The organism is Ralstonia sp. 22086 (assembly GCF_052045975.1).
Classification (GTDB): domain Bacteria; phylum Pseudomonadota; class Gammaproteobacteria; order Burkholderiales; family Burkholderiaceae; genus Ralstonia; species Ralstonia wenshanensis.
In genome coordinates this window covers 1,415,142-1,470,544 of record NZ_JBQEPZ010000001.1, presented here as the reverse complement: position 1 = coordinate 1,470,544, position 55,403 = coordinate 1,415,142, and the positions used below count along the sequence as shown (strand labels likewise).

Sequence of the window (55,403 nt, the reverse complement as noted above, 5' to 3'; positions counted from 1 at the left end):
TTCTGTGCCTCGGGCCTGACCGCCGTGGCGATGGCGGCCGACCGCATCCGCGTGGGTGAATCCGACGTGATGATTGCCGCGGGTGTGGAATCGATGAGCATGGTGCCGATGATGGGCAACTCGCCGTCGATGTCGCCCGAGATCTTCACGCGCGACGAGAACGTGGGCATTGCCTACGGCATGGGCCTGACAGCCGAGAAGGTCGCCCAGCAATGGAAGATCTCACGCGAGGCGCAGGACGCGTTCTCGCTGGCGTCGCATCAGAAGGCGCTGGCCGCGCAGCAAGCCGGCGAGTTCAAGGACGAGATCACCCCGATCGAGATCATCGAGAAGTTCCCGAACCTGGGCACGGGCGCCATCGACATCAAGACGCGCACGATGTCGCTGGATGAAGGCCCGCGTGCCGATACGTCGGTTGAAGGCCTCGGCAAGCTTCGCGCCGTGTTCGCCAACAAGGGCAGCGTGACCGCCGGCAACAGCTCGCAGACCTCGGATGGTTCGGGCGCGCTGATCCTGGTGTCGGAAAAGATCCTGAAGCAGTTCAATCTGGTGCCGCTCGCGCGCTTCGTATCGTTTGCGGTGCGCGGTGTGCCGCCGGAAATCATGGGGATCGGCCCGAAGGAAGCGATTCCTGCCGCGCTGAAGGCGGGCGGCCTGACGCAAGATCAGATCGACTGGATCGAGCTGAATGAAGCATTTGCCGCGCAGTCGTTGGCCGTGATCCAGGACCTGGGCCTGGACACCAGCAAGATCAACCCGCTGGGCGGCGCGATCGCGCTGGGCCACCCGCTGGGCGCGACCGGCGCCATTCGTGCGGCCACGGTGGTGCACGGCCTGCGCCGCCGCAACCAGAAGTACGGCATGGTGACGATGTGCGTCGGCACCGGCATGGGTGCCGCAGGCATTTTCGAACGCATGTGACCCCACGCAAGGGGGAAGGATTAAGGCCTTCCCCCTGCTTGCTAATCGCCCGTCTCACCACGCATGATTGCGCAGGCGCGCGCAGCATTACATAACAAGCGCGCCGAAGAATGCGGCCGGCTCCAAGCCGGTATCGCAATAGAAGCGGAGCCACGACTCCGCAACAGAGGAGACACACCACCGGGTCACCGGCGGTGCATCAAGAGGAGGGCGCGCGATGGGCAACACTGTCGGCGACACAATCGTATTGACCGATGCGGCATGCGATATGCCGCGCTCGATGATCGATCAGCTGGGGTTGGGCGTGGTGCCGTTCCGCATTCGTGCGGGCGAATTGTTCGTAGAAGACCGCCGCGACGAGGCGGCGCTGCCGCAGCTCTATCGCAAGTACCTCGTCGACAAGCAAGATCACTATGCCGAATCGATTCCGCTGCTCGAACGCGAGATCGAAGACTACCTGCTCAAGCACGTGGTCACGCAGCACGACCGTGCCTTGCTGCTGACGATTGCCAGCTCGCGCAGCCATTTCTACAGCCACGCAACCGGCGCGGTGGTGGGCACCACGGCCAAGAGCTTCAAGCCACGCAAGGATGCCGGCCGCTCGGGCCTGTTCGAGTTGACGGTGGTGGACACGGGCGCCATCGGTCCAGGCCAGGCGCTGATGGTGCACGAAGCCGCGCGCATGCTGCGCGAGGGCGCGGAAGTGCGTGACGTCGTACACGTGATCGAGAACCGCCTGCGCGATGCCTCGCACGTCTACCTCGTGCCCGATGAGTTGCTGTACATGTACACCCGCGCCAAGCAGAAGGGCGAGAAGAGCATCACCTGGGGCCGCTACATGATGGGCACGGCGTTCAACGTGCGCCCGCTCATTCATATGCACCGGGGCGAGACGGAGGCCATCGCCAAGGTGCGCGGTTCCGATGAAGGCATCCGCCGTCTGATGGCGCATACCGAAACCATGATCGCCGAGGAGCGTCTGGCCACGCCGGTGGTGGCGATCACGTATTCCGGTTCGCTCGACACCGTGCGCCGCATGGAGCCGGTGCAGGCGTTGATGCGAACCGCACAGGACCACGGCGTGGAAGTGCTGCTCGCGCCGATGAGCCTGACCGTGGCGTTGAACGTGGGGGCGAACGCGTTCTCCGTCGGTTATCTGTCTGATTCTCCTGTGCCGATTTAGCGGCGCAGGTTTCACCTGGAGTTTTCATGTCGATTCGTACCGAGACCGCAGACGGCGTCCTGACGCTCACCTTTGACCGCCTGGACCGCAAGAACGCCATCACGGCCGCGATGTACCAAACGCTGGCCGATGCCCTGGTGGCCGCCGAGACCGATCCCGCCATCCGCGTGATCGTGCTGGCCGGGCACGAGAGCGTGTTCACGGCGGGCAACGATCTCGAAGACTTCATGAAGAACCCGCCCAAGGACGAGAGCGCCCCCGTGCACCAGTTCCTGAAGGCGATCAGCAGGGCGACCAAGCCGCTAATTGCTTCGGTGAGCGGCGCGGCTGTCGGCGTCGGCACGACGATGCTGCTGCATTGCGATCTCGTCTACGCATCCGAGACGGCCAAGTTGTCGATGCCGTTCGCGCAGCTGGGCCTCTGCCCGGAAGCCGCATCAAGCCTGCTGCTGCCGCAGCTGGCGGGCTACCACCGCGCGGCGGACAAGCTGCTTTTCGGTGAGCCTTTTGACGCGACCGAAGCGCGCGAGCTGGGGCTGGTCAATCGCGTGCTACCGGCCGGCGAGCTGGATGCCTTCGTGCGCACGCAGGCGCGCAAGCTGACGCTGCTGCCGCCCGCATCGCTGCGCGCCACCAAGCGCCTGATGAAGGAAGGCGCCACGCCGCAGATTGCCGAGCGCATGTCGGTGGAAGGCAAGCAGTTTGGCGAGATGCTGCGCGCGCCGGAAGCGCGCGAGGCGTTCACGGCGTTCTTCGAAAAGCGCCGCCCGGATTTCTCCAAGTTCAATTGAGCGAATCGCTCACCCGCAAAAAGAAAACCCGGCGCGAAGCCGGGTTTTTTTGTTGGGCGTTGCCGTTCAGAGCGGCGGCAGCACGCGCGGCTTGCGCGTCTCGTCGGTGGCCACGTAAGTGAGGGTGGCTTCCGTGACCTTGACGGTGGCGTGGCTGCCGTTGGCGTGCATGCGCTGCGCATAGACCTCCACGTCCACGGTGATCGACGTGCGACCCGTCTTGACCACGTTGGCGTAGAAGCTCACCAGATCGCCCACGTACACGGGCTGCTTGAAGACGAACGAGTTGACGGCGATCGTGGCGACACGGCCGTTGGCGCGCACCACGGCGGGGATCGACCCGGCAATGTCCACCTGCGACATGATCCAGCCGCCAAACACATCGCCGTGGACGTTGGCGTCGGACGGCATGGGCATCACCCGCACGGCGGGCTGCTTGTCGGCGGGCAGCGTGACGGATTCAGTGGTGGCTTGGGTATCGGACATGATGATGCACGGCAGCATTGGAGCGGAGGGAAGGCCCACCAGCGGGCCCAGGGCGCGCGCAGGTGATCGGTGGGAGAATACACAATCCGCCATTTTATTGCACCGCACATGCGCCGCTTTCCCGCTTCTTCCGAACCGCCTCCGCCGGGGGCTGCCCGCGGCGACTGGCGCACCATCAAGAGCCTGCTGCCGTATCTGATGGCCTACAAATGGCGTGTGGCGCTGGCGCTGTCGTTCCTGATCGCGGCCAAGGTGGCAAACCTTGGTGTACCGATGGTCATGAAGCGGCTGATCGATTCGATGAACGTCTCGCCGTCCGACCCGCGCGCGCTCCTGGTGGTGCCGGTGGGCATCATCATCGGATACGGCCTGCTGCGGTTGTCGACGTCTTTGTTCTCTGAGCTGCGCGAAATCCTGTTCGCGAAGGTGACGGAGAGTTCGGTGCGCACGCTCGCACTGCAGGTGTTCCGCCATCTGCATGCGCTGTCACTGCGTTTTCATCTGGAGCGCCAGACCGGCGGCATGAGCCGCGACATCGAGCGCGGCACGCGGGGCATCCAGTCGCTCATTTCCTATTCGCTGTACAGCATCCTGCCGACGCTGGTGGAAGTCGGCCTCGTCATCACGTATTTCTTCGTGAAGTACGACGTGTGGTTTGCGCTCATCACGTTCTGCGCGCTGATCAGCTACATCGTCTTTACGGTGACGGTGACGAACTGGCGCACGCACTTCCGCCGCAAGATGAACGAGCTCGATTCACGCGCCAACCAGAAGGCGATCGATTCGCTGCTCAACTTCGAGACGGTCAAGTACTTCGGCAACGAAGACTACGAAGCGCGTCGCTACGACGAGAACCTGAAGCACTACCGCGCTGCAGCCATCCGCTCACAGAACTCGTTGTCGGTGCTCAACTTCGGCCAGCAGTTCATCGTCGCCACCGCGCTCATCCTGATTCTGTATCGCGCCACGCAAGGGGTGGCGGCGGGGCACATGACGCTGGGCGACCTCGTGCTCGTCAACACGCTGATGCTGCAGATCTACATCCCGCTCAACTTCCTGGGCGTGATCTACCGCGAGCTGAAGCAGGCCGTGACCGACATGGACCGCATGTTCAACCTGCTGCAGACCAACCGCGAAGTTGCGGACAAGCCTGACGCCCCACCGCTGGTGGTACACGCGGGCGAAGTCCGCTTCGCGCATGTCGACTTCAGCTACGAGGCCAAGCGCCAGATCCTGTTCGATGTGGACTTCACGATTCCTGCCGGCACGACCACGGCGGTGGTTGGGCAGAGCGGTTCGGGCAAGTCGACGCTCGCGCGCTTGCTGTTCCGCTTCTATGACGTGAAGTCCGGCGCCATCCAGATCGACGGTCAGGACCTGCGCGACGTCACGCAATCCAGCGTGCGTGCGGCCATCGGCATCGTTCCGCAAGACACGGTGCTCTTTAACGACAGCATCTACTACAACATCGCCTACGGCCGTCCCGATGCGAGCCGCGAAGAGGTGATTGAAGCCGCCCGCGCGGCGCAGATTCACCACTTTGTCGAATCGCTGCCTGATGGCTACGAGACGCAAGTCGGCGAGCGCGGCCTCAAACTCTCCGGCGGTGAGAAGCAGCGCGTAGCGATTGCGCGCACGCTGCTCAAGCGTCCGCCGATTCTCGTCTTCGATGAAGCGACGTCCGCACTCGACTCGCGCACCGAGCACGCCATCCAAGAAGAACTGATGCGGCTTGCGCAGAACCACACCACGCTGGTCGTTGCGCACCGGTTGTCGACCATCGTGCGCGCGCACCAGATTCTGGTGATGGAACACGGCCGCATCATCGAACGCGGCACGCACGAATCGTTGTTGCGAGCGGAAGGTCGCTACGCGCAGATGTGGCGCATGCAGGCACGCGAGCCCGAACGCGTGGCCGAAGAAACAGAAGACACCCGAGCAGGTTGAGGGAGAGACAACGCGATGGAACTCAAATGGCTGGAAGACTTCATCAGCCTGGCGGAGACGCGCAGCTTTTCGCGCTCGGCCGAATTGCGGCACGTGACGCAGCCGGCGTTTTCGCGGCGCATTCAATCGCTTGAGGCGTGGCTCGGCAATGAGCTGATCGACCGATCAAGCTACCCCACACGCCTGACGCCCGCCGGAGAGGTCTTCTACGAACAGGCGTTGGCGATGCTTGCCCAGGTGAGTGAGACGCGGGCCCTGATGCGCGGCCAGCGTCCGGCCAGCGCGTCGACGATCGACTTTGCCGTGCCGCATACGCTGTCGCTCACGTTTTTCCCCGGCTGGCTTGCACAGGTGGAAGAGAAGATCGGCAAGCTGCAATGCCGGCTGCGCGCGCTCAATGTGCACGATGCGGTAATGACGCTGGTGGAGGGCGGCTGCGATCTCGTGATGGTCTATCACCACGCGCGGCAAATGATCCAACTCGACCCCACGCGCTACGACATGCTGGTGCTGGGCACCGAGCGGCTCTCGCCGTTCTCCAAGCCCGACGCAAGCGGGCGACCGATTTACCGGCTTGTTCCCACCGCACGCAAGCCGATCGCCTACTTGAGCTATACGCCCAATGCCTTTCTGGGGCGCATGGTGGATGTGCTGCTGGAAAACTCGCCGGTGGCGCCGCTGCTCGACAAGTGCTACGAAACCGACATGGCCGAGGCGCTCAAGGTGATGGCGCTGGCGGGACACGGCGTGGCCTTCCTGCCCGAGAGCGCGGTGCGTGAGGATGTGGCAGCGGGCCGCTTGGTGCGCGCGGAAGGCAAGGGCGGCGGCACGTTGTCGATCGAGATGGAAATCCGGCTCTATCGTGAGCACCCGCAAAGCGGCGCACACGACCGCCGGCACCCCCAGTCCAAGCGCAAGCGTGAGCTGATCGACACGTTATGGAGCGCGCTGGCGGGCTGAACCGGCTGTCGGGTTCAATTGTAGGGTTATGCGCCCAATGCATAACCCGATGTAAAAACGGCATTGGATTTCGTTCTGAGCGGTCCCTAAGCTGGCGGGCATTTTGTGGGACTTGAAGGGCCTTACCGAGGCCCAAAAAAGGAAGACAGCCATGTCCAATGTCGCATCTCCGTCGACACTCCAGCACGCCATCCCGTCCTATCTGCCGGCCGACAATCTCGGCCCGTGGGGCATCTACCTGCAGCAGGTCGATCGGGTCACCCCCTATCTTGGCTCGCTCGCTCGTTGGGTTGAAACGCTCAAGCGCCCGAAGCGCGCGCTGATCGTCGACGTGCCCATCCAGATGGACGACGGTCGCATTGCCCACTTCGAGGGCTACCGCGTGCAGCACAACACGTCGCGCGGCCCGGGCAAGGGCGGCGTGCGTTTCCACCAGGACGTGACGCTGTCGGAAGTGATGGCGCTGTCGGCGTGGATGTCGGTGAAGAACGCGGCCGTGAACGTGCCGTACGGCGGTGCCAAGGGCGGTATCCGCGTCGACCCGCGCAAGCTGTCTTCCGGTGAACTCGAGCGCCTGACCCGCCGCTACACCAGCGAGATCGGCATCATCATCGGCCCGAACAAGGACATTCCGGCGCCGGACGTGAACACCAACGCGCAGATCATGGCGTGGATGATGGACACGTATTCCATGAACGAAGGCTCCACCGCCACCGGCGTGGTGACCGGCAAGCCGATCGCACTGGGCGGCAGCCTGGGCCGTCGTGAAGCCACTGGCCGCGGCGTGTTCGTGGTGGGCAGCGAAGCCGCACGCAACCTTGGCATCGACGTCAAGGGCTCGCGCGTGGTGGTGCAAGGCTTCGGTAACGTGGGCAGCGTGGCCGCCAAGCTGTTCCACGACGCCGGCGCCAAGGTCATTGCTGTGCAAGACCACAAGGGCATCGTGTTCAACGGCAACGGCCTCGATGTCGACGCGCTCATCAAGCACGTTGACCACAACGGCAGCGTGGCCGGCTTTGCCGCAGAGACCGTCTCGCAAGACGACTTCTGGGCACTGGACTGCGAATTCCTGATCCCGGCCGCGCTGGAAGGCCAGATCACGGCGAAGAACGCGCCCCATATCAAGGCAAAGATTGTCGTGGAAGGTGCAAACGGCCCCACGACGCCCGAGGCCGACGACATCCTGCGCGACCGGGGCATCCTGGTCTGCCCGGACGTGATTGCCAACGCCGGCGGTGTGACGGTCAGCTATTTCGAATGGGTGCAGGATTTCTCGAGCTTCTTCTGGACCGAAGACGAGATCAACCAGCGCCTGGTACGGATCATGCAAGATGCCTTCCGTGGCGTCTGGCAAGTGGCGCAGGACAACAAGGTTACTCTGCGTACGGCGGCGTTCATCATCGCCTGTACGCGGATTCTGCAGGCCCGCCAAGAGCGCGGTCTGTACCCCTGATCGGCAACGCGCTGGTCAATACCGGCGCGGTGCCCCAACAGGGCGCTGCACTGGTCTATCGCGTTGCTGCCGATCAGGCGGCCATGCGCGACGGTTGAAGAAAGCCGGTGCTCATGGGACGAACCATAACGTTCCAAAGCACCGCACCATGAGAAGGGCGATGGCACCATCGTCGTCCTTCCCATCCTCAAGTCGGGTTCGTTAAGCGACAGAGAGCGCACATCGGGCGGGCTTTATTTCCCCTTGTTTTCCTTAGCAATTGGCGGTGATCCGCTCAAGCATCGGGCCTGCGTGCCGATGTTGCAGAGCGTTGCCGTGTTTGGCGCTGCGCGTCTTTTCCGGATTTTCGGAAAAGCACAACGTAAGGTATCCGGTTGCCTGGAAAACGCGGTTGCGGCAGGGTCCGCGCCAGAGGAAAAACTCCGTTGGATTCAACGATTTAGTGGCAACACCAATACTGTCGGCAAACGTTTTTTGGTACAGTCCCGTCTTTCTCTTTCATGGTCAAAAGGAGACTTTCATGAACCTCGCCAAGCTGGCAACCGTGGTTGCAGCCGTTGGTGTTGCCGTTGGTACATTCGGCAGCGCTGCCCACGCAGAAGAGCTGACTGGTACGCTCAAGAAGATCAAAGACACCGGCACCATCACGCTGGGCGTGCGCGATTCGTCGATTCCGTTCAGCTACAACGTCGGCGGTGTCCGCACGATCGGTTATTCGTACGACGTCGCCACCAAGATTGCCGAGGACGTGAAGAAGCAACTCGGCATGAAGGATCTGAAGATCAACGAGATCCCGGTCACTTCGCAAAACCGCATCACGCTGCTGCAGAACGGCACCATCGATCTGGAGTGCGGCTCGACCACGAACAACCTCGAGCGCCAGAAGCAGGCATCGTTCACGAACACCATCTTCATCATCGGCACGCGCATCATGGTGAAGAAGGATTCGGGCATCACCGACTGGGCACAGCTCAAGGGCAAGAACGTCGTGACCACCGCCGGCACGACGTCGGAACGCCTGCTGCGCAAGATGAACGATGAAAAGCAGATGGGCATGAACATCATCAGCACGAAGGACCACGGCCAGTCGTTCCTGACGCTGGAATCGGGCCGCGCTGTTGCGTTCATGATGGACGACGCCCTCCTGTATGGCGAGCGCGCCAAGGCCAAGAACCCGGCTGACTGGGTGGTCGTGGCCAAGCCGCAATCGCGCGAAGCCTACGGCTGCATGGTTCGCAAGGACGACAAGCCGTTCAAGACTTTGGCTGACAAGACCATCGCCGGCATGATGAAGGACGGCTCGATCGCCGCCGAGTACAAGAAATGGTTCGAGCAGCCGGTTCCGCCCAAGGGCGTGAACATGGAGTTCCCGCTGTCGGACGACATGAAGGCGCTGATCAAGAACCCGAACGACAAGGCTCTTGACTGATCGGCTCCCTCAACGGGCCTGATACAAGCGTCACCGAAACGGAAGGCAAAGGCCGGTTAACAGGTCTTCACCCTTCCGTTTCTTTTTGAGGGAACCATCATGAATTACCACTGGAACTGGGGTGTCTTCTTTACGGAAGCCGCCCAGAATCAGACCTATCTCGACTGGCTGCTGGCGGGGTTGAAGACGACCGTCGTACTCGGCCTGTCTTCCTGGATCATCGCGCTCGTCATCGGCTCCGTGCTGGGCGTGCTGCGTACGGTGCCGAACAAGTGGCTGTCGGGCCTTGCCGCTGCGTACGTTGAGCTGTTCCGCAACATTCCGCTGATCGTGCAGCTCTTCATCTGGTACTTCGTCATGCCCGAACTCGTGCCGGGTGGCGACTACATCAAGCAGATGAACCCCAATACGGCGATGTTCCTGTGCGCGATGCTGTGTCTCGGTACCTTTACCGCGGCGCGTGTCTGCGAGCAGGTGCGCTCCGGTATCAATTCGCTTCCGCGCGGTCAACGCAACGCCGGCCTGGCCATGGGCTTCACGCTGGCGCAGACGTATCGCTACGTGATGCTGCCGATGTCGTTCCGGATCATCGTGCCGCCGCTCACGTCGGAGTTTCTGAATATCTTCAAGAACTCGGCCGTGGCATCGACCATCGGTTTGCTTGAGCTTGCCGCACAAGGCCGCCAACTGGTTGACTACACCGCGCAGCCGTACGAATCGTTCATCGCCGTGACGCTGATGTACATGCTGATCAACCTGACCGTAATGGGCCTGATGCGCTGGGTGGAAGCACGTTCCCGGCTGCCTGGCTTCATCGGTGGCAAGTAATCGGGCGAGGACTCTTCATGGCTTATCAATTCGATTTCTCGTCCATCAACGCCGACAACATGCGCGTGCTCGGCGAGGGGATGGTCCTCTCGCTCCAGATTACGGGCACGGCCATCCTGGTCGGCATCGTCTGGGGCACGCTGCTGGCGATGATGCGCCTCTCCGGCATCAAGCCGCTCCAGTGGTTCGGGCAGGCGTACGTGAACCTTTTCCGGTCCATCCCGCTGGTGATGGTGCTGTTGTGGTTTTTCCTGATCGTGCCGCAGTTGCTGCAGAAGATCTTCGATCTGTCGCCGGCAACCGACATGCGCATGACCTCCGCGCTGGTCGCTTTCGCGCTATTTGAAGCAGCGTATTACTCGGAGATCATCCGCGCCGGTATCCAGAGCGTGTCACGCGGGCAGATGTTCGCGGCCTATGCGATGGGCATGACGTACGGCCAGGCCATGCGTCTGGTGATCCTGCCGCAGGCATTCCGCAACATGATTCCGCTGCTGCTCACGCAGGCCATCGTCCTGTTCCAGGATACGTCGCTGGTGTATGTGAGCGCGCTGTCGGACTTCTTTACGCAGGCATACAACATCGGTGAGCGCGACGGCCGTATCGTCGAACTGCTGCTGTTTGCCGGCTTGTGCTATTTCGTGATCTGCTTCGGCGCCTCCGTGCTGGTGAAGCGACTTCAGAAGAAGGTGACCCAATGATCGAGATCAAGAACGTTTCCAAGTGGTACGGCAGCTTCCAGGTGCTGACCGACTGCACCACCAGCGTGAAGAAGAGCGAGGTGGTGGTGGTGTGCGGCCCGTCGGGTTCGGGCAAGTCCACGCTCATCAAGACCGTCAATGCGCTCGAGCCGTTCCAGAAGGGCGAGATCTTCGTTGACGGCACTTCGGTGGGCGCCAAGGGTACGAACCTGCCGAAGCTGCGCTCGCGCGTGGGCATGGTGTTCCAGAACTTCGAGCTGTTTCCGCACCTGTCGATTACCGAGAATCTGACGATCGCGCAGCAAAAGGTGCTGGGCCGCTCGAAAGAGGAAGCCATGGCCAAGGGGCTGAAGTATCTGGATCGGGTGGGCCTGAAGGCGCACGCAGCCAAGTACCCAGGGCAACTGTCGGGCGGTCAGCAGCAGCGCGTGGCTATCGCACGTGCGCTGTCGATGGACCCGATCTGCATGCTGTTCGACGAGCCGACCTCGGCACTGGACCCGGAAATGGTCAACGAAGTGCTCGACGTGATGGTAGAACTGGCCAAGGAAGGCATGACCATGATGTGCGTGACCCACGAAATGGGCTTCGCTCGCAAGGTCGCCAACCGCGTGATCTTCATGGACCAGGGCCGCATCGTTGAAGACTGCGAGAAGGAAGAGTTCTTCGGCAACATCGACGCTCGTTCCGACCGTGCCAAGCAGTTCTTGTCGAAGATCCTGTCGCATTGAAAATCGCTTCACGATCCTACTGCGCGCCCCGATCTTGGCCCTGCGATGCTCGCCGTACCCATGTACGGCTGCGCTTCTCGGACCAACCTTGGGCCGCTCGCTACGGATCGTGAACCGATTTAAGCGCCGGGTTGGAGGCAACAAAAAGCCGCTCTCTCAAGAGCGGCTTTTTTACGGGCACTGCGATGTCAGGTGCAGGCGGTGTTGGCTGCGTTGGCGATCTGCACGGCTTCTGGAATCGGCACCTTGGTCGCCATCGTGGCCTGGCCCGATTCGAACATCAGCAGCTCGCCCGGCACGAATTGCGTCCAGACTTCGTTGTCGGTGAGCGGCGCGGTCGCGATGACGGCCACGCGGTCGGCAGGTGTCGTGTATTTGGCGAAGTCGATCGTCATGTCGGCGTCGATCAAGTGCGCCGTCGAGAACGGCCACTGCCGCACGATGTAATACAGCCGCGTAGAGCAATGCGCAAACTGCGCCTGCCCGTTGCACAGCAGGAAATTGAACACGCCGTAGCGGGTGATTTCCTTGGTGATGTCAGACAGCGCGTAGAACAGTTCGTTGAGCGGCGGCTGTGAACCCGGAAAGCGCTTGCGCAGCGCCTGCATGATGAAGCAGAAGGCCAGTTCGCTGTCGGTATCCCCCACGGGCTGGTAGACGCCCGAGAGGAACGGCGAGAAGTTCTTCAGGTCGCCGTTGTGGGCAAAGATCCAGTGCCGGCCCCACAGCTCGCGCATGAAGGGGTGGCAGTTTTCCAGCCGCACCGTGCCCTGCGTCGCCTTGCGGATGTGCGAGATGACGTTCTTGGACTTGATCGGATAGCGCTTGACCAGCTCCGCCACCGGCGAGGTGCCGGCCGACTGGTTGTCGATGAACAGGCGGCAGGCCTTGTCTTCGAAGAAGGCGACGCCGAAGCCGTCGGCATGGTGGTCGGTCACGCCACCGCGCGCGGCGAACCCGGTGAACGAGAACGTCACATCGGTTGGTTCGGCGCAGTTCATGCCCAGCAGCTGGCACATGGTGGGGGAAAAGTCGGATGCAATAAAATAGCCATTATCCTGCCGGCCGCCGGGGGTGCCAAGCGCCTTCGTCTTCACGGCGCCGCGCCTGGCTGCCGGGCGTTGCGCACATGCCGCAACCCACCCGCACCCGACTGCCTTAACCGGAAGCCATTCCCATGAAGCTCGACCGCACCGCCGCCCGCGCCCTCCTGCTGGAGAGCTACGCCGCCGCCGTGGGCGCGGCCGATCCGCTCAAGATCGTCGCAAACTTCCTCCCGCCACCGCATGTCGGCGGCAAGACGCTGGTGGTTGGCGCCGGCAAGGCGGCTGCCTCGATGGCGCTGGCTGTCGAGCAGGCCTATGCCGGCCGCGCACAGATCGAAGGCGTGGTCGTCACGCGCTATGCGCATGGGCTGCCGACCGAGCACATCCGCGTCATCGAAGCCGGGCACCCGGTGCCGGACGAAGCCGGCGAGCAGGCGGCGCAGGAAATCCTGGATCGCGTCTGCGCGCTTACCGAGAACGACCGCCTGATCGTGCTGGTCTCCGGCGGCGGCTCCAGCCTGCTGTCCCTGCCAGCCGAGGGCATCCCGATGGGCGATCTGAGGGCCGTGACACGCGAACTTCTGCGCTGCGGCGCGCCAATCACCGACATGAACATCGTGCGCAAGCACCTGTCGCGTATTCAGGGCGGGCGGCTAGCCGCTGCATCCCGGGCGCCGGCCACGACGCTGATCGTCTCCGATGTGGCGGGCGACGATCCGAGCGCCATTGGCAGCGGCCCGACCGTGCCGGATGCAAGCACCTACTCCGATGCGCTTGCCATCATCAAGCGGTGGGGCGCACAGATGCCCGATACCGTGCGCGCGCACCTTCAACGTGGAGCACGCGGCGAGATTGCCGAAACGCCCAAGCCCGGCGACGCCTGCTTTGCACGCGTGACCAATCACGTCATCGCCACCGCGCAACAGAGCCTCCAAGCCGGCGCGCAGGTGTTTGCGGCGCGCGGTATCCACACGGCCATCCTTGGCGACACGGTGACCGGCGAGGCTCGCGAGGTCGCCCAGGTATACGGGGCGCTGGCGCGCCAGGTGCGCCAGCACGGCACGCCGTTTGTGGCGCCGGTAGCACTGATCTCCGGTGGCGAATGCACGGTGACGATTCCGCCGGGCTTGACGGGCGGTCGCGGCGGGCGCTGCGCGGAGTTCCTGCTCTCGCTCGGCGTCACGCTCGAAGACATGGGCGACGTCTATGCCCTCGCCGCCGATACAGACGGCATCGACGGATCGGAGGACAATGCGGGGGCGCTGCTCGACCCCGACTCCATCGCTCGCGCGGCCGCCAAGGGCGTCGCCGCCCGCGCCGCGCTCGACGCACATGACGCCTACGGTTTCTTTGCCGCCGCCGATGATCTGATCGTCACCGGCCCGACGCGCACCAACGTCAACGACTACCGCGTCATCCTCATTCTCTGATTCACGTTTTTGCTGACCGCTTCCGCACGCACCATGACCGACACTCTTACGATCGTCCGCCCCGATGACTGGCACCTGCACCTGCGCGATGGCGATGCCCTCGCCGATGTGGTGGGCGACACCGCGCGCCAGTTCGGCCGGGCGATCATCATGCCGAACCTCAAGCCGCCCGTGACCACGACTGCGCAGGCGCGCGCCTACCGCGAGCGCATTCTCGCCGCGTTGCCCGCAGGCACGCAGTTCGAGCCGCTGATGACGCTGTATCTGACCGACAACACCTCGCCCGAGGTGATCCGGGAAGCCCGCGCCAGCGGTTTCATCCACGGCGTGAAGCTGTATCCGGCCGGCGCCACCACCAACAGCGACGCTGGCGTGACGGATTTGCGCCGCTGCGCCAAGACGCTCGAAGCCATGCAGGAAGTCGGCATGCCGCTGCTCGTACACGGCGAAGTGACCGACCCGACCGTCGACATCTTCGACCGCGAGGCCGTCTTTATCGACACGGTGATGTTGCCGCTGCGTCGCGACTTCCCCGCGCTGAAGGTCGTGTTCGAGCACATCACCACCAAGCACGCGGCCGAATACGTGCGCGATGCGGAGGGCCCGGTTGGCGCGACCATCACCGCGCACCATCTGCTGTACAACCGCAATGCACTGTTTGTCGGCGGCATCCGCCCGCATTACTACTGCCTGCCGGTGCTCAAGCGCGAAACACACCGTCTGGCACTGGTGGCCGCGGCCACCTCGGGCCACCCCCGCTTCTTCCTCGGTACCGACAGCGCGCCGCATGCCAAGGGTGTAAAGGAACACGCCTGCGGTTGCGCCGGCTGCTACACCGCGCTGCACGCCATGGAGCTGTACGCCGAGGCCTTTGAAGACGCCAACGCGCTCGACAAGCTCGAAGGCTTCGCAAGCCTGCACGGGCCGGACTTCTATGGCCTGCCACGCAACGCCGGCACGCTCACGCTCACGCGCTCGCAGTGGCAGCTTCCCGCCGAAGTCCCGTTCGGTGAGCAGACGCTGGTGCCGTTGCGCGGCGGCGAGATGCTGCGCTGGAAGTCTGTCTGACTGACTTGGCGATTGACTGCTTACGTGCGATCGACTGGAGCCATCCGGCGTTCGCACCGCTCGCGGCGGTCGGCGTCCCAATTGCACGCGCGATTGAGGAAGGCGCCGATCTTCGAGACGCACTGAACGCACATTCGGCCGCGCAGGTAATCCGCACCGCTGGAGGCCATGCCCTGCGCTTCGTCCCGCAAGATGCCTTGCCGGCCGACACCGCTTACGAAGCACACATCGCCGCCACCGGCGGGGTGCCGACGCGGGACAACCTCCACGATTTCTTCAACGCGCTGATCTGGCTGCATTGGCCGCGTGCCAAGGCGGCACTCAACGCACGCCAGGCGCGGGCGATTGCGCAGGATGGGATTGGCGCGGCACGCGGCGCCGTCCGCGATGCCGCCACGTTGCTCGACGAAAACGCCCTGATCTTCCTGCACACCGAAGACGCATCGGAGCGAAGCCTGACCGGCTTCGATTGGCGCGGCCTGTTCGTGGAGGGCAGGGCAGCATGGGGCGCCACCTGCGCCGTTCTGCCGTTCGGTCATGCGCTGCTGGAAAAGCTGGTCGCGCCGTACAAGTCGATCACCGCACATGCGTGGCCGCTGCACGTGGCTGCGTTGCCGGCAGATTGCACGTCACTCGACGCAGCGCTGGCCGAGACGCTGCTGCACGCCGATCTCGCGCCCCGCCATTTCCGCCCGTTGCCCGTCATGGGGATTCCGGGCTGGTGCGATGCCAATGTCGACGCCGGCTTCTATCTGGATACGACGGTCTTTCGGCCAGGCCGGCGGCGCTTCGTACCTGAACAGTGCTAGACTCGCGCCTCGCGAAGCGGACCAGACAACCGCTGCTTTCGCCGCCTCGTGCGACGGAAGGGGAGGAAAGTCCGGACTCCATAGAGCAGGGTGATGGCTAACGACCATCCACGGTGACGTGCGGAATAGGGCCACAGAGACGAGTCTTCGCCCCAGGCTTCGGCCAGGGCGAAGGGTGAAACGCGGTAACCTCCACCCGGAGCAATCCCAAGTAAGCAGGCGATGAAGCGGCTCGCTGAGTCTGCGGGTAGGGAGCTTGAGCCGGCTGGCAACAGCCGGCCTAGAGGAATGGTTGTCACGCCGCTGGTTTCGGCCACGCGGCGCACAGAATCCGGCTTATCGGTCCGCTTCGCTTCTTATTCCGATGCCGTCGGCTGGCTGGCCAAGTCCACCAGCTCTAATGAGTGCGTGATCTCGGCCGTCTTGGCCAGCATGATCGACGCTGAGCAGTACTTCTCGTGCGAAAGCTGCACGGCGCGTTCCACCGTTTCCCGCTTCAGGTTTCGCCCCGTCACCGTGAAGGTGAAGTGGATGCGCGTGAAGACCTTCGGGTCGGTCTCGGCGCGATCGGCATGCAGCTTGACGCTGCAGCCTTGCACGTCCTGCCGGCCTCGCTTCAGGATCAGCACGACGTCATAGGCGGTGCAGCCGCCGGTGCCCAGCAGGACCATTTCCATCGGGCGCGGTGCGAGGTTGCGGCCGCCCCCGTCGGGCGCACCATCCATCGTGACGAGATGGCCACTGCCGGTTTCCGCCAAAAAGGCCATGCCATCCGGGCCGGTCCAGCTCACTGTGCAATCCATGTCCAATCCTTGTGCAGAGGGTCGGCCAGCGCCGACGAAAAGCCACATTGTAGCCATCGGCCCGCGCATGCGTTGCCAGCCTAGGGTGAACGCGGCTTGACAGTGATACCTGCGCAAAAAGGTGCAACCCGTCTTCTGTGCACCCAAATCGCGCCAGAATTCGAGGGATATCTCTAGTGCGCACCAGATCGGAAGATCTGAAAGTTTCACAAGATATTGATTTTGAAAGGAAATTTTGACATGTTGCCGATGAAATTTGCATTCCGTATTACGAAATGCAATTTCGTAGTGCAAATTCCCTTGCGCGTGCCCCAGAAATGGGTATAATTTGCACCATTGGATCGGCTGATGCGGTGCAACCCACCAAGTCAACGATCAGCAGGTGTCTCCTCCACCCTCCTCCTTTGGTGGATTCAAACCCAAGCTCAATGGCTTGGGTTTTTTTTTGCCTTCAGGATTTGCGCGCACCTTTTCCTTGTGTCAAGGAGACCGTGCACGGTACAATCGAAATCTTTTCCGGATTGCCCGCGGAAAAGAAATTCAGAGAGCCCGCACCAACAAGCGGGAAGGCGGGCCGGCGATGACCTCGCATGAGGTTGCGCAGGCGTCCGCAAGACGATCCGTTCGTGAGCAGTCTGAACGTAAGTTCTCAGCGCGATACGGGTCCACTCGGGCACTGACTCAATATTTGGAAAAATCATGAAGACCTTTTCCGCAAAGCCCCATGAGGTGAAGCGCGATTGGTACGTGATTGACGCGACGGACAAGGTCCTCGGGCGTGTCGCCAGCGAAGTGGCACACCGACTGCGCGGCAAGCACAAGCCCGAATTCACTCCGCACGTCGATACCGGCGATTTCATCATCGTCATCAATGCAGCCAAGCTGCGCGTGACGGGCGCCAAGACGACCGACAAGAAGTACTATCGCCACTCGGGTTACCCGGGCGGTATCTACGAAACGACGTTTGGCAAGATGCAGCAGCGTTTCCCGGGCCGCGCCCTGGAGAAGGCTGTGAAGGGCATGCTGCCGAAGGGTCCGCTGGGCTACGCGATGATCAAGAAGCTGAAGGTTTACGCCGAAGGCTCGCATCCGCACGAAGCTCAGCAGCCGAAAGCGCTGGAAATCTAAGGGGCCTAATCCATGATCGGAAACTGGAACTATGGCACCGGCCGCCGCAAGAGCGCTGTGGCACGTGTCTTCATCAAGTCCGGCAAGGGCGACATCATTGTCAACGGCAAGGCCATCAACGAGTACTTCGCTCGTGAAACCTCGCTGATGATCGTGCGTCAGCCGCTGGAACTGACCAACCACGCAGCTACGTTCGACATCAAGGTGAACGTAGTCGGCGGCGGGGAAACCGGCCAAGCCGGTGCGGTGCGCCACGGCATCACCCGTGCCCTGATCGACTACGATGCAACGCTCAAGCCCGCCCTGTCGAAGGCCGGTCTGGTGACGCGCGATGCACGCGAAGTCGAGCGTAAGAAGGTTGGTCTGCGCAAGGCCCGCCGCGCCAAGCAGTTCTCGAAGCGTTAATCCGCTTCCTGCTGCTTCAGCAAAAAACCACACCCTCTGGTGTGGTTTTTTGTTTTTGAGGATTCGAACCAAACAGTGTGATCTTCGCGGCGCCTTGCTTACCCTTTGCAACAGCTCCGACATGTCCCCGGGACTACAATTCACATTTCGTTAGCGTTCGGCCCGTATGATGCAATCCGCTGTTTCTCCTAATCCGATTCTGATCTGCAAGGCGGGTCAGGAGACGTGCACGTGAAGGCGCGTCGCTTGCTGCATCGTGCTTCCGTGCTCGCGCCGAACGTCACGGTACGTTCGCGCTTGCCTTGGCCTGTAACGGTGTTGTTGATTGCGGTGGTCCTTGGGCTTGCGGCCGCGGCGGCACTGTGGGCGTTCGAAGAAGGGCGCCGCCTGACCGGTCCGCACGATGCTGATTTGCGTGCAATGAACCGCGAGCTGACCGCCAAGCTGGCTGCCGTGCAGGCCGAACGAGACAAGCTTTCTGCATCCGCCGGCACCGTGGACGCACGTCTGGGGATCGCCGAAGGTGCCCAGGCGCAAATGGCGGAGCAACTCAAGGCGCTGGAAACCGAAAACGCGCAGTTGAAGGAGGATCTGGCTTTCTTTGACAGCCTATTGCCGGCGCCCACCAATTCCGCCGGTATCTACGTGCGCAGCTTCCGCATCGCGCCGGACGAGGCACAGCCGACGCGCATGCGCTTCCGGGTTCTGCTGATGCAGGGAGGCGGAAAGGCGTTCGCGCCGGTCTCCGAATTCGAGGGGCAATTGGCTCTCACGCTGAACGTCGTGCAGGGCGGCAAAGCTGCTACGATCGATTTCCCAGGCACGGTGGCCAGCGGATCGCCCGCCACCAGCGCCCGCGTCAAGCTCACGCACTACCAGCGCCTCGAGGGCTGGGTGGATGTGCCCCCTGGCACCACGGTGCAATCGGTGATGGTAAAAGTGCTGCAGAGCGGCAAGATCAAAGCGAGCCAGAGTTTTTCCATCTGACAGGCATTGTCCTGTCGAGGATCCGTACACAGAGGAGTCGACGATGCTGTTTGGCAAAAAGAAAGGGCTGGCGATCGAAACGCTACTGGGGGCCCGTACCAAGCTGGAGGGGGATCTGCGCTTCTCGGGCGGTCTGCGAATCGACGGCGAAATCAAGGGCAACATCTATGGCGATCCTGACAAGCCCAGTATGTTGGTCATTACTGACAGCGCTCGTGTCGAGGGCGAAGTGCACGTCGGCCATCTGATCCTGAACGGCACAGTGGTCGGCCCCGTGCATGTGGCAGAGCTGCTGGAGTTGCAGCCGAAGGCACGCATCGAAGGCAACGTGCAATATGCGGCGCTGGAGATGCACCAAGGGGCCGTCGTCATGGGCACGTTGACGCACGCGGCACCAGGCGATGTGAAGTTGCTGCCCAATCTGAAGCTGGCGTCCAATCAGGATTGATCACATCGCCCGCTGGCCGTTGCTGGCGCACCGCACAATGCCCACTTGAAACGCAAGGCTTCGGCACGATTTGCAGCTTGCGCTTAAAATACAAGCAAGTTTCAGACGTTCCCACAGGAGATTTTCATGAACGCAGTCGCGCAGGCAGCCACGCCCGATGTGAACGAGGTTCCGGCTCCGCTGGTCTTTACGGACAGCGCTGCGGACAAGGTCAAGCAGCTGATTGAAGAAGAAGGCAACCCGGAGTTGAAGCTGCGCGTGTTCGTGCAAGGCGGCGGGTGCTCGGGCTTCCAGTACGGCTTCACCTTTGACGAAGAGACCAACGAGGACGACACGACCATGACCAAGAATGGCGTGTCGCTCTTGATCGACTCGATGAGCTACCAATATCTGGTGGGCGCCGAGATCGACTACAAGGAAGACATCAACGGCGCGCAGTTCGTCATCAAGAACCCGAATGCTTCGACCACATGTGGTTGCGGCTCGTCGTTCTCGGTCTGACGCCACATCGCTGTAAAGGAAAAAGCGCACTTCGGTGCGCTTTTTTTTTGCCTGCAGACAGGGCGCTCAGGCCGGGTAGATTGCGCCGAGGATGCGACCGCCCGATGCGCCGGTCGCCGTGTGCAGGTTGCCGTGGGCGCGGAGCACACACTGTCGCGCGAGCCACGCAAAGGCCAATGCCTCCACCTGATGCGCGGGCACACCGAACGCATCGGTCGGCGCGACTCGAACGCCCGGCAATCGCTGCGCGATCCGTGCCATGAGCGCGCCATTGCGGGCGCCACCACCGCAGACCAGCAGTGACGCAGCCCGCGGAGCATGGGCACACACGGCATCGGTGATGGTGTCGGCAGTGAGGGCGAGTAGCGTCGCTTGAACATCTTCAGGGCGAACAATGTTCAGCGCATCGCCGAGGGTTTGCTGCAGCCACGCCGGGTTGAACAGGTCGCGGCCGGTGCTCTTGGGCGGCGGGGCTGAGAAGAACGGCTCGGCCTTCAGACGCGCGAGGAGCGTTTCGTCGATGCGTCCGGTGCGAGCCCAGGCGCCGTCGGCGTCGTAGCGGGTATCGCGGTGCGTGTGAACCCAGTAGTCCATCAGCGCGTTGCCCGGGCCGCAGTCGAAGCCGAGTACGGCGTCGCGCGCGTCGGAAGCCTGGGGCGGCAAGACGGTGAGGTTCGCGATGCCCCCGATGTTGCATACCACGCGCCACGCGTCGGGCAGGCCGAATAGCGCGCGATGCAGCGCAGGGACAAGCGGCGCGCCTTGCCCGCCGGCGGCGATGTCGCGGCTGCGGAAATCGGCAACGACGTCGATGCCGCTGCGTTCAGCCAACACCGCCGGATGCTGGCTCTGGCGCGTGTAGCCGATGCCGTCATGCGCGCCGGGCTGATGACGGATCGTCTGCCCATGGGCGCCGATGGCCTGTACGTCGTGCGCGGCCAGACCCGTACCGGCAAGCAGCCGGGCGACGCATTCGGCGTAGACCATGGCCAGTGCGTTGGCGGCCAATGCTTCGCGATGGATCTCGTCGTGGCCTGCATGTTGCAGGTCCAGAAAGCGCTGGCGCAGTTCGGGCGAGAAGGGCACGTAGGCGTCGGCGAGGACGGCTGGGTGTTCGCCGGAAAAGTCCGCCAGCACGCCATCGACGCCGTCCAGGCTGGTGCCCGACATCAAGCCGATGTAGCGGTTGCTGGGAAGTGCGATGTGGTTGGGATGGCTCATGCGCGACAGCTTACCAGCGCAATGGCGGGCCAAACGGACACATCACGGTAAAATCCAGGGATTGCGCGGCCGGCACTTCAATTGATGTCGGCCATCGTTCACGCCCCGTTTCCCTAATTGTTGATCCGTTCGCGCCGTTTTCCATGTGCGGCGCGGTGACCTCTCTTTTTGCCATGACTGCATCTGACACTTCCGCCGTTTCCGACAACACCACGCCGGCCAAACCCAAGTACCCGGTGACCCCGGAGGTGGCGCACGCGATGGAAGTGTCGCTGCGCGGCTGCGACGAATTGCTGATCGCTGCCGAGTGGGAGCAGAAGCTGGCCAAGAGCGCCGCCACCGGCGTGCCGCTGCGCATCAAGCTGGGCCTGGACCCGACGGCGCCCGATATCCACATCGGCCACACCGTGGTGCTCAACAAGATGCGCCAGCTGCAGGATTTGGGGCATCAGGTGATCTTCCTGATTGGCGATTTCACGTCGACGATCGGTGATCCGTCCGGCCGCAACGCCACGCGCCCGCCGCTCACGCGCGAGCAGATCGAGGCCAACGCGCAGACGTACTACCGTCAGGCCAGCATGGTGCTGGATCCGAGCAAGACGGAAATTCGCTACAACAGCGAATGGTGCGATCCGCTGGGCGCGCGCGGCATCATCCAGCTCGCCGCCAAGTACACCGTCGCCCGCATGATGGAACGCGACGATTTCACCAAGCGCTACAAGGCGGGTGTGCCGATTTCGGTGCACGAATTCCTTTACCCGCTGATGCAGGGCTACGACTCGGTCGCGCTCAAGTCCGACCTGGAGTTGGGCGGCACCGACCAGAAGTTCAACCTGCTGGTCGGTCGAGAATTGCAGAAGGAATACGGCCAGGAGCCGCAGTGCATCTTGACGATGCCGTTGCTGGTAGGCCTGGACGGCGTCGAGAAGATGTCCAAGTCCAAGGGCAACTACGTCGGTATCAGCGAGGCGCCGAACGAGATGTTCGGCAAGCTGATGAGCATCTCCGACGACCTGATGTGGACGTACTACACGCTGCTGTCGTTCCGCCCGCTGGCCGAGATCGACATGATGAAGGCGGAGATCGCGCTGGGCCGCAACCCGCGCGATTGCAAGGTGCTGCTGGCCCAGGAGATCGTTGCCCGCTTCCATAGCCAGGCCGATGCCGAGCGCGCGCTGGAAGACTTCAACCACCGCGCACGCGGCGGCGTGCCGGACGATATTCCGCAGATCGAGCTGGCAGGCGCGCCGCTGGGCATTGCGCAACTGCTCAAGCAGGCGGGCCTCTGCCCGTCCACGTCGGATGCTAACCGCAATATCGAGCAGGGCGGCGTGAAGATCGACGGCGCCGTCGTCAGCGACAAGGGCCTGAAGGTGGAAGCCGGCACCTTCGTGATGCAGGTCGGCAAGCGTCGCTTTGCGCGCGTGGTGCTGAAGTGATTGGGCTGATTCAGCGGGTGTCTGAAGCGGCGGTCCGTGTGGATGGCCGCGTTGTCGGCGAGATCGGCCCGGGACTGCTGGCGCTGGTCTGTGCCGAACGCGGGGACACCGCCGCCGAGGCCGACCGCCTGCTGGAGAAACTGCTGAACTACCGTGTGTTCTCCGACGCGCAGGGCAAGATGAACCTGCCGGTGCGCAACATCGACGGCAACGGGCAGGCAGGCGGCTTGCTGGTGGTTTCGCAGTTCACGCTGGCAGCCGATACCAAGTCCGGCACGCGTCCGAGCTTTACGCCCGCTGCCGCTCCGGAAGATGGCCGCCGCCTGTACGAACACTTCGTGGCGCGCGCCCGTGCGCAGCATCCCATCGTGGCCACCGGCGAGTTTGGCGCAGACATGAAGGTGTCGCTCGTCAACGATGGTCCGGTCACATTCTGGCTGCAGGTGGCGCCGCAAGTCGCTCCGTCCGCCGCAAAAGCGGCCGCGCCGGAAGCGGTCAAATCTGTCTGATTCGTTCGGGAACCTGTGATGCCACGCGCCGCCGCCATTCCTCTGCCGATGCCGCAGATCACCCACATCGTGCTCATCCGCCACGGCGAGACCGACTGGAACCGCGAACGCCGCCTGCAAGGCCAGCTCGACGTGCCGCTGAACACGCAAGGGCTGGAGCAAGCGGCGCAGCTCGGCAAGGCGTTGGCGCGCGAGCGGTTCGATGCGGTGTATGCGAGCGATCTGTCGCGGGCCAAGCAGACGGCGCAGGCCCTGGCAGATGAAGTGGGTGTGACCGTGCGCGACGACGCCGGTTTGCGCGAGCGCTGCTACGGCCAGTTCGAAGGTCTGACCTACGCTGAAGTCGCCGCGCAGCATCCAGCCGACTTTGATGCCTGGCAAAACCGCGTGCCCGAGTTCGCCCCGCCTGGCGGCGAGACGCTGACTGAATTCCACGAACGTGCGGTCGAGACAGCGCTTCGCTTGATCCGTCGTCACCCCGGCGAGCGCATCGCGCTGGTTAGCCACGGCGGCGTGCTCGATTGCCTGTACCGCCACGCCAACGCCATGACGCTCACCGAGCCGCGCCAGCATGAGCTGCGCAACGCGAGCATCAACCGGCTTTCATCCGATGGTCATCAGTTGACCGTGCTGCAATGGGGGGATGTCGCGCACCTGGATTTGCTGGTGCTCGACGAGGTGGACCGCCGCGTTCCTTAAACCTTCAGCCGGAACGGCGTGAAGTCGGTGTCGCGGTCGTAGTAGTCTTCGTGCTCGACGCGTTTGAGGAAGGCGACGACCCGGTACGTGAGGGGCGTCGCCACGACCTCCCAGCCGGTCTTGAGGATGTATTGCGCGATGGCCACGCGAAGCACCTGCTGGTGGGGCCAGATTCCGTAGAAGGCGATCACGTAGAACAGCGAAGAATCCACTGCCTCGCCTACCACCGTAGACCCAATGAGCCGGGTCCACAGCCATTTTCCCTCGGTAGCGATCTTCATCTTCGCCAGCGTATAGCTGTTGGCAAAGCTGCCGCACCAGAACGCGATGAGCGACCCGGCGACGATGCGGGGCGTGTTGCCGAACACGTCGTTCAGGCTCTTCTGGTAGTCCGCCATGAAGGGCGCTACCGGTAGCGCCAGCACGACCAGCGACATGAACGACGCGAAGATCAGTGCGCCAAAGCCCGCCCACACCACGCGCCGGTCGCGCCCGTAGCCGTACACCTCGGTAAGGATGTCGCCAAAGATGTACGAGATCGGGAAGAACAGCACACCAGCGCCAAACGTTACCGGCCCGACGATCGGCAGTGTGACCTGCGCCGCCTTGGCCGCGCCGATCAGGTTCGAGCACAGCAGCACCGTGACAAAGGCTGCCATGACGAAGTCGTAGTAGCGGAATGTGCGGTTTGGGTGGTGCGGGGCGGCGGACATGTCGGGGGCGGGCGGAGGTTTATTCGTTGTCGTCCCAGAGCTCACGAACTGGGCCGCTCTTGGGGGCGCCCAGCCCGAAATGCTGGTACGCCGATGCGGTGGCGACGCGCCCGCGCGGCGTGCGTTGCAGGTAGCCCTGCTGGATCAGGTAGGGCTCAAGCACGTCCTCGATCGTGTCGCGTTCTTCGCCGATGGCGGCGGCGAGGTTGTCGATGCCGACCGGGCCACCGTTGAACTTGTGCAGGATGGCTTCGAGCAGCTTGCGGTCCATCAGGTCGAAGCCAACCGTGTCCACGTCAAGCATGGCGAGGGCCGCATCGGCCACTTCGCGGGTGATGATGCCGTCGGCCTTGACCTCCGCATAGTCCCGCACGCGGCGCAGCAGGCGGTTGGCGATACGCGGCGTGCCGCGCGAGCGCTTCGCAATTTCTAGCGCGCCTTCGTCGACGATATGAGCGTTCAGCAGGCCCGATGAACGCGTGACGATCTTCGCCAGTTCGGCAGGCGTATAAAACTCAAGCCGCGCGACGATGCCGAAGCGGTCGCGCAGCGGATTGGTCAGCATGCCGGCGCGCGTGGTGGCGCCCACGAGCGTGAACGGCTGCAAATCCAGCTTGACCGAGCGCGCCGCAGGGCCCTCGCCGATCATGATGTCGATCTGGTAGTCCTCGAGCGCCGGGTACAGGATCTCTTCCACCACGGGCGAGAGCCGATGAATTTCGTCGATGAAGAGGACGTCGTTGGCTTCGAGGTTCGTGAGTAGTGCGGCCAGGTCGCCTGGGCGCTCCAGCACGGGGCCGGAGGTCTGGCGCAGGTTGACGCCCATCTCGCGCGCAATGATGTGCGCCAGCGTCGTCTTGCCCAAGCCCGGCGGCCCGAACAACAGCACGTGGTCCAGCGCTTCGCTGCGGTTCTTGGCCGCGGTCATGAAGATGTCGAGCTGGCCGCGCACCTTTTCCTGGCCGACATATTCGTCTAGCAGCTTGGGGCGCAGCGCGCGCTCGAACGCCTCCTCGTTGGGGGAGGCGGGGGAGGCTGAGATGATGCGCTCAGCAGAAACAGCCTTGGCGGCGAGCTTATCGGTTTCGATCATGACGGGCAGACGGCGCCGGGACAGCGCGAGCAGGCCATTCTACCGTTTCGCCGCGCCTCGGGCGTCAGCCCTTGGAGAGCGCCTTGAGCGCCAGCTTGATGCCTTCGGAGACGCCCGTACCGGCCGGCACTTGCTTGATGGCGAGCGCCGCTTCCTTGTCGGAATACCCCAGCGCCAACAAGGCGTTGAGCACGTCAACCGCGTCGTCCGAGACGGCGGGGCCGCCGGCCACCGCACCCAGGTCGGCGCCCAGCTTGCCCTTGAGTTCGAGCAGCAGGCGCTCGGCCGTCTTCTTGCCAATGCCCGGGATGCGCGTCAGCCGCCCGGCTTCCTGAAGCGTGACGGCCTGCGCGAGTTCGGCCACCGACATGCCCGACAGCACCGCCAGCGCGATGCGCGCGCCGATGCCGGAAATCTTGATGAGCTGGCGAAAGGTTTCGCGCTCGGCGGCGGTGCCGAAACCGTAGAGCAGGTGCGCGTCCTCTCGCACGATCTGCTGCGTGAGCAGGACGACCTTCTCGCCGGTGGCGGGCAGGTTGTAGAACGTGCTCATCGGCACGTCGATCTCGTAGCCGACGCCGTGGCAATCGACCAGCAGGTGCGGCGGGTTCTTTTCGATCAGCGTCCCGGCGATGCGTCCGATCATGGGTGGGGTTCCTCCTCCAAAACGGGACGCAGTGTAGCCGAAACCTACTGCGCGGCCCGATCCAGGCTCGGCCGCTCGCTACGGTTCCGACGCGCGAAGACTAGCGTTTGAAGGTCGACACGGCCTGACGCCCGACGGCAGGATCGTCGGTGAAGAAGCCGTCGACGCCAGCGCGCAGGAATGTCTGGATCTCCGTCATCGAGCCGTTGACGTTGCGCGTGTTGTCCGCACCGCTGCGCAGCGACGGCGGCAAAAAGGTGTTCTCGGGGCGGAACGTGTACGGGTGGACGAGCAGCCCGGCGTTGTGCGCGTTGCGGATCAGATCGGTCGGGTCGGTCAGCTTGCCGTTCGCGTCGAGGCCCATGATGCTGCTTTTGTCCGGGCCGACACCGTTAGCGTATGCGGCAATGTCGCGCATGCCTTGGCCGGTCATCATGTCGCCGAAGGTGCGGCCGTCTTTGGCGACCACAAAGTCGTAGGGCTGTCGTCCGGATGAGCCCATCAGCTGCACGAGCTTCCAGTTTGGCTGGCTGCTGCCGATCTTGTTGCGGATGGCCTTGAGGTTGGCGACTTCGAACGACTGGATGTAGACCGTCGTACGGCTGGCGGTGAAGGCATCGCGGCGCAGGCCGTCGATCAGCCGGTCTTCCAGCGGCAGGCCGATCGACTGGAAATACGTCGGGTGTTTCGTCTCCGGATAGATTCCGATGTTGCGGCCGAGCTTGGCGGATTGGTCACGCGCCAGCGCGATGATCTCGTCGAGTGTGGGGATGTCGAACTGATCGTTGTAAGCGACGTTGTCGGGGCGGATGCTCGGGATGCGCTCGCGTGCGCGCAGCGTTTTCAGTTCACCGAGCGTGAAGTCTTCGGTGAACCAGCCGGTGACGCTCTGGCCGTCGATGGTCTTGGTGGTCTTGCGGCCGGCAAACGCTGCCACGTCGGCCACGTTGGTCGTGCCGGAGATTTCGTTCTCGTGGCGCGCAACCAGCACGCCGTCCTTGGTGGAGACGAGATCGGGCTCGATGATGTCGGCGCCATCGTCGATGGCCTTCTGGTATGAGGCCAGCGTGTGCTCGGGCCGCAGTGCAGGCGCACCGCGATGGCCGATCACCTGGACGGTGGCGATGGGCGTGGTGTTGCCGCCGCCGCCGCCGTGGTTGTATTCCAGCCGGCAGGCCGACAAGGCCAGGGAGGCGCTCAAGACGAACGGGCTCAGCAGGATGAGACGGCGCAGCATCGGAGTCTCCTGAAGACGGATACCCGCATGGTAGTCGCCGTGTATGCGCGCAGCTACCCGTCGTCCTTAAGAATCCTGTCAGCCGACGAGGCGCCCGCGCCGCACGCGCAGCCCCTTTTGTGCAAGCTGCGGCGCCAGCCCGGCCATGGCGGCCAGTGTCTCGCCGCCGTGCGCATGACAGATGGCCACGCCCAGCGCGTCAGATGCATCCGCGCCGGGTTTGCCTTCGAGGTTGAGCAGGCGCACGACCATTTCCTGCACCTGGTCCTTGTTGGCGCGGCCGTAGCCGACCACGGCCTGCTTCAGTTGCAGCGCGGTGTATTCGAACACCGGCAGGTTGCCGCTCATCAGGCCGCAGATCACCGCGCCGCGCGCCTGGCCCAGCAGCAGCGTCGATTGCGGGTTGACGTTGACGAACACCTTTTCGATGGAAGCGCAGTCCGGCCGGTATGTGCTCACCAGTTCAGAGACCCCGTCGTACAGCGTCTTCAGGCGGCTGGGCAGGTCGGCGTTGCCGTTGCTCTTGATCGTGCCCGAGGCCACGTAGACGAGCTTGTGGCCGTGCCGTTCGAGCACGCCGAAACCCGTGGTGCGAAGGCCGGGATCGATGCCGAGGATGCGCATGAAATGGAGCGGAGCAGAAAAGAAAAACGGGGCAGGCGCCAGTCTACGCCTTGCCCCGCTGATCGGTCGAACGACCGTGCCGTTTAGTGGCGGAAGTGGCGCGTGCCCGTGAAGATCATTGCCACGTTGCGCTCGTCGGCGGCGGCGATGACTTCATCGTCGCGCACCGAGCCGCCCGGCTGGATCACGCACGAGGCGCCCGCGTCGACCACCACATCCAGGCCATCGCGGAACGGGAAGAACGCATCCGACGCCACAGCCGAACCGGCCAGCGTCAGGCCCGCGTTCTGCGCCTTGATGCTCGCGATGCGGGCCGAATCCACACGGCTCATCTGGCCGGCGCCCACGCCCAGCGTCATGCCGCCGCCGCAGAACACGATGGCGTTGGACTTGACGAACTTGGCCACGCGCCAGGCAAACATCAGGTCGTCCATCTCCTTCGGGGTCGGGTGGCGCTTGGTCACCACGCGCAGCTCGCTCGGCTGCACGTTCTTGGCATCCGGGCTCTGCACCAGCAGGCCGCCGCCCACGCGCTTGAAGTCGTACGCGTTCACACCCTTGCCCAGCGGAATCTCCAGCACACGCACGTTTTGCTTGGCAGCAAACACCGCACGCGCGCCTTCCGAGAAGCCCGGGGCAATCAGCACTTCCACGAACTGCTTGGCCACCACCTGCGCGGCTGCTTCATCCAGCGGCACGTTGAAGGCGATGATGCCCCCGAAGGCCGAGGTCGAATCGGTCTTGAAGGCCTTCTCATACGCTTCCTGCGCGGTACCGCCGATGGCCACGCCGCACGGGTTGGCGTGTTTGATGATCACGCACGCCGCGCCCTTGGCCGGGTCGAACGACTTCACGCATTCCCACGCAGCATCGGCGTCGGCGATATTGTTGTACGACAGCTCCTTGCCCTGCAGTTGCGTGTAGTTGGCGAGCGCGCCGTCCACGACCTTCAGGTCGCGGTAGAACGCGGCGGACTGGTGCGGGTTCTCGCCGTAGCGCATTTCCTGCACCTTGTCGAAGGCCAGGTTCAGCGTCTGCGGATAGGCGCTGCGCGTGCTGTGCGACTTGTCGGCGCCCAGGCTCGTCAGGTAATTCGTGATCGCACCGTCGTACTGCGCGGTGTGCGCGAACACCTTCTTGGCCAGCATGAAGTTGGTCTCGTAGCCAACCGTGTTGTTGTTGGCCTGCATTTCGGCCAGCACGGCGGCGTAGTCGGCCGGGTCAACGATGACCGTCACATCGCGATGGTTCTTGGCGGCCGAGCGCAGCATGGTCGGGCCGCCGATGTCGATGTTCTCGATGGCGTCGGCCAGCGAGCATTCGTCCTTGGCCACCGTTTGCTGGAACGGGTACAGGTTCACCACCAGAAGGTCGATGGTCGGGATGCTGTGTTCGGACAGCGCGGCCATGTGCTCAGGCAGGTCGCGGCGGGCCAGGATGCCGCCGTGCACCTTCGGGTGCAGCGTCTTCACGCGGCCGTCGAGCATTTCCGGAAAGCCGGTGTAGTCCGCCACTTCCGTCACGGGCAGGCCGGACTCGGCGAGCAGCTTGGCGGTGCCGCCGGTGGAGAGGAGCTTGACGCCGCGCTCGTGCAGGGCACGGGCAAAGTCGACGATGCCGGTCTTGTCGGAAACGGAAAGCAGGGCTTGCTGGATCATGGTGGAAACGCCGGTGGGCGGGTGTGGCGCTGGGTTTGCCAAACTGGCAGGAGGCGCCGTCAGAAAGGAAATCGGTTCAAAGGCCGGCCTGCGACCTCAGATGAGGCCGTGCTGCTGCAACTTCTTGCGCAGCGTGTTGCGGTTGATGCCGAGGTAGTCGGCCGCCTGCGACTGGTTGTTGGAAGCCCATTCCATCACGGTTTCCAGCAGCGGCCGTTCAATGGCCTGCAGCACCATGTCGTAGACGTTGGACGGGTTCTCGCCGTCCAGGTCGCGGTAATACGCATCCAGGCTGTCGCGGATGCAACGTTCGATCGGGTTGCGGCTCATGCGGCAAGCAGTTCCTTGTTGTTGTCGTTGTTGCCCGTCGTGGGGTGGCCGCCACCGGTGGTCTGGTCTTCGTAGACCAGGCGGTCGGACAGCGCACGCTGCTCGTCGAAGAACGCGTTGACCGCCGCCAGCTGGGCCGCGGTGTCTTCGATGGTGTTCATGCGGTGGCGGAACAGGTTGGCCCCCGCCAACCCGCGCGTGTACCCGGCGATGTGCTTGCGTGCGGTGCGCACGCCGGTGTATTCGCCATAGAACGCGTAGTGCTCTTCCAGATGCGCATTCATGATGCCGCGAATCTCTTCCACTTCCGGTGCGGGCAGCAGCGTGCCGGTCTGCAGGAAGTGGGAAATCTCGCGGAACAGCCACGGGCGCCCCTGCGCTGCGCGGCCGATCATGATGGCGTCTGCGCCCGTCACGGCCAGCACGTGCCTGGCCTTGGCCGGTGTGGTGATATCGCCGTTGGCGACCACCGGAATGCGTACCGACGCCTTGACCGCGGCGATGGTGTCGTATTCCGCTTCACCGTGATACAGATCGGCGCGCGTGCGGCCGTGCACGGTCAGCATGCTGATACCGGCGTCCTGGGCAATGCGCGCCACGCTCAATGCGTTGCGGTGTTCGCGGTCCCAACCGGTGCGGATTTTAAGCGTCACCGGCACGCGATCGCCCACCGCACCTACCACCGCCTCGACAATGCGCTGGACCAGCGGCTCGTTCTGCAGCAGTGCAGAGCCGGCGGCCACGTTGCACACCTTCTTGGCCGGGCAGCCCATGTTGATGTCGATGATCTGCGCGCCGCGATCGACGTTGTAGCGCGCGGCTTCGGCCATCATCATCGGCTCGGCGCCGGCGATCTGCACGGCGATCGGCTCGACCTCGCCCGTGTGGTTGGCGCGCCGCATCGTCTTCTCGCTTTTCCACAACTGCGCGTTGGACGCGACCATTTCCGACACCGCATAGCCCGCGCCCAGCCGTTTGCAGAGCTGGCGGAACGGGCGGTCCGTCACACCCGCCATGGGCGCGACGAACAGGTTGTTGCGAAGGGTATGGGGTCCGATCTGCAAGGCTGGCGAGAAAGACGCGGCTGAAAGAAACGAAAAATCACCCCTTCCGCCCAGAGTCGAACGACGATCGGGCGGAGCGACGGGAGTGAAAAAATGCGAGGACGGGATTTTACCGCCAAACCGCCGGATTGCCTAAATGTTGTGCACAAACTATGCGGCAGTGCGGTCGGCGGCCGGGTGCTTGCCGTGGCTGGCGCTAGCGGAACCGTTGCAGGCCGTAGGCGTGGGCGTCGATGAAGGGTTTGCGCTCGCTGACCAGATCGGCGATGAGTCGGGCGGTGCCCGGCGCGCCTGTCACGCCCAGGTGGCCGTGCCCGAACGCAAAGAACACGTTGCGGTAGCGCTCCGAACGGTCGATCACGGGCAGGCTGTCGGGCAGGGAGGGTCGATGGCCCATCCATTGGCTGTCATCCGAGAATCTGAGGCCCGGAAAGAGCTGCTGGCCCTGCTGGATGAGGATGCGGGCGCGGCGATAGTCAGGCGGCGCGTCCAACCCGCCGATCTCCACGGTGCCGGCAATGCGCAAGCCGCCTTCCATGGGCGTGGCGATGAACTTGCGCTCGCAATCCATGATCGGCCGCGAGGGCTGCACGGTGGGAGCGCGCAGCGTGGCGTGATAGCCGCGTTCGGTGTCGAGCGGAATGCGGATGCTGGTGAGCTTGGCCCCCAGCCGCATCGACCATGCGCCTGCGCACAGCACAAGCTTCGACACGGGCAGCGTGCCGCAATCGGTGTGCAGCCGCGTCGGGCCGCCGTAGTCGCTTCGGCCGAATTCCACGTCCAGGACCTTGCGGCGCAGGAAGGTGCCGCCGGCCGCTATGAAGTTGGATGCCAGCGTCTTGACGAGCCGTTCCGGGTTGATCGTGAAGCCGTTGTCCGGCAGCAGCAGACCGGATTGGATGTCGGCAGCCAGCGCAGGCTCCAGTTCGCGCGCTTCGCCGGCGCTCAGGGCTTGCGAGCGCACGCCGGTGGCGTCGCGAATGGACTGCGCCAGCACATCGCCCGACGAACGCGCCAGCGTGCGCCACACATACAGGTGGCCCGCCTGGCGGATCAGGCCGTCGTATTGCGCGGCGTCGAGCAGGTTGCGATAACCGGGGAAGGTCGCGCTGAAGAGGCTCGCCAGAGGCTGCGCCGTCGCACGGGCTTGCGCCTCGTTGCCTGCGAGCACCCATTGCAGCAGCCAGGGCAAGGCGCGCGGCAGATAGGGCCAACGCACCGTCAGCGGACCCATCGGATCGGCCAGCCATTTGGGCACCTGCTTGAGCATGCCCGGCAGCGCCATCGGCACGACCGACGCCACGCTCAGGCACCCGGCGTTGCCGAACGAGCAGCCTTCGCCAATGCCCGCCTGATCGAGCAGCGTGACCTGATGACCCTCCCGCTGCAGCTGCAGCGCGCATGCCGTGCCGACAATGCCGGCGCCCACCACGGTGATCTGCTGGCGATCGCCCGCAGTGCTGACCTCGGCAAACGCCATCCGTTAACCTCGCTGCCCGAACATCATCTGCCGGGCCAGCCCGTGTTTGAGCGGCGGCAGGCATTCCAGCAGCGTAAGCGCGGCGCCGCGCAGGTGGCCAAACGGCCGGCCCGGCACGGCAAACGCGCGCGGCAGCAAATCGGTCAGGCCGATGGTGACAGCGCGGTCAAACGCGCGTTCGCGCGCGAAACGGGCGAGGGTGGCTGCCGTTGCCCCATCCCGAAGCGCACGCGCCATTTCGAATGCATCGCGCAGGCCGAGGTTGAAGCCCTGGCCCGCCACGGGGTGGATCGTCTGCGCGGCATTGCCGATGGCGGCGACGCGGCGGTCGATCGGAATGCGCTGCGCGTGCAGCCCGAGCGCGAATGTGTGGCGCGGGCTGGCGTGCGTGAAGCGGCCCATGCGCTCGCCGAAGGCAGCGCCCAGTTCAGCGAGGAAGGCATCGTCGGGCAACGCTGCGCGTCGGCGTGCTTCGTCGGGCGCGCAGCACCAGACGAGCGCGTAGCCAGGGCCTTGCGCGTCATCTTGCGGCAGCAATGCGAGCGGGCCTTCGGGTGTGAAGCGCTCCCATGCCCAGCCTTCCAGCGGCGCGCTGCAGCGCACGTGCGCGACGATGGCGGTCTGGCCGTAATCGCGGCGCCGTGCGTGGCCGATACCGCCTTGCTGCTTGCGTGCGTCGTCGAACAAGCCGCCTTCGGCCTGGATGACGACTTCGGTTTCGATGGCCAGCGGATGACGCCCTTCGCGTAGCGCCCGCACGCGTGCCGGGGCGACGGTGCCGTCGGCTCGCGGCAGTTGTTCGACGCGCTCCACGGGCGTGTGGTCGTAGCGGGTGAGGCGGTTTGGGTGGCGCTCCATCTGCGTGCCAAGTGCGGCGTTGAGCGCGGCGCTCAGGTCGCCGTATTGCACGACGTGGCCGAGCGCCGGGACGTCGTAGTCTTCGCGGCGGATATGGGCTTGCCCGAAGTGGCCGCGTTGCGAGACGTGGATGTGCGTGATGGGCGTGGCGCGCTTGGGCCACCCGCCAATCTCCTGCAGCAGCACGCGCGAGCCATGCGAGAGCGCCAGCGAGCGCGGGTCTCGCGCGGCGGCTTCAGCATCCCGCGCATCGAACAGGGCGATGCGCCAGTCGGTGTCGCGCAGCAACCAGTTGGCCAGCGCCAGCCCGACGGGCCCGGCGCCGACGATGGCGACGTCGAAGTCCGGCACCGCGCTGCTTGCTGTGATGCTGTCGGTCATGCCTGGCTCCGCATCACCAGTTCGATTTCGTCCGGGGCCACGGGCACGTCGCGCGTGATGATTTCGCAGCCTTCGGGCGTGACGATGGCGTCGTCTTCAATGCGGATGCCGATGTGCCAGTACTGTTCCGGCACGCCAGGCGCGGGGCGCACGTAGATGCCGGGTTCGACGGTCAGCACCATACCGGCTTCCAGCGGGCGCCACGGGCGTTCGCCTTCTGCAGGCGCGGCGGTGCCGGGTGTGCGGTATTCGCCCACGTCGTGCACGTCCATGCCGAGCCAGTGGCCGGTGCGGTGCATGTAGAACTGGCGGTATTGGCCACCGGCGATCACGTCGTCAAGCGTGCCGACCGTGTTGCGGTCAAGCAGGCCGGTGTCGAGCATGCCTTGCGCCAGCACGCGCGTGGCGGCATCGTGCGGCACGTTGTACGGCACGCCCGGGCGCGTTTCGGCCAGGGCGGCTTCCTGCGCGGCAACCACAAGCGCATACAGCTCGCGTTGCGGGCCCGTGAAGCGGCCGTTCACCGGGAACGTGCGCGTGATGTCCGATGCGTAGCCGTCCAGCTCGCAGCCCGCGTCGATCAGGCAGAGATCGCCGTCGCGCAGTTCGGCATTGCCGGCGCGGTAGTGCAGCACGCAAGCGTTGGGGCCAGTGGCAACGATGGAGTTGTAGGCCACGCTTTGCGCACCGTGGCGGCGGAATTCGTACAGCAGCTCGGCTTCGAGATGGTATTCACGCAGGCCGGCACGTGAAGCCTGCATGGCGCGCACATGCGCTCCCGCGGAGATGCGGCCGGCACGACGCATGATGTCGAGCTCGCTCGGGTCTTTGAACAGGCGCAGCTCGTCGAGGATGGCGCGCACGTCCAGCGCCTGGTGTGGCGACGACACACCTGCGCGGCCTTGCATGCGCACCGCGTCGAGCCAGCGGCGCATGCGGCGGTCGAATATGCCGCTTTCAGCCAGCGGATAAGCGACGGCCGCAGCGTTGGCGAGCAGCTTGGGCAGCGTCGCGTCGATCTCTTCCACCGAGTGCGCCTCATCCAGGCCGAAGGCTTCCTTAGCGGCTTCGGGGCCGAAGCGGAAGCCGTCCCAGATTTCGCGCTCTTCATGCTTGGGCCGGCAGAACAGCACGCTGCGCGCGGGGGCGCTGCCAGCGGGGACCACGATGGCAAGCACCGCTTCGGGCTCGGTAAAGCCGGTCAGGTAATAGAAGTAGCTGTCGTGCCGGTAGGGGTAGTCGCTGTCGCGGTTGCGCATCGCCTCAGGTGCGGTCGGCACGATGGCGACGCCGCCATTGCCACCCGATGCCGCGCGCAGCCACTGCACGACGCGCTCCCGGCGCTGGCGATAGGTCTGGAGGAAAGCGAGTTCGGTGGCGGACATAGCGTGTTTTCCGGCAGCAGAAAGGATGCGTCGATTGTAACGCCGCGCCCGGCGGGCATTCGGAGGAGGGGCATTGCCACACCCGAAAGGAGACTTGTGCGCTGCGGACGGTCTCTCCTAAAGTCTCGGGCGGCCGCCGCCGTTAATACTGACCTGTTTTGCATCCCGGTTGCGACCTCCGCTTGCAGTGGACTGGCCGCATTGGATCGGCCTGCCCAGGAGAACCGATGCTCGCCAGCAGTTACAACCCTCTTCTTGTCCTGCTTTCCCTCTTCGTGGCCATCCTGGCGTCATATACGGCGCTGGATATGGCAGGACGTGTCGTCACTGCGCAAGGCCGCGCAGCGTCGTGGTGGCTCATCGGCGGCGCATCGGCAATGGGGCTGGGTATCTGGTCGATGCACTTTGTCGGCATGCTGGCGCTGAACCTGCCGATCCCGGTTGGATATGACGTTGGCATCACGCTGACCTCGCTCGCTATCGGCATTGGAGCGTCGATGTTTGCGTTGTGGCTGGTCAGCCGGCGTGAATTGCCTTGGCCGCGCCTGGCAGGCGGTGCGCTGCTCATGGGCGCGGGTGTCGCGGGCATGCACTACACCGGCATGGCCGCGCTGCGCATGAACCCCGGCATTCAATACAACCCCGCGAGGTTTGCGCTGTCGATCGTGATTGCCGTGCTGGCATCGGGCGTGGCGCTGTGGATCGCGTTCCGCCTGCGGCGGCAGGCGCGGCGCGTTCGTGCACTGCGTGCCGGTTCGGCGGTGGTGATGGGCGTGGCCATCGTCGGCATGCACTACGTGGGCATGTCGGCGGCCGCGTTTCCATTCGGCAGTGTGTGCGGCGCTGCGCACACCGGGGCGAGTGCCGAATGGCTGGCGCTGGTCATCATCATCGTGACGCTGGCGGTGCTGGCCATCGCGCTCATCATCTCGGTGCTCGACTTGCGCATGGAAGCGCGCACCGCCTTGCTGGCGAACTCGCTGGCCGCGGCCAACAAGGAGCTGGCCTACCTTGCGCTGCACGACAACCTGACCAAGCTGTCCAACCGCGTCCTGCTGGAAGACCGCCTGACGCAGGCGATCCGCACGGCTGAACGCGAGAAGCGCCGCTTCGCGCTCATGTTCATGGACCTGGATGGCTTCAAGGCCGTCAACGATGTCTATGGCCACCACGTGGGCGACCTGCTGCTGATCGACGTCGCGCAGCGCATCGGCGCGCGGGTGCGGCAGCAGGACACCGTCGCGCGTGTGGGCGGCGACGAATTCGTCGTGCTCGCCTATGTGGACGATCCGGAAGACGCCGGCACCCTGGCCGACGCGCTGCTGGAAGTGGTGCGCGAGCCCTTCATGGCGGGCGGTCACGAGTTGCGTGTTTCCACCAGCATCGGCATTGCGATCTATCCGGACGACGGCGGCAACCAGCACGATCTCCTGACCAATGCCGATGCGGCGATGTACCACGCGAAGGGCCTGGGCCGGAACGCCTACAGTTTCTTCGAGCCGTCGATGAACGCCGACGTGCATCAGCAGTTGCAGCTCGTGCAAGACCTGCGCCGCGCGGTCGAGCGGCACGAACTCGTGCTGCATTACCAGCCCAAGTTCAACGCGCCCAACGGGCCGATCATGGGCGTGGAGGCGCTGGTGCGCTGGCAGCATCCGCAGCGCGGCCTGGTGCCCGCCGACGAGTTCATCCCGCTGGCCGAGAAGACCGGGCTGATCGTGCCGCTGGGTACGTGGGTGCTGGATGAAGCCTGCCGCCAGATGGCGCAATGGCACCGCGAGGGGCGCACCGGCTGGACCGTCGCCGTGAATCTCTCCGCGCTGCAGTTCAGCCACGCCGCGCTCATCGACACCGTGCGCGACACGCTCGCGCGCCATGCGCTGGAGCCCCGCAGCTTGACGCTGGAGATTACGGAATCGACCGCCATGCGCGACGTTGACGCAAGCCTGCAGATCCTGCAGCAGCTCGATGCGATAGGTGTGCGGATTTCGATCGACGATTTCGGCACCGGCTATTCGAGTCTGCTGTATCTCAAGCGCTTGCCTGCCAGCGAGCTGAAAATCGATCGTGGCTTTGTGCGCGACCTGGCGCACGACACGGAAGACGCGGCCATCGTCTCGGCCATCGTGGCGCTGGGCCAGACGCTGAACCTGCGCATCGTCGCAGAAGGTGTGGAGACGGCCGAGCAGCAGGCGTTTCTTACGCGGCTCGGTTGTCACTCGCTGCAGGGCTACTTGTTGGGCCGCCCGATGACGGCGGAATCGCTGAGCGCCGCGATGGCGTAAGTGCTTAGCGCGACGCGACTTCCGCGTCGAGCGCGGCGAGCTGGGCCGGCGTCCCGACGTTTTCCCAGCGACCGTCGAAGCGCTCGCCCGTAGCGCGGCCTTCGGCGATGGCCTGGTGGTACAACGGCGTCATCGCCAGCCGCGTGCCAGGCGTGATGCCGGCAAACAGGCGCGTGTCGTACAAGCCGATGTTGCCGAACGTGAGACGCTCGGGGCCTTCGGCGTGGAGTGTGCCTTGGTCATCCAGAGCGAAATCGCCGCGCAGGTGATAGGGCGGATTGGGCACCATCACCAAATGCATGCCGGGTATCGCTTGCGCCGCCATTGCGGGCGCACGGTCGCATAGCACGGTGTAGTCGTAATCGCAGAACACATCGCCGCTGACAGCAATGAATACGCTGTGCCCATCGCCGGCATGCAGCAGCGGCATCGCCTGGGCGACGCCGCCTGCCGTTTCCAGCGCTTGCCCTTCCGGTGAATACGCGAGGCGCACGCCCCACGCGCTGCCATCTCCGAGCGCGGCTTCGATCTGCACGCCGAGCCAGGCGTGGTTGATGACAATGTCGCGCACGCCGGCTGCAGCCAGGCGCTCGATCTGCCAGACGATCAGTGGTTTGCCGCCCACGTTGAGCAGGGGTTTGGGCGTGTGGTCGGTCAGCGGGCGCATGCGGTCGCCACGGCCCGCCGCAAAAATCATGGCGCGCGTCGTCGAATTCAAGCCATCACCTTCATGAGAATCAGCAGCACGGCCATGCCGCCGACGATGGTCCACATCGCGCTCTTTGTCACCCGTGCGATGACGATGGCGACGGTGCCGGCAAGCAGACGGGGGTTGTCGACCGACACTGCGAGCGCGCCGTCACGCATCAGCAGATCGGGCGCGATCAGCGCGGTCAACATCGCGGCCGGCACGTAGGGCAGGGCGCTGCGGAACCACATCGGCAGGGTCATGCGCCCTTCCAGCGCGATGAACGATAGGCGGATCAGGTAGGTGGCCGCGCCGGAAATCAGTAACACGCCGAAGAGGATGAGGGCTTTCATGCGGTGGCCCCCTTGTCGGACGGTCGGGCGAGCAAGCGCTCAACCAGCGCGCCGACGGCGATGCCCACACATGCCGCGCTCATCAGCCCCAGCTTGTGCGGCCAGCCCGTCCAGGCCACGGCCAGCGCGGCGCCGGTCACGGCAGCGGCCAGCTGGGCACGCGTGCGCAGCGCCGGCACCACGATGGCGATGAACGTGAGCGGCAGGAAGAAATCAAGCGGCCACGAGGTCGGCACCTGCGCGCCCAGCACCACGCCAACGATCGTCGACGCCTGCCAGCTGGACCACAGCGCCACGCCAGCGCCAAGGAAGTACCAGTGGCGGTAGGCGGCTTCCTCGCTGCCAGGCTGCGCGGTGACAACGCGGCGGTTCATGGCGGCGAACGCCTCGTCGGTCAGCAGATAGGCGATCAGCCATTTCCAGCGGCGCGGCAAGTGCGCGAGCGCCGGCGCAATGCTGGCCGAATACAGCGCATGCCGCAGATTCACCATCGAGACTGTCGCCGCAATCACCAGCGCGGGCGCGCCACCGGCCCACAACTGCACGAGGATCATCTGCGAGGCGCCACCGAAAACGATGGCGCTCATCACCACGGCAAGCCACGCGGGCATGCCGGCGGACGTGGCCAGCACGCCGTAGATCAGGCCGAACGGCACCACACCCAGCAACATGGGCGCGAGTGCCAGCATGCCGGCGCGAAACTCGACGGCGCGGGAGGAGGCCATCAGAACGTATAGCCGATCTGCTGCGCGCGATCTTCGAGTTGATCGAGCAGGCGGGCCAGCGGCGCCAGCGCGTTGTAGCGGCTGCATACACGGCGCAGGTAGGCGATGAAGCGCGGAGTGTCTTCTACGTAGCCGGTCTTGCCGTCGCGGTAGCGCAGGCGCGCGAAGATGCCGGCTACCTTCAGATGGCGTTGCGCGCCCATCCATTCGAGCGCGCGGTAGAACTCGCCGAAGTCGTCGTCCACGGGCAGCTTGGCGGCGCGGGCCGCTTCCCAGTAGCGCACGGCCCAATCGAGCTCCTGCTCTTCGTCCCACGACAGGAAGGCGTCGCGCAGCAGCGAGGCGGCGTCGTAGGTGATCGGGCCGTAGACGGCATCCTGGAAGTCCAGCACGCCCGGCTGCGACGGGTCGGCCACGTTGATCATCAGGTTGCGCGGCATGTAGTCACGGTGGACGTACACGCGCGGCTGGGCCAAGGCGCTGTCGACCAGCAGCTTGAACACCTTGTCGAGCGATTCGCGCTGCGCGGCGTCCAGCGGGCGTTGCAGGTGGCGCTCGACATACCAGTCGGGAAACAGCGACAGCTCGCGGCGCAGCAGCGCTTCGTCATACGGCGGCAGCTCGCCTTCGCGTGAGGCCAATTGCCAGCGCACCAGGGTATGGATGGCCGGGCGGAACAGCGTGTTGGCGTAGGCGAGGTCGAAATCGTGCTCGCGCAGCGATTGCAGATACGTTTGCGGGCCCAGATCGGTTAGCAGCAGGAAGCCCCGCGCGAGATCCCGCTCCAGCACCTGAGGTGCATGCACGCCGGCCCCATTCAGCAGGCCCGCCACGTGGACAAACGGGCGGCAATCTTCCTGCGGCGGCGGGGCGTCCATGACGACCAGCGTGCCGGGTTTGCCACTGACTGCGCTGTCCAGGCGGAAATAGCGGCGGAAGCTGGCATCGGCCGAAGCGGGTTGCAGCGTGTCGATGCGCAAGCCGTGGGCGGCGGGCAATGTGCCGAGCCAGTCGCGCAGTTGGCCAAGGCGTGCGTCGGTTGCGCCTGCTGCGGCGCCAGGGGTCGAAGCCATGCTGAGAGAATGCTGGAATGAGGCTGGAAGGAAGCCCCGTATAATACCCGACCGAGTTTCGCCGCGAGCGAGCGCCGGCCCTGTCCAGGCCGCGTCCGGCGGCGGGATTGATCGCAGTACTGACTGATTTTGTGCCTGTGCGTGCCGTTGCGCGCGCGGCCCTGTTCCCGATCTGCATGACCGAACCGAACCGAGCCAGGAAAAACCGGCAGCGCGCTGCTGTTGCCGCGCCCGATCAGCGGCCCGCCAACCGGCGTGGCACGCTGGCATTGCGCCCGCTGGTATTTGCGGTGGCCGGTGTCTGGACAGCGACGTCCGCGGCGCAGAGCGCGGACACCACGCAAGCGACGGCGCCTGCTGTCACCCCGGCCTCGTCGGTCACAGCCCTGGCCACGTCCGGCCCGACCACGCCCGGCGGCAGCCCGCTGGTGCCCAAGATGGCCGAGCCCGTCCAGCGCCCGGACAACACCGTCCCGACCTTTACCGCGGCCGACAAGATGGACGGCCGCACCAACGAAGACATCCACCTGCGCGGCCATGGCGAACTGCGCCGCAACGGTTCGGTGCTCAAGGGCGACACGCTCGACTACAACCAGGACACCGACGTTGCCACCGCCACCGGCAACGTGCGTCTGTTCAAGGGCGGCACGCTCGTCACCGGCCCGGACGCCAAGCTCAAGGTCACGGCCAACGAAGGCACCATCAGCACGCCCACGTACGAGTTCCACACGACCGGCGGGCACGGCACCGCAGACCGCATCGATTTCATCGACAAGGACAACAGCCGCATCACGCGCGGTACGTACACTACGTGCTCGCCTGACAACGTCGACTGGTACTTCAGCGCAAGCCGCATCGACATCGACAGCGACCGCCAGGTCGGCACTGGCCGCAACGGCGTGCTGCACTTCTTCGGCGTGCCGGTGTTTGCCGCGCCGATCATGGACTTCCCGCTCAATGACGACCGGCGCAGCGGCTTCCTCGCCCCGGTGTTCGGCTACAACAGCCGCAGCGGGACAGACATCACGCTGCCGTACTACTTCAACATCGCGCCGAACCGTGATCTGACGTTGTACCCGCGTCTGCTGAGCCAGCGTGGCCTGCAGCTTGGCGCCGAGTACCGTTATCTCGGTACGTCGTACAACGGCGTCCTGCGCGGCGAATTCCTGCCCGATGATCGTGAGGCGGGTCGCAATCGTTGGTCGATTTCGGCATTGCACACCCAGCGCCTGGCGCCTGGCCTGACCGGCTACATCAACTACAACAAGGTCTCCGATAACACCTACCCGGATGACCTGGGCCGCAGCATCGTCACGGCGACGCAGCGTCAGTACACCCAGGAAGGCGGGGTGACTTACTCGTTCGGCGACTGGGTTGCGTTGGCGCGTGTGCAGAAGTTCCAGACGCTGTCGACCGCCACAACGCCACTGGCAGCACCGTATGAGCGACTGCCGCAGCTGAGCCTGACCTATAACAAGTACGACCTTGGCGGCTTTGACGTTAATTTCCTGACCGATTACACCCGGTTCTCGATCCCAACGGCCAATACTGTCCAGGGCGAGCGGCTGTTCATGCAGCCGACGATCAGCTACCCGATCATCCGTCCGGGCTGGTACGTCACGCCGAAGTTCATTCTGAACACCACCGCATACCGCCTGGATCGTCCTGCAGGCGATACGCAGGACACGCAGATCAATCGCACGCTGCCCACGTTCTCGCTCGATTCGGGCATGACGTTCGAGCGCGATGCGCCGCTGGTCACCAAGCTGTTTGGCGTCAACTACATCCAGACGCTGGAGCCGCGCGTGTTCTATGTGTACACGCCGTATCGCGATCAGTCGCAGATTCCGTTGTTCGATACCGGTCAGTCGGACTACAACCTCGGCCAGATCTTTACGGAGAACCCGTACACCGGCTATGACCGCATTGCCGACAACAACAAACTGACGGCTGGCGTGACCACGCGCTTCATTGAGGCCGAGTCAGGCATTGAGCGCTTGCGGGCCACGATCGCGCAACGCATCGATTTTGAAGGACAGCGCGTGACGTTGGCGGGGGCGGCGCCGACGTCGGTGCGCCGCTATTCGGACCTTCTGGGCGCGACCACGATCCAGATGTTCCGCGGCATCTTTTTCGATACGAACCTTCAGTACAATCAGGACATCGACCGCATCATGCGCTCGACGGTCGCGTTCAGCTGGAAGCCGGAAGCCAACAAGGTGATCAACCTGGGCTACCGCTATTACCGGCAAGATGCCAATACCGGCCAACTGCCTCTGGAACAGGCCGATATCTCAACGCAGTGGCCGATCACACGGCGCCTGTACGGTCTGGGCCGCATCGGTTACGACCTGGATGCGCGCAAGCCGTCGGATATGCTGCTTGGCCTCGAGTATGTGGCGGACTGCTGGGTCGGCCGACTGGCGGTACAGCGCTACAGCAATGCGGTTTCGGGCTATACGACGCATATCTTTGCCCAGATCGAATTCAAGGGTTTGTCGAAGGTGGGGAACAATCCGATCGACGTGATTCGTCTGAACGTGCCCGGCTACCAGCCGGTGACCGCGCAGCCGATCACGCCGTCCGTGCTGGATCAATATGAATAACGACATCATGGCTTTCCAATCGACCGCTTTCGCCACGCGTGTGGCTCCTCTGGGCCGCTTGCGGGTTGCTACCGGCGTGCTGGTCGCGCTGATCGCGGGGACCACGCTGTCGCCAGCCGTCCACGCGCAGCAGGCGCAATCGGCAAAGAAGAGTGCACCGGTGCGCGGCATCTTCGCCAACCCGGGCTCGTCGCCAAGCCAGCCGCTGCTGCAGGGCACACTGCCCGAGCCGACGGCTCCGGGTGCGCCGCGCAGCCAACTGGTCGACGAAGTGGTGGCCGTGGTCAACACCGACGTCATCACGCGCCGCGAACTGCTGAACCGCGCGGATCTGGTGGAGCGCACGTTCCGCGCACAGAACCGTCCGCTGCCGCCGCGCGCCGATATGCTCGGTGAAGTGCTTGAGCAGCTGATCCTGGAGCGCGTGCAGGCGCAGAGCGCCAAGGAAAGCGGCATCCGCGTGTCCGACGCCGACGTGGATCGTGCCGTGGAAAGCGTGGCCCAGCGCAACAACCTGTCCGTGCCGCAGCTCAAGAGCAAGCTGAAGGATGCCGGCATGACGTACGACAAGTACCGCGACGACCTGCGTCAGGAAATCCTGCTGGCGCGCTTGCGCGAGCGCGAGGTCGACTCCAAGGTGCAGGTCTACGACGGCGAGATCGACAATTATTTGGCGCAGCAGGGCGGCGGAACGGCCCCGGCTGGCGAGCAGCAATACAACGTCGCGCAGATTCTCGTGCCGGTCGCGGAAGGCGCCACGGATGCGGAGAAGGCTGCAGCGCGCACCAAGGCCGAAAGCCTGCTCAAGCAGGCGCAGGGCGGCGCGGATTTCGCCAAGCTCGCGCGTGACAATTCGGGTGCGCAGGATGCCTCGCAAGGCGGCGAGCTTGGGCTGCGTCCGATCGGTCGCTTGCCGGCTGTGTTCGCCAACGCCGTGGTCGACATGAAGGCGGGCCAAGTGGCGAGCCAAGTGGTCGAAAGCCCGGCCGGCTATCACGTGATCAAGCTGTTGGAGAAGCGCGCACCGAGCACCGCGATTGCCGCCAAGGTGCAGCAGACGCAAGTGCGCCACATCCTGATCAAGACCGGTCCGACGATGTCTGCGGACGACGCGCGCCGCCAGTTGGCAGGCCTGCGTGACCGCATCGTCCACGGCTATGACTTTGGCGATGCGGCGCGCCGGTATTCGCAGGACGGTTCGGCCGGTGCAGGTGGCGAGCTGGGCTGGGTGTCGCCGGGCCAGCTGGTGCCGGAGTTCGAGCAGGCGATGAACCAGCTCAAGCCGGGTGAGGTGTCGCAACCCGTGCAGAGCCAGTTCGGTGTGCACCTGATCCAGGTGGAGGGCCGCCGCGAGGCAGAGGTGTCGGGAGACCGCGAGCGCGACTACGCACGCTCGGTGATCCGCGAGAAGAAGGTGCAGGCCGCCTATGAGGATTGGCTGCGTGAGCTGCGCGACTCAGCGCACGTGGAATACCGCGTGAACCGCCAGCAGTAAGCTACGGATATCCGCATCGCTCACGGCCGCCTGCGGGCGGCCGTGGCGTTTCTAGATCGACCGGAAACCATCGCAGGAAAGCGCTGCATGTTGAACATTGCCATCACCACCGGCGAGCCCGCCGGTATCGGTCCCGACATCACCGTGGCTGCGTTGCTGCACCTGGCGCGGCAGGCCTCGCCGCGTTACGCCGATGTGCAGTGGCATGTGATTGGCGATGCGGCATTGCTGCAGGCGCGCGCTGACGCGATCGGGCAGGGCGATTTCTGGCGCGTTGCGTCCACGGCGCTGACCATTGTGGAGCGCCCGCTGGGTGCGCCGGTGCGCGCTGGCGTGCTCGATGCCGCCAACGGCCGCTATGTGCTGAACCTGCTCGATGCCGCCATCGACGGCTGCCAGATTGGCACGGTGGACGGCGTCCGCTACGACGCGATTGTCACGGCGCCAGTACAGAAGAGCACGATCAACGACGCAGGGGTGCCGTTTACCGGCCATACCGAATACCTGGCGGAGCGCAGCCACACGCCGCGCGTGGTGATGATGCTCGCTGGCCCGCAGCCGGCGCACGACAACGCCATGCTGCGTGTGGCACTGGCGACGACGCACTTGCCGCTGCGCGAGGTGCCGGACGCCATCACGCCCACGGTGCTTGATGAAACGCTGGACATCGTGCAGCGTGATCTGCGTACGCGCTTCGGCTTGGCCGCACCGCGTATCCTCGTGACGGGGTTGAATCCGCATGCGGGTGAATCAGGTCACCTCGGCCGCGAAGAGATCGAGGTGATCGAGCCCGCCATCGCGCGTGCGCGTGCGCGCGGAATCGATGCGCACGGTCCGTATCCTGCCGATACGCTGTTCCAGCCGCGCCTTCTGGCTGACGCCGATTGCGTGCTGGCGATGTACCACGACCAAGGCTTGGCGCCGCTCAAGTACGGCACCTTTGGGCACGGCGTGAACATCACGCTGGGCCTGCCGTTCGTGCGCACGTCGGTAGACCACGGCACGGCGCTGGACTTGGCAGGCACGTGCCGCGCCGAGTTCGGCAGCATGATCGAGGCGATCGATACCGCCATCGCCATGGCGCGGCACACGGCGCGTTCCTGAGTTTCTTCACCTTTTCGATTTCGAGTTCGCAATGGCACGATCCACGACCGGCGTTCACCAGGGGCACCAGGCCCGCAAGCGCTTCGGCCAGAACTTCCTGGTCGATGACGGCGTGATCCACGCCATCGTTGCCGCCATCGATCCGAAGCCCGACGATTTGCTCGTCGAAATCGGCCCGGGCCTGGGCGCACTCACCGTGCCGCTCATGGAGCGTGTGCGCACGCTGCAGGTGGTCGAGCTGGACCGCGATCTGGTTGCGCGCTTGCAGAAGCGTTTCGGCGATCGGCTGATCGTGCATGCAGGTGATGCACTCGCGTTTGATTTCGGATCGCTGGTGGAGGCGGGCCGGCCGCTGCGCATCGTCGGCAACCTGCCGTACAACATCTCGAGCCCGCTGCTGTTCCATCTGGCCACGTTTGCCGACCGCGTGCGCGATCAGCATTTCATGCTGCAGAAAGAGGTGGTCGACCGCATGGTGGCCGCGCCGGGTAGCAAGGCGTTCAGCCGGCTTTCGGTGATGCTGCAGGTGCGGTACTACATGGAGCTGGTGCTGGATGTGCCGCCGGGTTCGTTCAACCCGCCGCCCAAGGTGGATTCGGCGGTGGTGCGGATGATTCCCTGGCCGGCCGATAAATCGCCGTATGCGCCGGTCGATATGCGCGCGCTAGGCACGGTGGTGACGATGGCGTTTTCGCAGCGGCGCAAGGTGTTGCGCAACACGCTGGGCGCGCTGCGCGACGTGATCGATTTCGAAGCGCTTGGCTTTGACCTGGGCCGTCGCGCGGAAGAAGTGCCGGTGGAAGACTTCGTGGCGGTGGCGAATGCGCTGCCGGCCAACCGAATCGCCGGCAGCGTTTCCGAGCTTAGCGAAGATTGACGAGCAGGATGCCCGACAGCACGAGCGCCGCGGCCAGCGCAAACCGCAGGCCCACCGGTTCGTGCAACAGCAGCACACCAAACGCCACGCCAAACATCGGCGTCAGGAACGAGAACACTGATAGCCGCGATGCCAGGTAGCGGCGCAGTAGCCAGAACCACGTCAGGTAACTGGCGAATGCGATCAGCACAGACTGGTAAGCGAGGCTCGCCAGCGCCGTGGGCGTGAGGTTCGCGGTAAAGACCTGCCCGGTGCCGGCGGCCATCAACAGCAGCAACACGGCGGAAACAGCCAATTGGTACAGCAGCGTCTTCGCCGCCGGGGCTTCGGAGAGCTTGCTTGCGCGCACGACGATGGTCGTCGCGCCCCATAACGCGCCTGCTGCCACGCCCAGCGCGTCACCCAATGAGGTTGATGGCCCGGCTGCCGGGTGCAGGACACCGTCGGCAAACGCCAGCACGATCCCCCCAAACGCAATGCCGATGCCGGTCCACTGGCGCGGGCGCAGGTGCTCACCCGGGACAAAGAAGTGCAGGCCGAGCGCGGTGAAGATTGGTGCGGTGTAGAGGAACACCGCCATGCGCGAGGCGGTCGTGTAGCCAAGACCGATGAAGATGCACAGGAACTCGACGCCGAAGAGCACACCGGCCATCAGGCCGCCGGCCAGCGTGCCGTCACGCAACGAGAGGCACGTGCCGCGCCACAGCGCAAAAGCGAACACCAGGACCGACGCGATGGCCGAGCGCACGCCGGCTTGCATGACGGGGCCCACGTCATGCGCAGCCACCTTGATGGCGACCTGCTGAAAGCCCCAGCACATGCACAACACCACCATCAGGCCGATGGCGGTGCCGTCCAGCGGCCGGCGGATGGCGTCAGTGGCGGTTGCCATCGGGCATCGAGCGTGCCTGGATCAGCTCGATCTTGTAGCCGTCCGGATCTTCCACGAACGCAATGATGGTGCTGCCGCCCTTGACCGGGCCCGCTTCGCGCGTGACCTTGCCGCCCGCGTTGCGGATCTGGTCGCAGGCTTGCGCGGCATTGTCGACCTCGATTGCCAGGTGGCCGAACGCCGAGCCGAGATCGTATTCGCTGACGCCGTAGTTGTAGGTCAGCTCGATGACCGTGTTACCGGCCTCCGGGCCGTAGCCGACGAACGCGAGGGAGTATTTGTATTCCGGGTTATCACTGGTGCGCAGCAGCTGCATGCCGAGCACCTTGGTGTAGAAGTCGATCGATCGCTGCATGTCGCCGACGCGCAGCATGGTGTGGAGCATTCGCATGGGATTTCCTTCCTGGGGGACTGCGGAAGGCCATATTGTAGGAGGGTGTGGCGGAGCCTGCAGGCGAGGATTTTTATGCAGCCGCATCCCTCACACGCCGTTGCGGCGTGGGCGAGGCGAATCAGAACGCCGGCAAGTATTCCGGCGGATGCGAGCGCAGTTGCTCCCGGGCCTCACGAAACTCAGGAAAGATCGACTCCACCGTATCCCAGAAGCGCGGGCTGTGGTTCATTTCCTTGAGGTGCGCGAGCTCATGCGCAACCACGTAGTCGATCAAGCTCAGCGGGAAATGCACCAGGCGCCAGTTCAGACGGATCTTGCCGTCGGCGGTGCAGCTTCCCCACCGCGTGGCAGCTGAAGACAACGCATACGCGCTGTGCCGCACACCCAGGCGCTCGGCATACACCTCAAGTCGTTCGCCGAAGAGGCGTCGCGCCTGCGTCTGCAGCCAGCCTTGTACGCGGTCCTTGATCTGCTGCTCGGTGGTGCTGGGCGGCAGGCCCAGGTGCAGCATGCTGGTGTCGGCATCGAACATCAACGCGCCGATCGGCGACTCCAGCTTGAGCGTGATCGTTTTGCCGAGGAACGGCAGCCCGGCGCCGTCCTGCCACTCCATGGGCGGCAGCATGCGGCGTGCGGCGTTCGCGCGCCATTCGGCCAGCTTGGCGAAGATCCACTTCTGCTTTTCGGCGATGGCGTGTTCGATTTCGGCGAGTGTGACCCAGCGCGGTGCCGTGATCGACAAGCCGCGATCATCGATGACAAAGCCGATGGTGCGCCGCGACGAACGCTTGAGGTTATAGATCAGCGCACGCTCGCCCAGCGTCAGGCGGCGCTGATTGGGGCCGAGCGGTGCGGTGGAAAAGTCGAGTGCGGGCGGTGCGAGGAGGGATGCGTCTGGCGACTGCGATGGCGACGGGGCTTCGGGCGCGAGCAGCGGCAGTTCAAGCTGGACGCTGTCGGCGGTGGTGGGCGAAGTCGGTGGGCGCAGCAGTTTCATGCGTGCTCGCGGTAGCTATCAGCGTCGATTCTACGCATTTCTGCTTCGATCCACGCTTCGACTTCGCGGTTGAGTTCATCGCTGGTCTTGCCGGCGCTCGATATGGCTGGCCCGACCGACAGCGTGATCAAGCCCGGGTGCTTCAGGAACGAATTGCGCGGCCACACGCGGCCGGAGTTGTGCGCGATGGGGATGACCCATGCGCCGGTATCCACGGCAAAGCGCGCACCGCCGCTCTTGTAGCGCGGCTTCGGGTCGCCGGAGCGTGTGCGCGTGCCTTCGGGAAACATGATCACCCATGCGCCATCGGCAAGGCGCTCCTTACCCTGGCGCGCGACGGAAGCGAACGCATTGGCGCCGTCCTTGCGGTTGATGTGCACCATCTTGAGCATGCCGAGTGCCCATCCGAAGAACGGCACATACAGCAGCTCGCGCTTGAACACGTAGCACAGCGGGCGCGGCATGGTCGCAACATAGGCCATGGTTTCCCACGCCGACTGATGCTTGGAAAGCAGCACCACCTGCTTGTTGGTGGCGACGGCTTCCTCGATGTTCTCCCAGCCCTGGTATTGCCAGCGGATGCCGAGCAGCCCGCGCGCCATCCAGATGGCGGACTTCGTCCAGCCGGACACCATCCAGAAACGGCGGTGCGGGTTCATGAACGGAAAGACGATGAAGCAGGCCACCGCGTAAATCGGTGTCCAGACGATCAAGAAGACCAGGTACAGCAGCGAACGGATAAAAGTCATCGGGGGCGCATTGGGGGCGAATTCAAGGGGCGCGCGTGGGCGTGCCCTGGGGCGCAGGGGACAGCAGCGCACGCGCAAACGCACGCAGGTCCTCATGAATCTGGGTGCCCGGGGGCAGGTCTCCGGCATCGCGGGTCTTGGCGCCCTTGCCGGTCAGTACGAGGTGAGGAACGGCGCCGACTTCGACGCCGGCTTGCAGGTCACGCAGCGAGTCACCGACCACCGGCACGCCCGTGAGGTCCATGTCGAACCGGCGAGCGATCTCGCGAAGCATGCCGGACTTGGGCTTGCGGCACTCGCACGCATCGGCGGCGGTGTGCGGGCAGAAGAAGACGGCATCGACGCGCCCGCCGTAGGTGGCGAGCGCCTTGTACATCTTCTCGTGCATGGCGTTGAGCGCGGCGGCCTCGAACAGGCCGCGCCCGATACCCGACTGGTTGGTTGCCACCACCACCTGGTAGCCGGCCTGGTTCAGCTCGGCAATGGCTTCCAGGCTGCCGTCGAGGGCAATCCATTCGTCTGGCGACTTGATGAACTGGTCGCTGTCGCGGTTGATGACGCCATCGCGGTCGAGGATCACCAGTTTGGGAACATGGGGCATGGTGGGCTCCGAACGGTGCTTGGGGTGCCGATCAGGCGGCCAGCTTGGAGATGTCCGCGACGCGGTTCATCAAGCCGTGCAGTTCACCCAGCAGCGCGAGGCGGTTGTCGCGCAGCGCGGTGTCCTCGGCCATCACCATCACGCCGTCAAAGAAGGTGTCGACTGCTTCGCGCAGGCCAGCCAGCGTCTTGAGCGCGGTGGTGAAGTCGCCGCGTGCGAAGGCATCGTGTACCTGCGGCTCCGACGAGGCCACGGCCTGGTGCAGTGCGCGCTCGGCGTCTTCCTTGAGCAGTTGCGGCTGCACTGCACCGATGGCCACGTCGGTCTTCTTCAGGATGTTGGTGATGCGCTTGTTGGCGGCGGCCAGCGCTTCGGCCTGCGGCAGGGCAGCAAAGGCGCGTACGGCTTCGAGGCGCGCGACGATGTCGTCCAGGCGCTGCGGGCGCTGGCTGACCACGGCTTCCACCTCGTTGGTGCTGTAGCCCTTGTCCTTCAGGTAGCCGCGCAGGCGGTCGTACAGGAAGTCAGTGATCGCGGCCAGGTCGGGCTTGACGGCCGCGATGCCGTCGAAGCTGGCGGCGGCAATCTGCAGCGCATCGTCAATCGTGAGCGTGAGCGGCTTCTCGATCAGCATGCGCAGGATGCCCAGCGCGTGGCGGCGCAGCGCGAACGGGTCTTTCTCGCCGGTGGGTTGCAGACCGATGCCCCAGATGCCGACCAGTGTTTCGAGCTTGTCGGCCAGCGCCACCACGGTGCCCGTGGCGGTGCTGGGCAGTGCGTCGCCGGCAAAGCGCGGTTGGTAGTGTTCTGAGCAGGCCAGCGCCACGTCGTCGGGTTCGCCATCGTGGCGGGCGTAGTACGTGCCCATCGTGCCCTGCAGCTCGGGGAACTCGCCCACCATGTCGGTCAGCAGATCGGCCTTGGCCAGCAATGCGCCGCGCGAGGCGTGTGCGACATCCGCGCCAAGCTTCTCGGCCAGTTGGCCCGCGATGGCCTGCAGGCGCGATACACGCTCAAGCTGCGTGCCGATCTTGTTGTGATAGACCACGCGCGAGAGCAGCGGCACGCGGTCGGCCAGCGGCTTCTTCTTGTCCTGCTCGAAGAAGAAGCGCGCGTCGGCCAGGCGCGGACGCACCACGCGTTCGTTGCCTTGAATGATGGCCTCTGGCGTGCTCGTGGCGATGTTCGAAACGATCAGGAAGCGGTTGCGCAGATGGCCCTGTGCATCGGTCAGCGCAAAGTACTTCTGGTTCGTCTGCATGGTCAGGATCAGGCACTCCTGTGGCACGGCGAGGAACGCTTCCTCGAAGTGGCAGGGGTAGACCACGGGCCATTCGACCAGTGCGTTCACTTCATCCAGCAGCGCTTCGGGCATGACCACCGTATCGGCGCCGGCGGTTTTGAGCAGCTCGGCGCGGATGGCTTCCTTGCGCTTGCCATAGCCGGCGATGACTTTGCCCTGCGATTCCAGCGTGCTCGCATATGACGTAGCGTCTTGGATGACGATCTCGCCGGCCGACAGGAAACGGTGGCCCAGCGTCACGTTGCCCGATTGCAGGCCGAATGCGCTGACGGGGATGATTTCGCTGTCGAGCAGTGCGATCAGCTTGTGGGCTGGGCGCACGAACTGAACGTTCTCACCGTTCGGGCGCTGATACGTCATCACCTTCGGGATCGGCAGGTTGGCGATGGTCTGCGAGAGTGCCGTCTGCAGGCCGTCGGCCAGCACGGCGCCGCGCGCGGTATAGCGATAGAACAGCGCTTCGGCCTTGCCGTCAGGCGCGCGTTCGAGCGATTCCGGGGCGATGGCGTCCACGCCCACGGTCTTGGCCAGCGCAGCCAGCTTCTTGACGAGCGGCGCGGCGGGCTTGCCCTCGGCATCGAAGGCGATGGTCACGGGCAGCACCTTCTCGCGCAATTCGCGATCAGGCGCGGTGCGGCGCACGCCGGTGATCGATGCGGCCAGGCGGCGCGGCGTGGCAAAACCTTCCACGGCGGCGCCCTCTTCGAGCAGGCCTTGCGCCGACAGACCGTCAAACAGGCCGCGCGCAAACGCCTCGCCCAGGCGGGCCAGCGCCTTGGGCGGCAGTTCTTCGGTCAGCAGTTCGATCAGGAGGGTGGACATAGCGTTTGAATCGGTGACGTCGTTGTTCTGCGCCGCTTGGTGTTCAGATCAGTTGCGGCGGTACGTTGTGTTGTTCAGCTCAGTATTCAGTGATCAGCAGGGCGAGCCGGGCACGGGTTCCACGCCCGAGAGCAGCCACACGCCGTTCTGCTGCTGGAACTGCAATTGCGTGCCGGCGCACTGGCCCGGCGGCGGTGGCGGTGCAATCGGCGCGGGCGTGGTGCCGGGCGCGGCAGCATCGCGGCGCAGGAAGCGGGCTGACAGCAAGCCGCGTCGCGCGTCGTAACGCACCTCTTGCAGCGTGCCGGATACGTTGAATTCCAGACGACTCGGCAATTGCCCCGCCGAGCGGAACACGCGCGCACGGCGCTGTGCCTTCACGCCCGAGCCTTGCCACTCCACCCACGTGAGCGGGAAGCGCAGGGCCGTTGCATACGTGCGCAACGGCACGCGATGCCAGCCGAGGTCACGCGCGCCGGACAGGTCGCAGGCCATCGTGCGCACCAGGCTCGTCCACTGATCGAGCGATGGCGGAGGCGGTGTCCAGGCCGTGTTCAGCGCTTGCTGCAGCGGCTTGGAATCGGCCACGCAAAGCTGCGTCAAAGTGTTGGGCACGACGAAAACCTTCTCCGTCGATGCCGCCTTGGACGTGCGATGCCGTGCCGCTTGTGCAACGCTCGCCGGTAGCGCCAGCGCGGCGATGGACGCTGCGGTCAGCAGCGCCAGGCCACGCCGTGCTCGGTTGGCCGTCATGCGGCCTCCGTGGTCTTGGCGGCGGCAGCGGCCGTGCCGCACATCGGGAAACCCAGGCGTTCGCGTGAGTCGTAGTAAGCCTGCGCGACCAGACGCGACAGGTTGCGGATGCGGCCGATGTAGGCCGCGCGCTCCGTCACCGAAATCGCGCCGCGCGCGTCCAGCAGGTTGAAGGTGTGGCCGGCCTTGAGCACTTGCTCGTAGGCGGGCAGGGCCAGCTGCACGACAGGTGCGTCGCCCTCGGCAGCAGCTTCGCCTTCTGCGCGCACGCCCATCAGGCGCTTGGCTTCGGCTTCGTGCTCGGCAAAGCGGCGGAACAGCACGGTCGTGTCGGCCTGTTCGAAGTTGTAGGTCGATTGCTCGACCTCGTTCTGGTGATAGACGTCGCCGTAGGTCAGGCGGCGCTTCACGGGGCCGTTCGGGCCCGGCTCTTCCCACTCCGTCCAGACCAGGTCGTAGATGTTCTCGACCTGCTGCAGGTACATCGCCAGACGCTCGATGCCGTAGGTGATCTCACCGGTCACGGGCTTGCAGTCAAGGCCGCCGACTTGCTGGAAGTACGTGAACTGCGTGACTTCCATGCCGTTGAGCCACACCTCCCAGCCCAGGCCCCAGGCGCCGAGCGTTGGGTTTTCCCAGTCATCTTCGACAAAGCGGACGTCGTTCTGCTTCAGGTCCAGGCCCAGCGCTTCCAGCGAACCGAGGTACAGGTCGAGGATGTTTTCCGGCGCCGGCTTGAGCACCACCTGGTACTGGTAGTAATGCTGCAGGCGGTTTGGGTTCTCGCCGTAGCGGCCGTCCTTGGGGCGGCGTGACGGTTGCACGTAGGCGGCACGCCAAGGCTCCGGGCCGATCGCGCGCAGGAAGGTGTGCACGTGCGACGTACCGGCGCCGACTTCGAGGTCGATCGGCTGCAGCAGGGCGCAGCCCTGGGCGTCCCAGTACGACTGCAGCTTGAGGATGAGTTGCTGGAAGGTGAGCATGGTGGAACCCGTTGGTCCGCGGCGGCACGGAACGTGCGTTGCACCGCGCGACGGTGGAATGCAGCGGCGGGCACGAGAAGCGCCTGGCTCCGTGCCCGCCGTAAAACATTGAATTTTAGCGTTTTTTGTCAGCGACTCCGGAAAGTGGCTCGAAAGCCCTCCGGACGCTGAACGATCAATCTGCCGATGCCCGGCGGCGGCGCACAAATGCCACCAGCAGAACCAGCGCACCCAGGCACAGCGCAGGCGCGTTGCCGGCCCGCACGAATGGCGTCAAGCCCTGCATGCCTTGCACGTCGGTCTGCAGTGTGCCAAGCGTGAAGACGGGCAGGCGCGCCTGCACGCTGCCGTCCGGTCGCACCACGGCGGTCGCGCCCGTGTTGGTGGCGCGCAGCATCGGACGGCCCGTTTCCAGCGCGCGCATGCGCGAGATCTGCAGGTGCTGGTCCAGCGCGATCGTGTCGCCAAACCACGCAAGGTTCGTCACGTTCGCGAGCATCGTGGCGGGCTGGTCCGCATGCCGCAGCGAAGCGGCAATCTCCTCGCCAAACAAATCCTCGTAGCAGATGTTGGGCGCGACGCGCTGATCGGCCACCGCCATTGGCGGCTGCACGGGCAGGCCGCGCCGGAAGTCGCCCAGCGGCATGTTCATCATGTTGACGAACCAGTGGAAACCGAAGGGGATGAACTCGCCGAAGGGCACGAGGTGGTGCTTGTTGTAGCGGTACACGCCCTGGAATTGCGGGCCGATGCCGAACACGCTGTTGGTGTAATCGACGCGCGAGTCCTCGCTGGCGGCACCAAAGAGCACGCTGGAGCCGGTGGTATCCACATAGGTGCGAATGGCCAAGGCGATGTCCTGCGGCATCTCCTGGATCATGATCGGGAAGGCCGTCTCGGGCGTGACCACGAGTTGCGCGGGCCTCTCCGTGACCATCTTGGTGTATAGCTCCAGCGAGCGCTCGATGCCGGTCTGCTGGAACTTCACGTCTTGCGGCACGTTGCCCTGCAAAAGACGTACGGAAATGGGCTTGCCCACCGGCTGCGTCCACGCAACGCTGTGCAGCGGCCAGCCGGCCACCAGCACGAGCGCGCCCGCAATGCCCGCCAGCCAATGCAGGCGGCGTTCGGCCGCGACACACAGCAGGCCGGCCAGCACGGCGGCGATCAGCACGATGCCGTAGACGCCTACCAGCGGCGCGTAGCCGGCCAACGGGCCATCGGTGTGCGCGTAGCCGCCGTTGATCCAGGGGAAGCCGGTCCAGACCGTGCCGCGCAGCCACTCCGTGACGGCCCATGCCGCGCCAAACA

At 64.6% G+C, this 55,403-nt stretch carries 54 protein-coding genes and 1 other RNA gene (2 of these 55 cut by a window edge); 27 read left to right on the top strand and 28 right to left on the bottom strand.

The window, feature by feature from the left end; genetic code table 11:
• The 3 genes from ACTJK6_RS06900 to ACTJK6_RS06890 form a co-directional block, all read left to right on the top strand.
• Positions 1 to 921: the 3' portion of an acetyl-CoA C-acyltransferase gene (locus ACTJK6_RS06900; protein ID WP_092973292.1), read on the top strand. 279 nt of this gene lie to the left of the window's left edge; only the last 921 of its 1,200 coding nucleotides appear in the window; its start codon lies off the left edge, out of view; its stop codon occupies positions 919 to 921.
• 217 nt (positions 922 to 1,138) lie between these two features.
• The gene (locus ACTJK6_RS06895; protein ID WP_232041945.1) at positions 1,139 to 2,104 is read left to right on the top strand and encodes a DegV family protein; all 966 of its coding nucleotides are present in this window, start codon (positions 1,139 to 1,141) and stop codon (positions 2,102 to 2,104) included.
• A gap of 26 nt (positions 2,105 to 2,130) precedes the next feature.
• On the top strand, positions 2,131 to 2,895 hold the full coding sequence (locus ACTJK6_RS06890) for an enoyl-CoA hydratase (protein WP_322017748.1): 765 nt from the start codon (positions 2,131 to 2,133) through the stop codon (positions 2,893 to 2,895).
• 66 nt (positions 2,896 to 2,961) lie between these two features.
• Here ACTJK6_RS06890 and ACTJK6_RS06885 read toward each other — a convergent pair whose 3' ends face one another.
• The gene (locus ACTJK6_RS06885) at positions 2,962 to 3,399 is read right to left on the bottom strand and encodes an acyl-CoA thioesterase (RefSeq protein ID WP_440838602.1); all 438 of its coding nucleotides are present in this window, start codon (positions 3,397 to 3,399) and stop codon (positions 2,962 to 2,964) included.
• A gap of 90 nt (positions 3,400 to 3,489) precedes the next feature.
• Between ACTJK6_RS06885 and ACTJK6_RS06880 the strand changes: the two genes are divergently transcribed.
• The 7 genes from ACTJK6_RS06880 to ACTJK6_RS06850 all read left to right on the top strand — a co-directional run bounded on the left by ACTJK6_RS06880 (position 3,490) and on the right by ACTJK6_RS06850 (position 11,430).
• Positions 3,490 to 5,328 (top strand): ABCB family ABC transporter ATP-binding protein/permease, encoded by a 1,839-nt coding sequence (locus ACTJK6_RS06880; RefSeq protein ID WP_440838601.1) that lies wholly within the window; start codon positions 3,490 to 3,492, stop codon positions 5,326 to 5,328.
• Positions 5,329 to 5,343: 15 nt separating this feature from the next.
• A complete protein-coding gene (locus tag ACTJK6_RS06875; protein WP_004633215.1) occupies positions 5,344 to 6,288 on the top strand; it encodes a LysR substrate-binding domain-containing protein in 945 nt (314 codons plus the stop codon).
• Between the two features lie 151 nt (positions 6,289 to 6,439).
• Positions 6,440 to 7,741 carry a Glu/Leu/Phe/Val family dehydrogenase gene (locus ACTJK6_RS06870; protein WP_232041948.1) on the top strand — a complete coding sequence of 434 codons (1,302 nt, stop codon included), beginning with the start codon at positions 6,440 to 6,442 and terminating at the stop codon, positions 7,739 to 7,741.
• Between the two features lie 520 nt (positions 7,742 to 8,261).
• Entirely contained in the window at positions 8,262 to 9,170 is a 909-nt protein-coding gene (locus tag ACTJK6_RS06865) for a glutamate/aspartate ABC transporter substrate-binding protein (RefSeq protein ID WP_232041949.1), read from the top strand.
• A 99-nt stretch (positions 9,171 to 9,269) separates the two neighbouring features.
• Positions 9,270 to 9,998, top strand: a complete 729-nt coding sequence (locus ACTJK6_RS06860) for an amino acid ABC transporter permease (protein WP_232041950.1) — start codon at positions 9,270 to 9,272, stop codon at positions 9,996 to 9,998.
• A gap of 17 nt (positions 9,999 to 10,015) precedes the next feature.
• On the top strand, positions 10,016 to 10,699 hold the full coding sequence (gltK, locus tag ACTJK6_RS06855; protein WP_232041951.1) for a glutamate/aspartate ABC transporter permease GltK: 684 nt from the start codon (positions 10,016 to 10,018) through the stop codon (positions 10,697 to 10,699).
• Positions 10,696 to 11,430, top strand: a complete 735-nt coding sequence (locus tag ACTJK6_RS06850) for an amino acid ABC transporter ATP-binding protein (RefSeq protein WP_004633206.1) — start codon at positions 10,696 to 10,698, stop codon at positions 11,428 to 11,430. The genes gltK and ACTJK6_RS06850 overlap by 4 nt, the downstream gene beginning before the upstream one ends.
• A gap of 188 nt (positions 11,431 to 11,618) precedes the next feature.
• Here ACTJK6_RS06850 and ACTJK6_RS06845 read toward each other — a convergent pair whose 3' ends face one another.
• The gene (locus ACTJK6_RS06845; RefSeq protein ID WP_024976643.1) at positions 11,619 to 12,449 is read right to left on the bottom strand and encodes a class II glutamine amidotransferase; all 831 of its coding nucleotides are present in this window, start codon (positions 12,447 to 12,449) and stop codon (positions 11,619 to 11,621) included.
• A gap of 158 nt (positions 12,450 to 12,607) precedes the next feature.
• Here ACTJK6_RS06845 and ACTJK6_RS06840 point away from each other — a divergent pair, with 158 nt between their 5' ends.
• The 4 genes from ACTJK6_RS06840 to rnpB all read left to right on the top strand — a co-directional run bounded on the left by ACTJK6_RS06840 (position 12,608) and on the right by rnpB (position 16,138).
• The gene (locus tag ACTJK6_RS06840; protein WP_440838600.1) at positions 12,608 to 13,906 is read left to right on the top strand and encodes a glycerate kinase type-2 family protein; all 1,299 of its coding nucleotides are present in this window, start codon (positions 12,608 to 12,610) and stop codon (positions 13,904 to 13,906) included.
• A gap of 33 nt (positions 13,907 to 13,939) precedes the next feature.
• Positions 13,940 to 14,974, top strand: coding sequence for a dihydroorotase (pyrC, locus tag ACTJK6_RS06835; protein WP_004633200.1), 1,035 nt, complete (start codon positions 13,940 to 13,942; stop codon positions 14,972 to 14,974).
• Between the two features lie 5 nt (positions 14,975 to 14,979).
• Complete coding sequence (locus ACTJK6_RS06830) at positions 14,980 to 15,783, top strand: DUF3025 domain-containing protein (RefSeq protein WP_440838599.1); 804 nt, start codon at positions 14,980 to 14,982, stop codon at positions 15,781 to 15,783.
• 13 nt (positions 15,784 to 15,796) lie between these two features.
• Positions 15,797 to 16,138, top strand: an RNA gene (gene rnpB, locus ACTJK6_RS06825) — RNase P RNA component class A.
• A gap of 1 nt (position 16,139) precedes the next feature.
• On the opposite strand, the gene ACTJK6_RS06820 is transcribed toward rnpB, so the two are convergent.
• Positions 16,140 to 16,586, bottom strand: a complete 447-nt coding sequence (locus tag ACTJK6_RS06820; protein ID WP_232041954.1) for an OsmC family protein — start codon at positions 16,584 to 16,586, stop codon at positions 16,140 to 16,142.
• A gap of 699 nt (positions 16,587 to 17,285) precedes the next feature.
• On the opposite strand from ACTJK6_RS06820, the gene rplM reads away from it, so the two are divergent.
• From rplM to erpA, 5 genes are all read left to right on the top strand, one after another.
• Entirely contained in the window at positions 17,286 to 17,714 is a 429-nt protein-coding gene (gene rplM / locus ACTJK6_RS06815) for a 50S ribosomal protein L13 (protein WP_009239122.1), read from the top strand.
• Between the two features lie 12 nt (positions 17,715 to 17,726).
• Positions 17,727 to 18,119, top strand: a complete 393-nt coding sequence (gene rpsI / locus ACTJK6_RS06810) for a 30S ribosomal protein S9 (RefSeq protein ID WP_004633190.1) — start codon at positions 17,727 to 17,729, stop codon at positions 18,117 to 18,119.
• Positions 18,120 to 18,350: 231 nt separating this feature from the next.
• Positions 18,351 to 19,106, top strand: coding sequence for a DUF6776 family protein (locus ACTJK6_RS06805; RefSeq protein ID WP_440838598.1), 756 nt, complete (start codon positions 18,351 to 18,353; stop codon positions 19,104 to 19,106).
• 43 nt (positions 19,107 to 19,149) lie between these two features.
• Complete coding sequence (locus ACTJK6_RS06800) at positions 19,150 to 19,554, top strand: bactofilin family protein (protein WP_012761179.1); 405 nt, start codon at positions 19,150 to 19,152, stop codon at positions 19,552 to 19,554.
• Between the two features lie 126 nt (positions 19,555 to 19,680).
• On the top strand, positions 19,681 to 20,055 hold the full coding sequence (gene erpA, locus ACTJK6_RS06795; RefSeq protein WP_004633183.1) for an iron-sulfur cluster insertion protein ErpA: 375 nt from the start codon (positions 19,681 to 19,683) through the stop codon (positions 20,053 to 20,055).
• 66 nt (positions 20,056 to 20,121) lie between these two features.
• Here the strand turns inward: erpA and ACTJK6_RS06790 are convergent, their stop codons facing one another.
• Positions 20,122 to 21,276 (bottom strand): anhydro-N-acetylmuramic acid kinase, encoded by a 1,155-nt coding sequence (locus ACTJK6_RS06790; RefSeq protein ID WP_440838597.1) that lies wholly within the window; start codon positions 21,274 to 21,276, stop codon positions 20,122 to 20,124.
• Positions 21,277 to 21,449: 173 nt separating this feature from the next.
• On the opposite strand from ACTJK6_RS06790, the gene tyrS reads away from it, so the two are divergent.
• From tyrS to ACTJK6_RS06775, 3 genes are read left to right on the top strand one after another with little or no spacing between them, the layout of a single operon-like run.
• A complete protein-coding gene (tyrS, locus tag ACTJK6_RS06785) occupies positions 21,450 to 22,715 on the top strand; it encodes a tyrosine--tRNA ligase (RefSeq protein WP_232041957.1) in 1,266 nt (421 codons plus the stop codon).
• Positions 22,712 to 23,224: a D-aminoacyl-tRNA deacylase gene (gene dtd / locus ACTJK6_RS06780; protein WP_440838596.1), complete on the top strand. Its 513-nt coding sequence runs from the start codon at positions 22,712 to 22,714 to the stop codon at positions 23,222 to 23,224. Before tyrS ends, dtd begins: the two co-directional genes overlap by 4 nt.
• 18 nt (positions 23,225 to 23,242) lie before the next feature.
• Positions 23,243 to 23,923, top strand: a complete 681-nt coding sequence (locus ACTJK6_RS06775; protein WP_322017739.1) for a histidine phosphatase family protein — start codon at positions 23,243 to 23,245, stop codon at positions 23,921 to 23,923.
• On the opposite strand, the gene ACTJK6_RS06770 is transcribed toward ACTJK6_RS06775, so the two are convergent.
• From ACTJK6_RS06770 to ACTJK6_RS06720, 11 genes are all read right to left on the bottom strand, one after another.
• Positions 23,920 to 24,636, bottom strand: a complete 717-nt coding sequence (locus ACTJK6_RS06770) for a queuosine precursor transporter (RefSeq protein WP_232041960.1) — start codon at positions 24,634 to 24,636, stop codon at positions 23,920 to 23,922. The genes ACTJK6_RS06775 and ACTJK6_RS06770 overlap by 4 nt on opposite strands.
• Before the next feature lie 19 nt (positions 24,637 to 24,655).
• Positions 24,656 to 25,729: a Holliday junction branch migration DNA helicase RuvB gene (ruvB, locus tag ACTJK6_RS06765; protein WP_322017738.1), complete on the bottom strand. Its 1,074-nt coding sequence runs from the start codon at positions 25,727 to 25,729 to the stop codon at positions 24,656 to 24,658.
• A gap of 64 nt (positions 25,730 to 25,793) precedes the next feature.
• The gene (gene ruvA, locus ACTJK6_RS06760) at positions 25,794 to 26,375 is read right to left on the bottom strand and encodes a Holliday junction branch migration protein RuvA (protein ID WP_316888564.1); all 582 of its coding nucleotides are present in this window, start codon (positions 26,373 to 26,375) and stop codon (positions 25,794 to 25,796) included.
• Between the two features lie 100 nt (positions 26,376 to 26,475).
• Complete coding sequence (locus ACTJK6_RS06755; RefSeq protein WP_440838595.1) at positions 26,476 to 27,612, bottom strand: glycerophosphodiester phosphodiesterase; 1,137 nt, start codon at positions 27,610 to 27,612, stop codon at positions 26,476 to 26,478.
• A 78-nt stretch (positions 27,613 to 27,690) separates the two neighbouring features.
• Positions 27,691 to 28,236: a crossover junction endodeoxyribonuclease RuvC gene (gene ruvC, locus ACTJK6_RS06750; RefSeq protein ID WP_004635567.1), complete on the bottom strand. Its 546-nt coding sequence runs from the start codon at positions 28,234 to 28,236 to the stop codon at positions 27,691 to 27,693.
• An 83-nt stretch (positions 28,237 to 28,319) separates the two neighbouring features.
• Complete coding sequence (purH, locus tag ACTJK6_RS06745; protein ID WP_440838594.1) at positions 28,320 to 29,894, bottom strand: bifunctional phosphoribosylaminoimidazolecarboxamide formyltransferase/IMP cyclohydrolase; 1,575 nt, start codon at positions 29,892 to 29,894, stop codon at positions 28,320 to 28,322.
• Between the two features lie 96 nt (positions 29,895 to 29,990).
• A complete protein-coding gene (locus ACTJK6_RS06740) occupies positions 29,991 to 30,224 on the bottom strand; it encodes a Fis family transcriptional regulator (protein WP_004635563.1) in 234 nt (77 codons plus the stop codon).
• Complete coding sequence (dusB, locus tag ACTJK6_RS06735; RefSeq protein WP_440838593.1) at positions 30,221 to 31,288, bottom strand: tRNA dihydrouridine synthase DusB; 1,068 nt, start codon at positions 31,286 to 31,288, stop codon at positions 30,221 to 30,223. The genes ACTJK6_RS06740 and dusB overlap by 4 nt, the downstream gene beginning before the upstream one ends.
• A 196-nt stretch (positions 31,289 to 31,484) precedes the next feature.
• Positions 31,485 to 32,768, bottom strand: a complete 1,284-nt coding sequence (locus ACTJK6_RS06730) for an NAD(P)/FAD-dependent oxidoreductase (protein WP_440838592.1) — start codon at positions 32,766 to 32,768, stop codon at positions 31,485 to 31,487.
• Positions 32,769 to 32,771: 3 nt separating this feature from the next.
• Positions 32,772 to 34,007: a UbiH/UbiF/VisC/COQ6 family ubiquinone biosynthesis hydroxylase gene (locus ACTJK6_RS06725; RefSeq protein WP_440838591.1), complete on the bottom strand. Its 1,236-nt coding sequence runs from the start codon at positions 34,005 to 34,007 to the stop codon at positions 32,772 to 32,774.
• A complete protein-coding gene (locus ACTJK6_RS06720) occupies positions 34,004 to 35,392 on the bottom strand; it encodes an aminopeptidase P N-terminal domain-containing protein (protein ID WP_440838590.1) in 1,389 nt (462 codons plus the stop codon). Before ACTJK6_RS06720 ends, ACTJK6_RS06725 begins: the two co-directional genes overlap by 4 nt.
• Positions 35,393 to 35,619: 227 nt before the next feature.
• On the opposite strand from ACTJK6_RS06720, the gene ACTJK6_RS06715 reads away from it, so the two are divergent.
• On the top strand, positions 35,620 to 37,677 hold the full coding sequence (locus tag ACTJK6_RS06715) for a putative bifunctional diguanylate cyclase/phosphodiesterase (protein ID WP_440838589.1): 2,058 nt from the start codon (positions 35,620 to 35,622) through the stop codon (positions 37,675 to 37,677).
• 4 nt (positions 37,678 to 37,681) lie between these two features.
• On the opposite strand, the gene murU is transcribed toward ACTJK6_RS06715, so the two are convergent.
• The 4 genes from murU to ACTJK6_RS06695 are packed head-to-tail and all read right to left on the bottom strand — an operon-like array spanning position 37,682 to position 40,516.
• Positions 37,682 to 38,374, bottom strand: a complete 693-nt coding sequence (gene murU / locus ACTJK6_RS06710; RefSeq protein WP_440838797.1) for an N-acetylmuramate alpha-1-phosphate uridylyltransferase MurU — start codon at positions 38,372 to 38,374, stop codon at positions 37,682 to 37,684.
• Between the two features lie 17 nt (positions 38,375 to 38,391).
• Positions 38,392 to 38,718, bottom strand: a complete 327-nt coding sequence (locus ACTJK6_RS06705) for an AzlD domain-containing protein (protein WP_440838588.1) — start codon at positions 38,716 to 38,718, stop codon at positions 38,392 to 38,394.
• Entirely contained in the window at positions 38,715 to 39,443 is a 729-nt protein-coding gene (locus ACTJK6_RS06700) for an AzlC family ABC transporter permease (RefSeq protein ID WP_260803059.1), read from the bottom strand. Before ACTJK6_RS06700 ends, ACTJK6_RS06705 begins: the two co-directional genes overlap by 4 nt.
• Positions 39,443 to 40,516: an aminoglycoside phosphotransferase family protein gene (locus tag ACTJK6_RS06695; protein WP_316868322.1), complete on the bottom strand. Its 1,074-nt coding sequence runs from the start codon at positions 40,514 to 40,516 to the stop codon at positions 39,443 to 39,445. Before ACTJK6_RS06695 ends, ACTJK6_RS06700 begins: the two co-directional genes overlap by 1 nt.
• 176 nt (positions 40,517 to 40,692) lie before the next feature.
• Here ACTJK6_RS06695 and ACTJK6_RS06690 point away from each other — a divergent pair, with 176 nt between their 5' ends.
• The 4 genes from ACTJK6_RS06690 (at position 40,693) to rsmA (ending at position 46,598) form a co-directional block, all read left to right on the top strand.
• Entirely contained in the window at positions 40,693 to 43,122 is a 2,430-nt protein-coding gene (locus ACTJK6_RS06690; protein WP_440838587.1) for an LPS-assembly protein LptD, read from the top strand.
• Entirely contained in the window at positions 43,115 to 44,617 is a 1,503-nt protein-coding gene (locus ACTJK6_RS06685; protein ID WP_440838586.1) for a peptidylprolyl isomerase, read from the top strand. The genes ACTJK6_RS06690 and ACTJK6_RS06685 overlap by 8 nt, the downstream gene beginning before the upstream one ends.
• 87 nt (positions 44,618 to 44,704) lie before the next feature.
• Positions 44,705 to 45,721 carry a 4-hydroxythreonine-4-phosphate dehydrogenase PdxA gene (pdxA, locus tag ACTJK6_RS06680; protein WP_440838585.1) on the top strand — a complete coding sequence of 339 codons (1,017 nt, stop codon included), beginning with the start codon at positions 44,705 to 44,707 and terminating at the stop codon, positions 45,719 to 45,721.
• Positions 45,722 to 45,752: 31 nt separating this feature from the next.
• Positions 45,753 to 46,598, top strand: coding sequence for a 16S rRNA (adenine(1518)-N(6)/adenine(1519)-N(6))-dimethyltransferase RsmA (gene rsmA / locus ACTJK6_RS06675; RefSeq protein ID WP_440838584.1), 846 nt, complete (start codon positions 45,753 to 45,755; stop codon positions 46,596 to 46,598).
• On the opposite strand, the gene ACTJK6_RS06670 is transcribed toward rsmA, so the two are convergent.
• The 9 genes from ACTJK6_RS06670 to lnt form a co-directional block, all read right to left on the bottom strand.
• On the bottom strand, positions 46,585 to 47,490 hold the full coding sequence (locus tag ACTJK6_RS06670) for a DMT family transporter (protein WP_440838583.1): 906 nt from the start codon (positions 47,488 to 47,490) through the stop codon (positions 46,585 to 46,587). The two genes, rsmA and ACTJK6_RS06670, sit on opposite strands and share 14 nt — an antisense overlap.
• On the bottom strand, positions 47,474 to 47,881 hold the full coding sequence (gene gloA, locus ACTJK6_RS06665; RefSeq protein ID WP_024976612.1) for a lactoylglutathione lyase: 408 nt from the start codon (positions 47,879 to 47,881) through the stop codon (positions 47,474 to 47,476). Before gloA ends, ACTJK6_RS06670 begins: the two co-directional genes overlap by 17 nt.
• Positions 47,882 to 48,002: 121 nt before the next feature.
• Positions 48,003 to 48,881, bottom strand: coding sequence for a M48 family metallopeptidase (locus tag ACTJK6_RS06660; RefSeq protein ID WP_260803053.1), 879 nt, complete (start codon positions 48,879 to 48,881; stop codon positions 48,003 to 48,005).
• A complete protein-coding gene (locus tag ACTJK6_RS06655) occupies positions 48,878 to 49,630 on the bottom strand; it encodes a lysophospholipid acyltransferase family protein (protein WP_232041979.1) in 753 nt (250 codons plus the stop codon). Before ACTJK6_RS06655 ends, ACTJK6_RS06660 begins: the two co-directional genes overlap by 4 nt.
• 22 nt (positions 49,631 to 49,652) lie before the next feature.
• The gene (gene gmhB, locus ACTJK6_RS06650; protein ID WP_024976609.1) at positions 49,653 to 50,231 is read right to left on the bottom strand and encodes a D-glycero-beta-D-manno-heptose 1,7-bisphosphate 7-phosphatase; all 579 of its coding nucleotides are present in this window, start codon (positions 50,229 to 50,231) and stop codon (positions 49,653 to 49,655) included.
• Positions 50,232 to 50,262: 31 nt separating this feature from the next.
• A complete protein-coding gene (gene glyS, locus ACTJK6_RS06645; RefSeq protein WP_440838582.1) occupies positions 50,263 to 52,356 on the bottom strand; it encodes a glycine--tRNA ligase subunit beta in 2,094 nt (697 codons plus the stop codon).
• Between the two features lie 93 nt (positions 52,357 to 52,449).
• Positions 52,450 to 53,109, bottom strand: coding sequence for a hypothetical protein (locus tag ACTJK6_RS06640; RefSeq protein WP_433866322.1), 660 nt, complete (start codon positions 53,107 to 53,109; stop codon positions 52,450 to 52,452).
• Complete coding sequence (glyQ, locus tag ACTJK6_RS06635; RefSeq protein WP_027678179.1) at positions 53,106 to 54,092, bottom strand: glycine--tRNA ligase subunit alpha; 987 nt, start codon at positions 54,090 to 54,092, stop codon at positions 53,106 to 53,108. The genes ACTJK6_RS06640 and glyQ overlap by 4 nt, the downstream gene beginning before the upstream one ends.
• 175 nt (positions 54,093 to 54,267) lie before the next feature.
• On the bottom strand, positions 54,268 to 55,403 hold the 3' portion of the coding sequence (gene lnt, locus ACTJK6_RS06630) for an apolipoprotein N-acyltransferase (RefSeq protein ID WP_440838796.1). It continues 376 nt past the right edge of the window; 1,136 of the gene's 1,512 nt are visible here — the last part of the coding sequence; its start codon lies off the right edge, out of view — the gene reads right to left on this strand; the stop codon is at positions 54,268 to 54,270.

Coding starts and splice junctions, on each gene's coding strand:
- ACTJK6_RS06895 (WP_232041945.1), top strand. CDS start 1,139: ATGGGCAACACTGTCGGCGACACAATCGTATTGACCGATGCGGCATGC.
- ACTJK6_RS06890 (WP_322017748.1), top strand. CDS start 2,131: ATGTCGATTCGTACCGAGACCGCAGACGGCGTCCTGACGCTCACCTTT.
- ACTJK6_RS06885 (WP_440838602.1), bottom strand. CDS start 3,399: ATGCTGCCGTGCATCATCATGTCCGATACCCAAGCCACCACTGAATCC.
- ACTJK6_RS06880 (WP_440838601.1), top strand. CDS start 3,490: ATGCGCCGCTTTCCCGCTTCTTCCGAACCGCCTCCGCCGGGGGCTGCC.
- ACTJK6_RS06875 (WP_004633215.1), top strand. CDS start 5,344: ATGGAACTCAAATGGCTGGAAGACTTCATCAGCCTGGCGGAGACGCGC.
- ACTJK6_RS06870 (WP_232041948.1), top strand. CDS start 6,440: ATGTCCAATGTCGCATCTCCGTCGACACTCCAGCACGCCATCCCGTCC.
- ACTJK6_RS06865 (WP_232041949.1), top strand. CDS start 8,262: ATGAACCTCGCCAAGCTGGCAACCGTGGTTGCAGCCGTTGGTGTTGCC.
- ACTJK6_RS06860 (WP_232041950.1), top strand. CDS start 9,270: ATGAATTACCACTGGAACTGGGGTGTCTTCTTTACGGAAGCCGCCCAG.
- gltK (WP_232041951.1), top strand. CDS start 10,016: ATGGCTTATCAATTCGATTTCTCGTCCATCAACGCCGACAACATGCGC.
- ACTJK6_RS06850 (WP_004633206.1), top strand. CDS start 10,696: ATGATCGAGATCAAGAACGTTTCCAAGTGGTACGGCAGCTTCCAGGTG.
- ACTJK6_RS06845 (WP_024976643.1), bottom strand. CDS start 12,449: ATGTGCCAGCTGCTGGGCATGAACTGCGCCGAACCAACCGATGTGACG.
- ACTJK6_RS06840 (WP_440838600.1), top strand. CDS start 12,608: ATGAAGCTCGACCGCACCGCCGCCCGCGCCCTCCTGCTGGAGAGCTAC.
- pyrC (WP_004633200.1), top strand. CDS start 13,940: ATGACCGACACTCTTACGATCGTCCGCCCCGATGACTGGCACCTGCAC.
- ACTJK6_RS06820 (WP_232041954.1), bottom strand. CDS start 16,586: ATGGATTGCACAGTGAGCTGGACCGGCCCGGATGGCATGGCCTTTTTG.
- rplM (WP_009239122.1), top strand. CDS start 17,286: ATGAAGACCTTTTCCGCAAAGCCCCATGAGGTGAAGCGCGATTGGTAC.
- rpsI (WP_004633190.1), top strand. CDS start 17,727: ATGATCGGAAACTGGAACTATGGCACCGGCCGCCGCAAGAGCGCTGTG.
- ACTJK6_RS06800 (WP_012761179.1), top strand. CDS start 19,150: ATGCTGTTTGGCAAAAAGAAAGGGCTGGCGATCGAAACGCTACTGGGG.
- erpA (WP_004633183.1), top strand. CDS start 19,681: ATGAACGCAGTCGCGCAGGCAGCCACGCCCGATGTGAACGAGGTTCCG.
- ACTJK6_RS06790 (WP_440838597.1), bottom strand. CDS start 21,276: ATGAGCCATCCCAACCACATCGCACTTCCCAGCAACCGCTACATCGGC.
- tyrS (WP_232041957.1), top strand. CDS start 21,450: ATGACTGCATCTGACACTTCCGCCGTTTCCGACAACACCACGCCGGCC.
- ACTJK6_RS06775 (WP_322017739.1), top strand. CDS start 23,243: ATGCCACGCGCCGCCGCCATTCCTCTGCCGATGCCGCAGATCACCCAC.
- ACTJK6_RS06770 (WP_232041960.1), bottom strand. CDS start 24,636: ATGTCCGCCGCCCCGCACCACCCAAACCGCACATTCCGCTACTACGAC.
- ruvB (WP_322017738.1), bottom strand. CDS start 25,729: ATGATCGAAACCGATAAGCTCGCCGCCAAGGCTGTTTCTGCTGAGCGC.
- ruvA (WP_316888564.1), bottom strand. CDS start 26,375: ATGATCGGACGCATCGCCGGGACGCTGATCGAAAAGAACCCGCCGCAC.
- ACTJK6_RS06755 (WP_440838595.1), bottom strand. CDS start 27,612: ATGCTGCGCCGTCTCATCCTGCTGAGCCCGTTCGTCTTGAGCGCCTCC.
- ruvC (WP_004635567.1), bottom strand. CDS start 28,236: ATGCGCATCCTCGGCATCGATCCCGGCCTTCGCACCACGGGTTTCGGC.
- purH (WP_440838594.1), bottom strand. CDS start 29,894: ATGATCCAGCAAGCCCTGCTTTCCGTTTCCGACAAGACCGGCATCGTC.
- ACTJK6_RS06740 (WP_004635563.1), bottom strand. CDS start 30,224: ATGAGCCGCAACCCGATCGAACGTTGCATCCGCGACAGCCTGGATGCG.
- ACTJK6_RS06730 (WP_440838592.1), bottom strand. CDS start 32,768: ATGGCGTTTGCCGAGGTCAGCACTGCGGGCGATCGCCAGCAGATCACC.
- ACTJK6_RS06725 (WP_440838591.1), bottom strand. CDS start 34,007: ATGACCGACAGCATCACAGCAAGCAGCGCGGTGCCGGACTTCGACGTC.
- ACTJK6_RS06720 (WP_440838590.1), bottom strand. CDS start 35,392: ATGTCCGCCACCGAACTCGCTTTCCTCCAGACCTATCGCCAGCGCCGG.
- ACTJK6_RS06715 (WP_440838589.1), top strand. CDS start 35,620: ATGCTCGCCAGCAGTTACAACCCTCTTCTTGTCCTGCTTTCCCTCTTC.
- murU (WP_440838797.1), bottom strand. CDS start 38,374: ATGATTTTTGCGGCGGGCCGTGGCGACCGCATGCGCCCGCTGACCGAC.
- ACTJK6_RS06705 (WP_440838588.1), bottom strand. CDS start 38,718: ATGAAAGCCCTCATCCTCTTCGGCGTGTTACTGATTTCCGGCGCGGCC.
- ACTJK6_RS06700 (WP_260803059.1), bottom strand. CDS start 39,443: ATGGCCTCCTCCCGCGCCGTCGAGTTTCGCGCCGGCATGCTGGCACTC.
- ACTJK6_RS06695 (WP_316868322.1), bottom strand. CDS start 40,516: ATGGCTTCGACCCCTGGCGCCGCAGCAGGCGCAACCGACGCACGCCTT.
- ACTJK6_RS06690 (WP_440838587.1), top strand. CDS start 40,693: ATGACCGAACCGAACCGAGCCAGGAAAAACCGGCAGCGCGCTGCTGTT.
- ACTJK6_RS06685 (WP_440838586.1), top strand. CDS start 43,115: ATGAATAACGACATCATGGCTTTCCAATCGACCGCTTTCGCCACGCGT.
- pdxA (WP_440838585.1), top strand. CDS start 44,705: ATGTTGAACATTGCCATCACCACCGGCGAGCCCGCCGGTATCGGTCCC.
- rsmA (WP_440838584.1), top strand. CDS start 45,753: ATGGCACGATCCACGACCGGCGTTCACCAGGGGCACCAGGCCCGCAAG.
- ACTJK6_RS06670 (WP_440838583.1), bottom strand. CDS start 47,490: ATGGCAACCGCCACTGACGCCATCCGCCGGCCGCTGGACGGCACCGCC.
- gloA (WP_024976612.1), bottom strand. CDS start 47,881: ATGCGAATGCTCCACACCATGCTGCGCGTCGGCGACATGCAGCGATCG.
- ACTJK6_RS06660 (WP_260803053.1), bottom strand. CDS start 48,881: ATGAAACTGCTGCGCCCACCGACTTCGCCCACCACCGCCGACAGCGTC.
- ACTJK6_RS06655 (WP_232041979.1), bottom strand. CDS start 49,630: ATGACTTTTATCCGTTCGCTGCTGTACCTGGTCTTCTTGATCGTCTGG.
- gmhB (WP_024976609.1), bottom strand. CDS start 50,231: ATGCCCCATGTTCCCAAACTGGTGATCCTCGACCGCGATGGCGTCATC.
- glyS (WP_440838582.1), bottom strand. CDS start 52,356: ATGTCCACCCTCCTGATCGAACTGCTGACCGAAGAACTGCCGCCCAAG.
- ACTJK6_RS06640 (WP_433866322.1), bottom strand. CDS start 53,109: ATGACGGCCAACCGAGCACGGCGTGGCCTGGCGCTGCTGACCGCAGCG.
- glyQ (WP_027678179.1), bottom strand. CDS start 54,092: ATGCTCACCTTCCAGCAACTCATCCTCAAGCTGCAGTCGTACTGGGAC.